Below are 46,016 nucleotides of genomic sequence, written 5' to 3' on the forward strand. Positions count from 1 at the left end.
ACCCTAAACAGAGAGCATTTTAATGCTCTCTGTTTTTTTATGCGGATTTTCATAAGCATTGATCTGACGAAGTAAGTTCCTTGTAACTTATTCCTTCTTTTTTCTCTATTTAATTTGTGATAAACTTACGTCATTGTTTCGGAGATTACTAATTAAAGGAGGATGCCCCATGCTGGAGAATGGATTGGTTATGGCCTTAATTATTTTAATTATTAATGTTTGTTACGTATCATTTTTTACAATTCGGATGATCTTAACGTTAAAGGGGTATCGTTATGTTGCTGCTTTTGTCAGCATGGTTGAAATTATCATCTATATTATCGGGCTGGGTATGGTACTCGATAATTTAAATGAAATTCAAAACGTTATTGCTTACGCTGTTGGTTACGGCTTAGGAGTAATTGCCGGAATGAAGCTCGAAGAGAAGCTGGCACTTGGCTACATTACAGTGAACGTCATTACGAAGGAATACGACAAGGATTTACCTAAACAGCTTCGTGCTCAAGGCTACGGTGTTACAAGCTGGGCAGCTAACGGGCTTGAGGGGGATCGGATGGCTTTGCAGATTCTGACACCGCGAAAATATGAATTAAAATTATACAGTCAAATTAAGGAACTAGATCCGAAAGCGTTTATTATTGCTTATGAACCTAAAACGATTCATGGCGGATTCTGGGTAAAAAGTGTAAAAAAAGGGAAGCTGGCAGAATGAGCAAAAAGAAAAAATTTTATTTACAGGAAAACGAAACGATTGATGCGTGCCTGCAACGCATGTCGGCAGAGGGGTATATCCCTGTGCGCAGGATGGAGCAGCCCATCTTTAAAGAAGAAGTGGTCAATGGAGAAAAGAAATACACTCCTGTTGGAAGAGAAATTATTTTTGAAGGAAAAATAAAGCCTTAAACACGAACATTAAAAAACAGATAAATATAATCGTTCGATTTTTTGTTGACAATAACCTTTTAAGCTTGTTAAGATGTAGATGACAAATATAGCGCCTCATATAATAGCGGGAATAAGGCCTGCAAGTTTCTACCCGATCACCGTAAATGATTGGACTATGGGGAAAGTATTTCTTATCTGGGATTTAGTATGATTTTAATGAGCTTGTTGCCCGGGTGAGCTGCTTTCTCTTTGGAGAAAAACAGCCATCCGGGCTTTTTATATTGTGATTACTTACTTTAAGGAGGCCAATCATGTCAGTAGAAGTTGGCGTAATTATGGGAAGCACCTCTGATTGGGAAACGATGAAGCATGCCTGCGATATGTTAGAAGAGCTCGGTGTTTCATTTGAGAAAAAAGTGGTTTCTGCACACCGGACGCCTGATCTTATGTTTCGATACGCTGAAGAGGCAAGAGAGAAAGGTTTAAAAGTTATTATTGCTGGTGCAGGTGGAGCGGCCCATCTGCCAGGAATGGTGGCAGCCAAAACAACTTTGCCGGTGATCGGCGTACCTGTTCAATCAAGAGCATTAAATGGCTTAGATTCCTTATTGTCTATCGTGCAAATGCCAGGGGGCGTGCCGGTAGCGACTGTAGCCATCGGGAAGGCCGGCGCAATTAACGCCGGACTATTGGCTGCTCAAATTTTATCTGTGACGGATAAGGAAGTGGCTGCAAGGTTGGAGGAGCGCCGCCAAAAGATTGAAGAAACTGTATTGGAAAGTAGTGATCAACTTGTCTAGAGAAATGATTATGCCCGGACAAACGATAGGAATTATCGGCGGCGGACAGCTTGGCCGGATGATGGCTCTAGCAGCCAAAGAAGCGGGTTTCAAAATAGCTGTTCTGGAGCCGGGAGAACATTCTCCGTGCGGACAAGTAGCGGACGTGGAGATTCATGCGGCTTATGACGATCCAGCAGCTTTGGATCAATTGGCGGCTATCAGTGATGTTATCACCTACGAATTTGAAAATATAGATTATGACGGCTTAAAAAAACTGCAAGAAAAAGCATTTGTTCCACAAGGAGCAGAATTGATCAAAGTGACGCAAAACCGCGTGGCTGAAAAAGAAGCCATTACCAAGGCCGGCGTGCCGGTAGCCCCATATGCGGTGATCACAGAAGCAGAAGAAATTTATGATAAGATAGATAAGCTCGGATATCCTGCTGTCTTGAAAACAGCGCGCGGCGGCTATGACGGCAAGGGGCAATTTGTCATTAAAGAAGCGGTCCAGATTGAAGAAGCGGCTCAGCTTTTAAAGCATGGTGTATGTGTACTGGAAAAATGGATTCCGTTTGAATGTGAAATTTCAGTGATTATCACACGAAATATCGAAGGGGAAACCACTTATTTTCCGGTCGGAGAAAATGTACATAAAGAAAACATTCTCCATGAAACGATCGTACCGGCAAGGGTGACGGATAGCGTCAAAGACAAGGCGGTCCAAGCTGCTGAGAAAATTGCTGAAGCGCTCTCGCTCGTGGGCACGCTGGCTGTAGAAATGTTCGTCGGAAAAAATGGGGAAATTTACATTAACGAGTTAGCACCAAGACCTCATAATTCGGGGCATTATACAATTGAGGCGTGTGACATGTCCCAATTCGGCCAGCATATTCGCGCGATTTGCAATTGGCCGCTGAAAACGCCTGAATTATTGAAGCCTGCTTTGATGGTCAACATTCTTGGTGAGCATGTGCCGGGAGTGCTGGATGGAATCGCGAAGCATCCGGAGTGGTCTGTTCACCTATACGGAAAGGCGGAGGCAAAGATCAAGCGGAAAATGGGCCACATCACAATTTTAACAAACGACATAGAGGCTGCACTTGAAGAAGTAGAGGCTAGCGGGATCTGGAGCAATAATGGAAAGCTGATCGGAGGACAAAAGAAATGATTGAACGTTATACGCGTCCTGAAATGGGAGCTATCTGGACAGAGGAAAACCGTTATCAAGCTTGGCTGGAGGTTGAGATTCTTGCTTGTGAAGCATGGGCGGAACTTGGTGAAATCCCAAAGGAAGACGTCCAAAAAATTCGTGAGCATGCGGGCTTTGATGTGAACCGCATTAAAGAGATTGAAGAAGAGACACGCCATGATGTGGTGGCCTTTACACGCGCGGTGTCTGAAACACTTGGAGAAGAGCGAAAGTGGGTCCATTACGGCTTAACTTCTACAGATGTAGTAGATACAGCCTTGTCTTATTTATTAAAACAAGCCAATAGCATCTTAAGAAAAGATCTTGAAAACTTCGTTGATATTCTTAAGGAAAAAGCAAAAGAGCATAAATACACTGTAATGATGGGACGGACGCACGGTGTTCACGCAGAACCGACTACATTCGGCTTAAAGCTTGCTCTTTGGTATGAAGAAATGAAAAGAAATCTTGAGCGTTTTAACCAAGCAGCAGAAGGAGTAGAGTACGGCAAGATCTCGGGAGCTGTCGGCACATATGCCAATATTGACCCGTTTGTTGAAGCGTACGTTTGCAAGCGGCTTGGTACAAAGCCGGCGCCTATCTCCACACAAACGCTGCAGCGTGACCGTCATGCCCATTACATGAGCACACTTGCTTTAATTGCGACATCAATCGAGAAGTTTGCGGTGGAAATCCGCGGCTTGCAAAAAAGTGAAACACGCGAAGTGGAAGAGTTCTTTGCCAAAGGACAAAAGGGTTCGTCCGCTATGCCGCATAAGCGCAATCCGATCGGATCCGAAAACATGACGGGGCTTGCCCGTGTCATTCGCGGCCATATGTTGACAGCGTATGAAAATGTTCCTTTATGGCATGAGCGTGATATTTCACATTCTTCGGCAGAGCGGATTATTTTGCCGGATGCAACGATTGCCTTGAATTACATGCTGAACCGTTTTGGAAACATCGTGAAAAACCTAACCGTTTTCCCTGAAAACATGAAGCGCAATATGGATCGGACATTAGGTCTGATTTATTCACAACGCGTTCTGCTTGCTTTAATCGATAAAGGCATGGCGCGCGAAGCTGCCTATGATACGGTTCAGCCGAAAGCGATGGAGGCGTGGGAAAATCAAGTTCCATTTCGGACATTGATTGAAGCAGATGAGAAAATCACATCAAAGTTAACCGCTGCAGAAATCGCTGACTGCTTTGACTACAACTATCATTTGCAGCATGTAGATACGATCTTCACCCGTCTTGGATTAGATCAATAATTAAATAGCAGTTCCCGTTCAGGCGGGAACTGCTTCTAACTACTAGTGACTGAAGATTTTTATTATTTTTACAAGGGGGAAGTTGCGTTGGAAAAGGGCCCAATGCTTTATGAAGGAAAAGCGAAAAGGATTTATGCAACGGATCAGGAGAATGTAGTTTTGATCTCCTACAAAGATTCAGCAACAGCTTTTAACGGAGAAAAAAAAGCAGAGCTGGCAGGCAAGGGAAGGCTGAATAATGAAATTAGCAGCCGTATCTTTTTAAAGCTTAAAGAGCTCAATATCCCCTCACACTTTATTGAACAGCTTTCAGAACATGAGCAGCTGGTTAAGCATGTAACGATTATTCCGCTTGAAGTCGTAACGAGAAATGTGGCGGCCGGAAGCCTGGCTAAACGTCTTGGACTGCAGGAAGGACAAGTATTTGATCAGCCAATCGTTGAATTCTACTTTAAAGATGATCAACTTGGTGATCCTCTTCTTACTGAAGACCACATTCAGTTATTAAATATTGCTGCCAAAGAAGAAGTAGCTGAGATAAAAAAACAAGCTTTGGCGATTAATGAAGCACTCCTTTCATTATTTGCAGAGATGGAAATCGATTTGATCGACTTTAAAGTCGAATTCGGCAAAGACCAGGATGGCGCCATCCTGCTGGCTGATGAAATTTCACCAGATACGTGCCGCCTGTGGGAAAAGAATACAAATCGCAAGCTGGATAAGGATGTGTTCCGCCGCGATTTAGGAAACTTAGTAGAAGCATATAAAGAAGTGTTTAATAGATTAGGAGGAAACCAGCATGTATAAAGTAAAGGTATTCGTTACTCTAAGAGAGAGTGTATTAGATCCGCAGGGGAAAGCAGTTCAGCAGTCATTAACTAATCTTGGCTATGAAGGTGTGCAGGATGTGCGCATCGGCAAATATATGGAGCTGACTATTGACGGAAGCAATCAGGAAGTAGAGAAGACGGTGCAGGAAATGTGTGAAAAACTGCTGTCTAACCCCGTTGTCGAAGATTACAGATATGAAATTGAGGAGAGTGTTCAGCAGTGAAATTCGCAGTGATCGTATTCCCGGGCTCTAATTGTGACGTTGATATGTTCCATGCCGTACAAGATGAATTAGGCGAGGAAGTAGAATATGTTTGGCATGATGCGGATGACTTAAGCGAATTTGACGGCATTTTGCTGCCAGGCGGCTTCTCCTATGGAGATTATCTTCGCTCCGGAGCGATTGCTCATTTATCTAAGGTGATGAGCGAAGTGAAAAAAGCAGCTCAAGCAGGAAAGCCCGTTCTAGGTGTGTGCAATGGATTTCAAATTTTGCTTGAGTCAGGCTTGCTGCCAGGTGCCATGCTCCGCAATAAAGACTTGAAGTTTGTTTGCAAGCCGGCCCAGCTCAAAGTCGAAAATAACGAAACGATGTTTTCTTCCTTATACAGCAAAGGAGAAAAGGTAACAATTCCTGTCGCTCATGGAGAGGGAAACTACTACTGTGATGAAGCGACATTACAGCAATTACAAGCAAATCAGCAAATTGTATTTACGTATACAGACAATTTTAACGGCAGTCTCGAGTCCATCGCCGGAATCGTGAACGAACAAGGCAATGTTCTTGGCATGATGCCTCATCCTGAGCGGGCGGTTGATGAGCTGCTTGGAAGTGCGGACGGATTAAAATTATTTCAATCAATTGTAAAACAATGGAGGGAATCTCATGTCGTTAATGCTTGAACCGAGTGCATCACAAATTAAAGAACAGAAAATTTACCGTGAAATGGGCATGACGGATGAGGAATTTGCCAAAGCGGAGGAGATTCTTGGGCGTACACCAAACTATACGGAAACGGGTCTTTTCTCTGTTATGTGGTCCGAGCACTGCAGCTATAAAAACTCTAAACCGGTGCTCCGTAAATTCCCGACAACAGGCGAGCGCGTTCTTCAAGGTCCGGGGGAAGGAGCCGGAATCGTTGATATCGGTGATGAACAGGCTGTTGTATTTAAAATTGAAAGCCACAACCACCCTTCAGCCATTGAGCCCTATCAAGGCGCTGCCACAGGTGTCGGCGGGATTATCCGTGATGTGTTCTCCATGGGAGCCCGTCCGGTAGCAATGTTAAATTCATTGCGTTTCGGAGAGCTGGATTCCAGCCGCGTAAAATATTTATTCGAGGAAGTCGTAGCAGGCATCGCCGGTTATGGCAACTGTATCGGCATTCCGACAGTCGGCGGAGAAGTGCAATTCGACCGCACCTACGAAGGCAATCCGCTCGTTAATGCGATGTGTGTTGGATTAATTGATCATAAAGATATTCAAAAAGGCCAGGCAAAAGGCGTCGGCAATACGGTCATGTATGTAGGAGCCAAAACAGGCCGCGACGGCATCCACGGAGCTACATTTGCTTCTGAAGAATTGAGCGAACAATCTGAAGAAAAGCGCCCGGCTGTTCAAGTAGGCGATCCATTTATGGAAAAGCTGCTCTTGGAGGCTTGCCTTGAGCTGGTGAAGAGTGATGCGCTCGTCGGTATTCAAGATATGGGAGCGGCTGGATTAACCAGCTCTTCGGCAGAAATGGCAAGCAAAGCTGGTTCCGGGATCGAAATGAACCTGGATGTTGTTCCTCAGCGCGAAACGGGAATGACACCGTATGAAATGATGTTATCGGAATCACAGGAACGGATGCTCATCGTTGTTAAAAGAGGGCGTGAACAAGAAATTGAGGAGCTTTTTGCCAAATACGGTTTAGAAGCAGCGACTGTGGGCCGTGTCACTGATGATGGCATGCTTCGTCTGCTTCACAAAGGCGAAATTGTTGCAGAAGTGCCTGCGGATGCCTTGGCTGAAGATGCTCCAGTATATTATAAGCCATCCGAGGAACCGGCTTACTATCGCGATTACCAGGCGATGGAGCAGGAAACTCCTCAAGTGGAGGATTTGAAAGAAACGCTTATGCAGCTGTTATCTCAACCGACGATTGCCAGCAAAGAATGGGTCTACGGACAATATGACTATCAAGTGCGGACAAATACAGTTGTCGCACCGGGCTCTGATGCTGCTGTTGTCCGTGTGCGCGGCACAAACAAAGCTTTGGCGATGACGACAGACTGCAACTCCCGTTATTTATATCTTGACCCTGAAGCGGGCGGAAAAATTGCTGTCGCGGAAGCAGCCCGCAACATTGTGTGTTCAGGCGGTGAGCCGTTAGCCATTACCGACTGTTTAAACTTCGGAAATCCAGAGAAGCCGGAGATTTTCTGGCAGCTTGAAAAAGCAACAGATGGAATGAGTGAAGCTTGCCGGGTATTGAGCACGCCGGTCATCGGCGGGAATGTCTCTTTGTATAACGAAACAAATGGTACAGCTGTTTATCCTACGCCAGTTGTCGGCATGGTCGGCTTAATCAAGGATCTTTCCCATATTACTACTCAGACGTTCAAACAAGCTGGCGATTTAATCTATATGATCGGCGAAACAGCAGTTGAATTTGGCGGCAGCGAACTGCAAAAGCTGCAAAATGGCGGGGAAATTTACGGCAAAGCTCCCGCAATCGATTTAGCTGTAGAGGAAAAAAGACAGGCCAGCTTATTAAAAGCGATCCAAGCAGGCGCAGTGCAGTCTGCACATGACATAGCAGAAGGCGGCTTCGCTGTAGCGCTTGCTGAGAAAGCTTTCGGAACGGAGCTTGGAGCGAACGTTAGGCTTGACGGTCACATTGAGGCGGCAGCTGCTTTATTCAGCGAAACACAATCCCGCTTTATCGTGACGGTCAGCAAGGAAAAGCAAGAAGTGTTTGAATCCATTGCAGCTGATGCCAAGCTCATTGGAGAAGTAACAGCAGAAGCGGCTTTAGTAATTAAACAGCAAGAGGAAACGGTCATCGAAGCAGCAGTAAATGAACTTGAAGGAGCTTGGAAAGGAGCGATCCCATGCTTGCTGAAGTCAGAGGCTTAAATGAAGAATGCGGCGTATTTGGCATATGGGGACACGAGGATGCGGCACAGATTACGTATTACGGCCTGCAGAGCCTGCAGCATCGCGGCCAAGAAGGAGCCGGAATCGTGGCGACAGACGGCAAACACCTGCACGGCGTCAAGGGTGAAGGGCTTGTAACAGAGGTCTTTACTCAGAAGAAGGTCCAAGAATTGCCTGGCTTCGGTGCCATTGGCCATGTAAGGTACACAACAGCAGGGGGCGGCGGATATGAAAATGTTCAGCCGCTGCTGTTTCACTCACAATCCGGGAGCCTTGCACTGGCGCATAACGGAAATTTAATTAATGCTACCTCGCTAAAACACCAGCTGGAGGGGCAAGGGAGCATTTTTCAAACGACCTCGGATACCGAAGTGCTGGCGCATTTAATTCGCCGCGGAGGCTTCGGCACGATGAAAGATCAGGTAAAGCATGCTTTATCCATGCTGAAGGGCGCTTATGCGTTTCTAATCATGACAGAACATGAATTAATGGTGGCGCTTGATCCAAATGGTTTGCGTCCATTATCGATTGGCCAGCTTGGGGAGGCCTTTTGTGTTGCTTCTGAAACATGCGCGTTTGATATCGTCGGCGCAAAATTTATCCGCGATGTGGAGCCGGGTGAGCTTCTGATTATTAATAAAGACGGTGTGCGCTCTGAACGCTTCTCCATGGCAACAAACCAGTCCATCTGTACGATGGAGTACGTTTATTTTTCCCGCCCTGACAGTGACATTCACGGAATTAATGTGCACAGCGCGCGGAAACGCTCAGGCATTCAGCTGGCGAAAGAAATGAACATTGAAGCCGACGTGGTTACTGGCGTGCCGGATTCCAGCATTTCAGCTGCCATTGGCTTTGCGGAAGCAACGGGCATTCCGTATGAAATGGGGTTAATTAAAAATCGGTACGTTGGCCGGACATTTATCCAGCCTTCCCAATCCTTGCGCGAACAGGGAGTGAAAATGAAGCTTTCGCCGGTTCGCGGTGTGGTGGAAGGAAAGCGTGTCGTGATGGTGGATGATTCTATCGTTCGTGGCACGACAAGCCGACGGATTGTCAAAATGCTGAAGGATGCCGGGGCATTGGAAGTGCATGTGTGCATTACCTCACCTCCGATTAAAAATCCTTGTTACTATGGCATTGACACTTCGACAAGAGAAGAATTGATTTCGGCAAGCCACTCGGTAGAAGAATTGAGACAAGCAATTGGTGCAGATTCTTTAACCTTTTTAAGTGTGGAAGGCTTGATTGAAGCGATTGGCCATGAAAAGCAAAATAGCCATTGCGGCCAATGTCTTGCCTGCTTTACAGGCGAGTATCCGACAGAGATTTTGCCGGATACTATGCATCCGCATGATAAAGAACTGATGTGTTAATGAAGGAAAACTGGCTGTTCATGCAGTTAAGAGGAGATAAGGGGGACCTACGAAATGGCAAAGTCGTATGAAGCGGCAGGAGTAAACATTGAAGCGGGCTATGAAGCGGTGGAACGGATGAAGAAGCATGTAAAGCGGACGAATCGCGCCGGTGTGATGGGGACATTGGGCAGTTTTGGCGGTATGTTCGACTTGTCTGCTGCGGGTGTAAAAGAACCGGTATTAGTATCCGGCACAGATGGGGTTGGCACGAAATTAAAGCTCGCTTTTATGATGGACCGGCATGATACGATCGGCATTGATTGCGTGGCAATGTGCGTGAACGATGTAATTGTCCAAGGAGCAGAACCGCTTTACTTCCTTGATTACATTGCCTGCGGCCAGGCTTTGCCGGAAAAGATCGAGCAAATCGTCAAGGGAGTGGCCGATGGCTGCGAACAGGCAGGCTGTGCTTTAGTCGGCGGAGAAACGGCCGAAATGCCCGGTATGTACAACGATGGTGAGTATGATATCGCTGGTTTTACCACAGGGGTTGCTGAAAAAAGCAAGATAATTACAGGAGAGACCATTGAAGCAGGCGATGTGCTTATTGGATTGCCTTCAAGCGGTGTACACAGCAACGGGTTTTCTCTTGTGCGCAAAATCTTTTTCGAACAGCACGGCCTTAAACCGGATGCGGAGCTTGAAGAACTGTCAGCGCCTCTTGGAGACGTGCTGTTGACACCGACAAAAATTTATGTGAAGCCAGTGCTTGAAGTATTAAAGCAAATGGAAGTGAAAGGCATGGCTCACATAACGGGCGGCGGATTTGTCGAAAACGTTCCGCGTGCGCTGCCTGAAGGCTTAGGAGCCGTTATTACAGAAGGCACCTGGGAAGTTCCGGAGATCTTTGAAGCATTGAAGGTATACGGCGAGCTTGATACGAAAGAAATGTACAATATTTTCAATATGGGCATCGGATTAGTGATGATCGTGTCCGCGGAAGAAGAGGAACAGGCGAAGCAGCTGATTGCTAAAGCAGGGGAGAAAGCTTATACAATCGGCCGGGTCATCTCAGGCGAAGGGGTTCAATTCGAGTCATGAAAAAAGGGGAAAAAGGCAGCATCGCTTTATTTGCATCCGGAAGCGGGAGCAATTTTCAAGCGATTGCAGAAGCCGTTCAACAAGGGGAAATTCCAGCTCATATTGCTTTGTTAGTTTGTGATCAGCCAGATGCTTATGTCATCAAACGTGCGGAACAATTGAATATTCCAGTGTTTTCATTTCGGGCAAAGGACTATAGCTCTAAGGCAGAATTTGAACAAGAGATAGTAGGCAGGCTTCGGGAAGCGGGGGTTGACTTTGTTTTTCTAGCAGGATATATGCGGTTGATTGGAGAAACGCTTTTAGATGCGTACCGCGGAAAAATCGTCAATATCCATCCTTCCCTGCTGCCTGCTTTTCCAGGGAAAGACGCCATTGGCCAGGCATTTAACGCCCGGGTAAAGATTGCCGGAGTAACGGTTCACTTTGTAGACGAAGGAATGGATACAGGTCCGATTATTGATCAAGAAAGTGTTCGGATGGCAGAAGACGAAACACGGGAATCATTGCAGAAAAAAATTCAGGAAGTAGAACACCAGCTGTATCCGCGGGTAATTAAAAAACTTCTAACTGGAGCAGCTATGGAGGGAATAACAGAATGAAAAAACGCGCTTTACTGAGTGTATCAGACAAAACAGGCATTGTAGATTTAGCGAAAGAGCTAATCGCTTTGGATTTTGAGATTATTTCTACAGGCGGTACAAAAAAGATGATCGAAGAGGCAGGATTGCCGGTGATGAGCGTGAGCGACGTGACCGGGTTTCCGGAAATTCTTGAAGGCCGTGTGAAAACGTTAAACCCATTTATCCATGGCGGCCTTTTAGCAAAAAGAGGCGAAGCGGATCATGCAAGACAGCTTGAGGAACAAAAGATTGCTCCAATCCATTTAGTTTGCGTTAACTTATATCCATTCCAGCAAACGATTGCCAAACCGGATGTAACTGTAGACGATGCGATTGAAAATATTGATATCGGCGGTCCGGCTATGCTGCGCGCTTCCGCTAAGAACCATGAGTATGTGACCGTTATTGTAGATTCAGCAGACTATGAGACCGTGCTGGCTGAACTGAAATCCACGGGGGACACAACAAAAGAGACGAGAAGAAAACTGGCAGCGAAGGTATTTCGCCATACGGCCGCCTATGACGCCATGATTGCCGGCTATATGACAGGGTTGACAGGCGAACAGCAGCCAGAAAAAATGACATTTACATATGAATTAAAGCAGCCGCTTCGTTACGGAGAAAACCCTCATCAACAAGCTGCTTTTTATGAGCAGCCGCTTGGTTCTGCCTTTTCGGTGGCCCGCGCTAAACAGCTGCATGGGAAGGAACTTTCCTACAATAATATTCGTGATGCAGATGCCGCTTTGCAAATTGTGAAGGAGTTCGCTGAACCAGCAGCGGTAGCGGTGAAGCATATGAACCCATGCGGTGTTGGAGCAGGAAAAACTATTCAAGAAGCGTATGAGCGAGCGTATGAGGCAGATCCGACTTCTATCTTTGGAGGAATCGTTGCTTTAAATCGCCCTGTAGACGAGGCATTGGCTGAAAAACTGCATGAGATCTTCTTGGAGATTATTATTGCACCGGAATTTACAGACGAAGCACTTGCTGTTTTAACGGCAAAGAAAAACCTTCGGCTGTTAACCTTGCCATTCGATAAAGGCAATGATAATGAGAAAGTATTAACCTCTGTAGAGGGCGGCCTGCTCGTTCAAGATTTGGATCTTCATTCGCTAAATGAGGCTGATCTTCGTGTTGTAACAAAACGAGAACCGACAGAAGAGGAATGGGCAGCTCTTAAGCTGGGCTGGAAAGTTGTCAAGCATGTTAAGTCGAATGCCATCGTTGTGACAGACGATAAAATGACGCTTGGTGTTGGAGCGGGACAAATGAACCGTGTTGGCGCTGCCAAAATCGCTCTTGAACAAGCAGGAGACAAGGCAAAGGGTGCGGCTCTTGCTTCGGATGCTTTCTTCCCGATGAGCGATACAGTGGAAACAGCGGCTAAAGCGGGCATTACAGCGATTATTCAGCCAGGCGGGTCTATTAAAGATGAAGATTCAATTAAAAAAGCAGATGAATACGGCATTGCGATGGTTATGACCGGCATTAGACATTTTAAACATTAATCGAGCAGGGAGGAACACAAATGAACGTTCTTGTTGTTGGCCGCGGAGGAAGAGAACATGCGATTTGCAAAAAGCTTTCGGAAAGTCCGCAAGTGCAGACAGTTTTTTGTGCCCCTGGAAATGCGGGCATCGCCCAGGATGCAGAAATCGTGGAGATTGATGAAATGGATTTTGCCGCACTGAGCGAATTTGCTGTGAACCAAAATGTTGCTCTTACCGTAGTCGGCCCTGAAAATCCGCTTTCTGCCGGAATCGTCGATTACTTTCAAGAAAAAGGATTAAAGGTGTACGGGCCGGATAAGGCAGCGGCAGAGCTTGAAGGCAGTAAATCGTTTGCTAAGATGATGATGGAAAAATACAGCATTCCTACTGCCCGTTATGCTGCATTTGACAATTACCAAGAAGCAAAAGCTTATATTGAGGAGCAGGGAGCGCCGATTGTGCTGAAAGCAGATGGGCTGGCCGCTGGGAAAGGCGTGACTGTTGCTTTGACGCTGGAAGAAGCACTGTCCGCTCTTGAAGAGATGATGGTAGCCAAAAAATTTGGAGAAGCTTCTTCGAAGTTGGTGATTGAGCAATATCTCGAAGGAGAAGAATTTTCCTTAATGGCGTTTGTTCACGGAGAGAACGTCTATCCAATGCAAGCAGCCCAAGACCATAAGCGGGCTTTTGATAATGATGAAGGGCCGAACACAGGCGGCATGGGGGCTTATTCACCGATTCCCCACATTTCTGCTGATGTGATTGAGCAGTCTGTTCAGGACATTCTGCTGCCGATTGCCAGAGGAATGGCAGCGGAGGGGCGTCCATTTACCGGTATTATTTTTGCTGGTCTTATGCTGACAAAAGAGGGACCGAAAACGATTGAATTTAATGCCCGTTTCGGCGACCCGGAAACGCAAGTGGTGCTGCCGCGCCTTCAGTCCGATCTTCTCCAAGTTTTCCTTGATGTGCTTGATGGCAAAGATCCGGAGCTTAAATGGAAGGATGACGCCGTGCTTGGCGTTGTGCTTGCGGCAGACGGCTATCCCGAAAGCTACGAAAAAGGCCATCCTATTAAAGGGCTTGAAAACATTGATCCTTCCGCTGTGTTGCATGCCGGAACATTCAAGGACGAAGCCGGTTTGGTTTGTGCGAATGGGGGACGGGTGCTGCTTGTGACCGGCATTGCCCCTTCCATTCATGAATCGAGACAAGAAGCCTATAAAAAAATAGCGAAGATTGAAACAGATCACTTCTTCTACAGAAAAGACATTGGAAGCCGCGCAATTGCGAGCGCCCAATCAGCAAATTAAAAATAAGGCCGCAGTGCGCGGCCTTATTTTTCGCTATATCACAATGGATGTTTGTGAAAGGCTCCGCTTGGGAAGGAATAATCATGACTGGGCCAAGAAAGCTCAGCCATGATTATTGAAGTGAAAGGCGGAATGACATGTTTCATTATACAAAGAAAGTTTCTCTTCCTTTAGAAGAAGCTATTGTCCAATTAGAAGAGGCTTTGACAGGCGAAACGTTCGGCGTGCTTTGGCAACTTGATATTCAGAAGAAACTGCAGGAAAAAGGCGTGGGTTTTGACAAAAAGTTTATCATATTAGAAGTATGCAATCCGCAGGAGGCAAAAAAGGTGCTGGAAGAGGAAAACTTGGCCGGTTACTTTTTGCCATGCAAAATTGTTGCGTATGAAGAAAACGGACAGACGAAAATTGGAATGCCAAAGCCGACGACACTTATTTCCATGCTCGAAAATGACAAGCTCAAAGAAGTGGCTCAAGGGATCGAAAATAGATTGATCGGCTGTATTGATGCTGTTGAATAAAAAGAAGAGCGACCCGTCTTCTCAGGAGCTATTTACAACTCTATGAATGAAAAGTGAATGCTGATGGAAAACAGACTCGACAAGCTTCCGGGTCTGTTTTCTTTTGCTCTATTCACGAGCAAAAACACAAACAAGCAAGAGTCATATTTAAAGGAGAAATATAATAGTAAATGGTATGCGCATTTTTTCACATATTGTTCAAAAAAAATATAATTCTTTAATGCTTTAACATATAGAATATGTTAAGATGACACTAATCTAAAATACGGGATGATTGCTTCCTTTCAGGAGGGGTGTTTAGATAGATGTTAGAACAGAGACATCAATGGAAAAACAAACAATTAAGAGAACATGTAGCAGTGATAAACGGTGACCTTTCTCCTACTCTTGTATTAAAGAATGCCCGCTTTTTGCATTCTGTGCTTAATCAGTGGATGACAGCTAATATATGGGTATATGAAGACCGGATTGTTTACGTGGGAGAAGAGATGCCGGAGAATCATAGAGGCGAAATATATGATTGCAGTGGAAAAACACTCGTTCCAGGTTATATTGAACCGCATGTGCATCCATTTTTGCTTTATAATCCGCAAAGTTTTGCCGAATATGCTGCGAAAACTGGTACAACGACATCTATCAATGATAACCTTATGTTGTTTTTGGCGTTAGAAGAAAAGAAAGCGTTTTCTTTGCTGGAGGAATTTCGCTCGCTGCCTGTCAGCATGTACTGGTGGTGCCGGTATGACGGACAGACTGAGCTGGAGAATGAAGAAGAAGTCGTTTCCAACGCAGCTGTGAAGTCATGGATTGAACATGATGCAGTCGTGCAGGGAGGCGAGTTGACCGGCTGGCCGAAGCTGTTGGGCGGCGATGAAATGATGCTTCACTGGATTCAGGAAACGAAGCGGCTCCGCAAGAGAATTGAAGGCCATTTTCCGGGGGCTTCCGAGAAGACATTAACAAAGATGGCTTTGCTTGGAGCAGACAGCGACCATGAATCTATGAGCGGACAGGATATTTATAAGCGGCTGATGGCTGGATATATGGTTTCCCTGCGTCACTCATCGATTCGCCCGGATCTGGAAGTGCTGCTTCAGGATATGAAGGATATGGGCTTGAATCAATATGACATGATGATGTTCACAACAGATGGCGCAAGCCCTTCGTTCTATAGAGAGGGCATACTAGACTGGATGATTGCTAAGGCTATAGAATATGGCATTCCGCCTATCAGTGCTTATCATATGGCCAGCTATAACGTTGCCAGATATTATCGCATGGATCATTTGCATGGCATGATTGCGCCGGGCCGGATCGCTAACATTAATATTTTGCAAGACGAGTTTCATCCTTCACCGGTTTCTGTGCTGTCGAGAGGACAATGGATGAAGAAAGAAAAAGAAACCTTATCCTTTCCAGAGATCCAGTGGGAAAAATTTGGATTTGGGCCGCTGAAATTGGATTATAGCCTGAAAGAAGAAGATTTGCAATTCTCCATGCCCTTTGGCATAGAGCTTGTCAATAATGTGATTACTAAGCCGTACTCTCTTGAAAGGGATATGTCAGCGGAGGAAATAGCGACTACAGACGATGAAAGTTTCCTGGTGCTGCTCGACCGCCAAGGAAAGTGGCGGGTGAACACAACTCTTAAAGGGTTTACTTCCAAGGTGGAAGGGCTTGCCTCTTCTTTCTCCAACACAGGGGACATTCTTCTGATTGGAAAATGCAAGCGGGAGATGGAACGTGCGTTTAACCGGATGAAGGAAATCGGCGGCGGCATTGTCTTAGCGGAAGGGGAAAAAGTCATTTATGAAATTCCGCTCGCGCTTTCAGGTATTATGTCGACGAAGCCTTTTGAGGAAATTATGGATAAAGAGGAAAAGCTGAAGGAACTGTTGACGGAACGGGGCTACTTATATAACGATCCGCTGTATACATTGTTATTTTTGTCATCGACGCATCTGCCGTATATTCGCATTACTCCGCGAGGAATGTATGACGTGATGAAGAAAACGGTACTCTTTCCGACAATAATGCGTTAAAATAGTAAAGTATAGAGAAAGATATATGGGAGTTTATGTATGAGAAAATTGACCATACTTGCCTTATTAACAGGCGCTTTGCTTATGGGCGGCTGCTGGGGAGAAAAAGAGACGAAAGTAGAAAAAGACAGCGGGCAAGAAGCAAAGGGACAACATTACACGTTTCCGTTAACGGGGAAACAGACAAACGAACGGCCTGAACAGCGCTCAATTGCTGTTGTCATGAATAATCATCCTCAAGCCCGGCCGCAAACCGGCCTGGCTGAGGCGGATATTGTCTATGAAGTACTCGTCGAAGGAAACATGACAAGGTTTCTCGCAATTTATCAAAGTGAACAGCCTAAGGAGGCGGGCCCGGTCCGCAGTGCACGAGATTACTTTATTGATCTGGCTGAAGGCTATGACAGCTTATTCATTGCTCATGGATACAGTCCGGAGGCAAAAGAGCGGCTATTTAGCGGAGAGGTCGATCAAATCAACGGCATTCAGCACGATGGAACGATTTTTGAAAGGGACGCTTCCCGCAAGGCACCGCATAATTCTTATGTTCAATTTGATAAGGTGCAGGAGAAGGCCGAAGAAAAAGGATACGGGATGGAAGAAATGCCGGACCGGCTAAACTTTCTCAAGTCCTCAGATGCCGTAGCGGATGCCGGACAGAACGCATCGTCTGTTCAGGTGAATTATTCGACCAAGCCTGCTTTTCAGGTGGAGTATAAATATGATCCGGACAAGAAGAGCTATGAACGGTTTGTTGGGGAAGAACAGCAATTTGATCGGAAAACAAAAGAAGCAATCAGGGCGAATAATGTATTTATCATTGAGGCCGAACACCGTGTAACAGATGGAGAGGGCCGCCTGGATATTAATCTTTCTTCAGGCGGAAATGCCTACCTTCTTCAAAACGGGGTCGTTCACACGGCTGAATGGTCGAATGTGGACGGTCGGATTTTACCTTTTAAAGATGGCGCACCGATGGGATTTGTGAAAGGGAAAACGTGGATTAACATTATTCCTGCTTCTAAAGGGTTAGATAAGATGGTAGCTTTGAGAAATAACTAAAAAAGGGGTTTGACGCTTAATATGCAAATTGAGAAGCTGCGTGGAAGAGAATTGGACCAATTGTTTGAAGCGGTTCTTTCACTTCGCGATTTAGAAGAATGTTATTTATTTTTCGATGATCTTTGCACGGTAAACGAAATTCAGTCTCTGGCTCAGCGTTTAGAAGTAGCCCGCATGCTTAAAGAAGGAAAAACCTATCATAAAATTGAGAGCGGGACAGGTGCCTCCACTGCTACCATTTCACGGGTCAAACGCTGTCTTAACTACGGAAATGATGCGTATCAGCTTGTTTTGGACCGCTTGAAGGAAAAGCAGGTCTTAAAAGAACAGCAGCCCTAAGAGGACTAGCTGTATAAAAGTATAACGTTAATTGTTGATTTCTTGCCTTCAGCGCTTGTTGAAAACAAAAACTGAAATTAATGCCGTTAATTAACAGAGCTAAAATAGAACAGGGTCTGCCCTCCATCGCCTTTATGTACGGATGCGGTGAGGGGCAGACCTTTGTTTTAGCATAGGGAAACAAATGTTATAATGATGGGGTGCCAATTTGCCGAAGGGCAGCCGGCACAGCCAAAAGAATGGAGGAAATTGCTAGATGTATGATGTGCGTGAATGGCGTCATGTGTTTAAGTTAGATCCAAATAAGGAGATAGATGATGTAGCCCTTGAGCAGATATGCGAGTCGGGAACAGATGCAATTATGATCGGCGGCAGCGATGGCGTGACCTTGGAAAATGTATTAAATTTAATGGCGCGTGTCCGTCGTTACACGGTTCCTTGTGCATTGGAAATATCAACGATTGAATCGATTACACCGGGATTTGACCTTTATTTTATCCCAATGGTATTAAACAGCAGCAGCGTTGAGTGGGTAACTGGCCTCCATCATCAAGCAGTGAAGGAATACGGAGAGCTGATGGATTGGGAAGAGATTTATATGGAAGGCTACTGTATTGCCAATCCGGATTGCAAAGCGGCAGCGCTAACGGCAGCAAATGCTCAGCTTGATATAGAGGACATCACAGCGTATGCGATGATGGCTGAAAAAATGTTTCAGCTGCCTTTGTTTTATTTAGAATACAGCGGAACCTATGGGGATATCACAGCCGTAAAAGCCGTGCGCGACACGCTGGATAAAACAGTATTTGTGTATGGCGGCGGCATTAGCGGGCCTGAACAGGCAAGAGAAATTGCCCAACATGCAGATATCGTTGTGGTAGGTAATGCTGTATATGAAAATTTAAAGCAAGCACTTCAAACCGTTGCAGCGGTGAAAAATGAGATATAATAAGAACGAATGTTCTAATAGGCGGTGAGAGTAGAATGCAATTTTTAACAGAAAAGCTATTAACAGGTTTGAATGAGCAGCAGCAGGAAGCGGTTAAAGCAACGGAAGGACCGCTGCTCATCATGGCAGGCGCGGGATCTGGGAAGACGAGAGTGCTGACGCACCGCATTGCCTACTTGATGGTAGAAAAACGGGTGAATCCGTATAACATTCTGGCCATTACATTTACTAATAAAGCGGCACGGGAAATGAAGGACCGGATTAGTGCTTTGCTTGGCGGAGCGGCGGAAGAAGTATGGATTTCCACCTTTCACTCTGCTTGTGTCCGCATATTGCGGCGGGATATTGACCGGATCGGCTATAATCGCAACTTTACGATTTTAGATACAACAGATCAGCAATCGGTGATTAAAGGGATATTGAAGGAGAAGAACCTCGATCCGAAAAAGTTTGATCCGCGCGGCATTTTGGCAACGATCAGCTCGGCGAAAAACGAACTGATTGATCCGGAAACCTTCAGCAAGCGCCAAGGCGGCTATATGGAACAAATAGTGGCTGAAGTCTATACGGAGTATCAAAAACGCCTGAAGAAGAACCAGGCGCTCGACTTCGACGATTTGATTATGATAACGATCCAGCTATTTCAGCGGGTTCCGGAAGTGCTGGAGTTCTATCAGCGCAAATTTCAATATATTCATATCGATGAGTACCAGGACAGTGCGACACGTTGCTAATTGAAAAGATTAGCCACTAGCATCAATGCTAGGAGAACTAAGAATCCGAAGAGTCGAATGAAGGGGTAACGCCCTGAAAGGCTCGCCTAATCCTCCGAATAGCGTTCAATGGTGCAAAACATTGAGGGTTATAAGCTCGGTGAAGTCGGTTGAAGGTCATCCTAACGTGTTATGACGAGGAAAGCTCTCTGGGGGCAGAGGGTATGGCTGATAGACCGGGGTTCTACAAGACAATCTATGGTGAGAAATTAGATGTCACAGCCATCTATTGACGAAATTCCGAATGTACGGCTCTAGAGGTATAGCTATTCGAAATGGATAGTCCTTCATGTAAGGGTTAGTGAGGTAGAGTAAAATTTGTCTTTATGAAATACCTTATGATGTTATAGGCATCATCCAGCTAACAGGGCTAGAGGAATCACCTACGGATTGTGTATGTATAGATAGGATTCTTGGAACGTGGTAAGCCGGCAACGTGGAGAGTTTGCACTCTATGAAACGGTGGCAGGGAAAGCGCATATTTCGAAAGAATATACGTATAACCTCCTTTATGTCGGTGAAGGTGATGGCATAGTACCAATGAAACTGTGATAACAAACAGCGGAGGGATGGCCATCAGTCAACTGTTAGAAGACGACATTATTAACACAGAATTTCAGGTTCGAGTATGACTAAGAGAAATGAAAGCTGAAATTACAGACCCAATTTGGGGATGTAAAGAGGTGAGTAATTGACTGAAAACCATGCAAAGCCGAAGAAGTTAAAACGTCAAAAGCTGAGAAACAATGAGTATTACAACACGCAGGACATGTTTGACAAGCTATATCAGCTAAGTTCGGAAGGAAAAACTTTTAGTAAGTTATATGAATTAGTCGTTCACCCAGCCAATGTCAAACTTGCTTTCCGAAACATAAAGAAAAACAAGGGAAGTAAGTCGGCGGGAGTGAACCACCACACTATATTCGCAATCGGACTCAGGAGCCCTGATACGCTTGTACAATACGTCAAAAATCGCTTAGAGGATTATAAACCTCATAGAGTAAAGCGCAAGGAAATCCCTAAACCAAGTGGTGATATTCGACCATTAGGAATTCCCACTATCGAAGACAGACTTATTCAGCAATGCTTATTACAAGTTCTTGAACCTATATGCGAAGCTCGCTTTCATAAACATAGCTATGGATTTCGACCTCATCGGAGTCAAATCCACGCATATTCAAGGGCTGTAACATTGGCTAACAAAAACAAATTACATTATGTAGTAGATGTTGATATTAAAGGTTTCTTCGATAACGTAGACCATGGCAAGCTGCTTAAACAACTATGGACGATAGGAATTAGGGATAAACGAATACTTTCGATTATTAGCAAATTGCTTAAAGCTGAAATTAAAGGCATTGGAAAGCCTGCAAAGGAAACGCCACAAGGAGGAATTATTTCTCCCTTACTTTCAAACGTTGTATTGAATGAATTCGACTGGTGGATCAGCAATCAGTGGGAAACATTTAAAACGAGGAAGGATCACACAAAAATGCGTGTAATCGGTGGAAAACAGCGATTTGACCAAACGGTAAAATACGCAACCCTTAAAAGGTATACCAAATTAAAGGAAATGTTTATCGTAAGATATGCAGATGACTTTAAAATCTTTTGTAGAAACCACAAAACAGCATTTATTGTATTTGAAGCTGTTAAGAAGTGGTTAAGCGAAAGGTTAGGCCTTGAAATCAGCCATGAAAAATCGAGAGTCGTCAACTTGCGCAAGAACTACTCAGAGTTTCTTGGGTTTAAATTCAAAGTAGTTCAAAAAGGGAAAAAGCGTGTTGTTAAATCGCATATGTCGGATAATTCAAGACGCAAGGTGATCGAGAAAATTAAAGCGAAAGCTGAATCTATTCGCAGGAATCAGAGTAAAGCTGAAGTGACTAAATTTAATTCGACCATCTTGGGAATCCGCAATTATTATCGTTATGCGACTCACACTGCCAAGGATTTCAGTGAAATTTCTTACTCAGTCAAGCGAATCCTGTATAACAAACTTAAAAAAGTAAAGAGCAACAAGGGGTGTATTACTCCGTTCTTTCAAAAAGCATATAAAGATTATCTGAATAAAAAGAAAATCTTTGCTTGTGGAATGATTTTATTCCCAATAGATGGAGTAAAGCATAAAAGCCCTTTGAACTTCACTCAGGAGAAAAATTCATATACCGCAGATGGAAGAGTCTTGGTTCACAACAGCCAAGAAGCTGTACCATCCTTTATGGTGCATTACTTGATGGAGAATCCAATCAGAAGTGAAAGTATGGAGTATAACGATAATCGACTGTCAAAATATATCGCTCAACTTGGAAAATGTGCTATAACCAGTAGAGCGTTAGTCATCGGAGAAATGGAACTCCATCACAAGAAGCCAAGAAAAATGGGCGGTAAGGATACTTATCAAAACCTTATATTTGTATGTAAGGAAGTCCATAAACTTATCCATGCGGTAAATGAAAGAACTATTAGCAAGTACCTCAACATCTTAAAGCTCAATGAGGAGCAGCTGAGTAAAGTTAACACTCTTCGCAAAAAAGTGGGGAACTGTGTAATTGATAATGTAGCGAGCTAGTAGTTGATGGGGCGCCGTATGAGGTGAAAGTCTCACGTACGGTGCTAAGCGGGGGAAAAGATGGAGATGATTTCAAAGTCTTACCTATCGCAACCGAATAGAGCACAATACATGTTAGTGAAGCTGTTGGCCAGCCGTTTTCAAAACTTGTGTGTTGTCGGGGATTCCGATCAAAGTGTATATGGCTGGCGCGGGGCGGATATTGCAAACATCCTCTCATTTGAGAAGGATTACCCGCAATCGCGGGCGATTTTTCTTGAGCAGAATTACCGGTCAACGAAGCGGATCTTGCATGCGGCGAACGAGGTTATTAAAAATAACTTCAACCGCAAGCCGAAGAACTTATGGACAGAAAATGCGGATGGGTGCAACATTTCCTATTTCCGCGGAGATACGCAGCAAACAGAAGCTCAGTTTGTAGCGGGGAAAATTAAAGAGATGACGGCCAGCGGAAAGCGAAAATGCTCGGACATTGCCGTGTTATACCGGACGAATGCCCAATCCCGTGTGATTGAAGAAATATTGATGAAATCGAATATTGATTACACGATTGTCGGCGGCATCAAGTTCTATGACCGCAAAGAGATTAAAGACTTGCTCGCCTATTTGCGGCTCATTGCTAATCCGGCTGACGATATCAGCTTGCAGCGGGTTATTAACGTGCCAAAACGTGGACTTGGCTCGACGTCTCTTGATAAAATATCACGGTATGCGCAAGAAAATGATTTGACGATGTATGAAGCCTTGGCAGAGGCTGACTTTATCGGTCTAAGCGGCAAGGCAGCAAAGACGGCCTTGGAATTCCGGCGCTTAATTGAAACATATACCCAGCAGCAGGAGTACTTATCGGTTTCTGAGTTAGTGGAAGAGGTGCTGGAGCGCACAGGTTACCGTGATATGCTGCTAGCGGAAAAGACGATTGAATCGCAAAGCCGGCTGGAAAACATCGAAGAGTTTCTTTCAGTGACAAAGAGCTTTGAAGATAATAGTGAAGACAAAAGCTTAGTAGCCTTTCTGACCGACCTGGCCCTTATTGCAGATATTGATGAAGTAGGCAAAGAGGAAAAGGTGCAGGATGCAGTGGTATTGATGACTCTCCATGCTGCCAAGGGTTTAGAGTTTCCGGTTGTCTTTTTAATGGGAATGGAAGAAGGCGTCTTTCCGCACAGCCGCTCTTTGATGGATGAAAATGAAATGGAAGAAGAACGGCGTTTAGCCTACGTTGGGATCACAAGGGCAGAAGAAGAGCTCTATTTAACGAACGCTCAAATGAGGACATTATACGGACGGACAAGCATGAACCCTGTTTCCCGGTTTATTGGCGAAATTCCGGCGGATTTAATTGATGATCTGGCAGCAGACAGAAAGGTCAATACGTCCTTCGGATTAAAAACACCGCCGTCCCGCCGCCCGGTGACACGGCCGCAAATCAAGACGGCCAATACAAACAGCGATTGGAAAGTCGGCGATAAAGCAACCCATAAGAAATGGGGGACAGGAACGGTGGTTAGTGTAAAAGGCAGCGGAGATAGCATCGAGTTAGATATCGCCTTCCCAAGCCCCATTGGGATTAAGCGCCTTTTAGCGGCTTTTGCCCCAATTGAAAAAGCGTAAATGAAGGAGTGGTCAATATGGACTTGCAAGCTGCTGAAAAGAGAGCACAGGAGCTTCATAATCTATTAAATCAGTATAATTATGAATATTACGTGCTGGACCAGCCGTCTGTTCCTGACTCGGAGTATGACCGCTTGACGCAGGAGCTGCTCAAGCTGGAGGAGCAGTTTCCGGAGCTGCAAACGCCTGACTCGCCGACTCAGCGTGTGGGCGGTGAAGTGCTGGACGCTTTTAAAAAAGTGCGGCATAATGTGCCGATGCTCAGTTTAGCCAATGCGTTCAATGAAGAGGATTTACGGGACTTTGACCGCCGTGTGAGCCAGGTCCTTGATGAAAACAGCTATTCCTATGTATGTGAATTGAAAATTGATGGACTGGCGGTTTCGTTAAAATATGAAGATGGTTTGTTTGTTCAGGGATCTACACGAGGAGATGGAGCGGTCGGTGAGGACATTTCCGCCAACTTGAGAACGATCCGTTCCATTCCTCTTCGAATCAAAGAGCCGCTGACAATGGAAGTGCGCGGTGAAGCCTTTATGCCGAAGCAATCTTTTATTGCCTTAAACGCTATTCGTGATGAAAAAGGAGAGGAACCGTTTGCTAATCCGCGCAATGCAGCGGCGGGATCTTTGCGTCAGCTCGATCCCCGCATTGCAGCTTCCCGCAACTTGGATATTTTTCTCTATGGAGTGGCTGAAGCAGAAGGAATAGGGGTGAAAACCCACAGTGAAAGCTTGGAGATGCTCGATCAATTAGGTTTTAAGACGAACCAAGAGAGAACAGTGTGCCGTACGATTGATGAGGTGATCCGCTATGTCAGCGGCTGGGGAGAGAAGCGGCCAAAGTTGCCTTATGAAATTGACGGCATTGTTATCAAGGTAAATGCGCTGGCACAGCAAAAAGAAATGGGGGCAACGGCGAAAAGTCCTCGTTGGGCAATTGCTTTTAAGTTTCCGGCCGAGGAAGTGGTAACGAAACTAACAGGCATCACATTAAGTGTAGGCCGGACCGGCGTCGTCACGCCAACCGCTTTGCTGCAGCCGGTAAAAGTGGCCGGGACAACTGTACAAAGAGCGACATTGCACAATGAAGATTTAATTAGGGAAAAGGATATTAAAATTGGTGATTTTGTCGTCATCAAAAAAGCGGGCGATATCATTCCTGAAGTGGTGAACGTGATTGCGGACAGGCGGACAGGCGAGGAAGAAGAGTTTCATATGCCGACACACTGCCCGGAATGCAACAGCGAACTCGTCCGTCTGGAAGGAGAAGTGGCGCTCCGCTGCATCGACCCGCAGTGTCCTGCGCAAATACGGGAAGGCATGATCCACTTCGTTTCCCGCAATGCGATGAATATTGACGGTTTAGGGGAAAAGGTGGTAGCCCAGCTGTATAGAAGCGGTCTCGTGCACGATGTGTCTGATTTATACAGTCTCAACAAGGAGCAGCTGATTCAGCTTGAGCGAATGGGGGAAAAGTCCGCAGATAATCTGCTGAAGGCCATTGAAGCCTCGAAAGAAAATTCGCTCGAGAAGTTATTGTTCGGCCTCGGCATTCGCCATGTCGGCGCCAAGGCGGCAAAAACACTGGCCCAGCACTTTGAAACGATGCAGGCACTGGCCGAGGCGGAGGCTGAACAGTTAACAGCTATTCATGAAATCGGCGGCAAGATGGCGGAAGCAATTGTCACCTATTTCAATCAGCCGAATGTCAGTGAATTGATTGCCAAGTTGCAGGCTGCAGGAGTAAATATGGCTTATAAGGGGCCAAAGCTTGCGGCTGTAGAGGCATCTGATTCATTTTTTGCCGGAAAAACAGTGGTTTTAACCGGGAAGCTTCATGAACTGACCCGCAATGAGGCGAAGGAGCAGATTGAAGCGCTCGGCGGAAAAGTAGCTGGCAGCGTCAGCAAAAACACCGATCTCGTCGTTGCCGGTGAAGAAGCAGGATCGAAGTTGGAGAAAGCGTTGCAGTTAGGGATCGACGTATGGGATGAACAAAAGCTGTTAGATGAACTTAATAAGTAAGAGGTGGCTCTTTTGAATAAAAAAATTTTTTCGGCGGCCCTTGCAGCGATACTTCTTGTGAGTGGGTGCGCGCCGAAATTAGAGAAGAAAGAAGAAGTGATCCGGGGAGACGGGAAGCAGGAGAAAGCGATTATTCCCAACTACCAAGTTTCTGAGAATTTTTACCGGACGATCATCCCCTTTAAGCCGGGAAAGGCAAGGGGAATGGTGGTCTCTAATCTGAATACACGCTATGACATTGTAGAGTTTGAAACGGGGTTAATGAGAATTGCCCAGGACAATTTTTCTCCGAAGAATTATTTGTTCCAAGAAGGGCAAATGTTAGATGGAGATGTCATCAAAGCGTGGCTGAAGCGGAAGTATACCGATGAACAGCTCAAGAAAAAAGAACTGAAGCCGGAAGAGAACCTGGGGCTGAATCCGATAGATGATGAAAAAGGCTCTGTGGAGCAGCGGAATAAAAAGAGTCCGATTTATTTGTCGCATATTATGGAGCACGATTATTTAACTAAAACAGAAAACAATTCCTTGCAGTTATCGGGAGCGGTTATCGGCCTGGCTTTGAACTCAGTGCATTATTACACGAAAGAGAAATACGGGGCGGTATATGAAAATAAACTGGCCGATGAAGTCGTTGAGCAGGAAGGGAAGAAAATAGCGGAAGAGGTAGCCAAACGAGTCCGGCAAACAAAAGGGTTAAAGGATGTGCCTGTCACGATTGCTTTATTTAAGCAGGCGCCGAAAAACTCAGTTGTGCCCGGCAATTTTATCGCTTATACCCATCTTGATGCCGATGAAAGCGACATTAGAGGATGGGAGAAGGTGAAGGAGAAATATTACCTGTTCCCATCGCCTGAAGCGGAAAAAGACCATAGGGATGATATGACCTACTTTTTGAACTTCAAGCAGGATTTGGAGAAGGAATTCAAAAACTATAATGGCGTTGTCGGTACCGCTCTCTATAATGGAGAAGAGCTTGTTGACTTGAAAATCAAAATCCCTATTCAATTTTACGGAAAAGCCGAGGCCATTGGCTTTACACAGTATGTGACAGGGCTAGTGATGGATCACTTCCCGGCCTATATCCCAATCGAGTTAACGATTTCCTCAGTCAATGGGCCAGAAGCGTTGATTGTGAAAAAAGCGAACGAGAAAGAACCGCAAGTGCATATATATGAGTAACTGAAAAGAGGGGACAGACCCTGCTTCAGACCGCAGGCAAACTTGAATGGAAATCGAGTTTGCCTGCGGTTTTTTTTGTTGCCTGCGAACGCGGGCGGAGGATCGTTAGTTCCATCTCCCTGTTTGCAAGCCGATGTCTGGGAGCAGTAGCCGGCTAGGTCTGGAAGAGATCTGAGAAGACTTGAATTATAGATTTAGAGCCGTTTGCCATTCTCTCTGAACTCTTGAAGTCTAACAAACACCTCTGTTATGAAAAGGCCGTTCATTTATTTTTGATTTCCTCCAGAAGGGAAATCATTTTTTCATTTTGTTCAATTATCATTTGATTTTGCTTTCTCAGTTTTGTGAAGTCAAATAAATAAACTAATAGGATCGCTATAACGAGGAATCCCATACACTCACTCCTATATCTTCTTTTTTTCAAATTATACCATTTTTTGTGACGGATGGATTGGCTCAGCTTTGCAGCCAAGACCATGGAAAGATAAAGAGAATTTTTGATGCAAAGGGACGAAAACGTTAAATTCGGCTGCTGTTTTTAAATTTATTTAAAAAAGGTTGATATTTCCTGAAAACTGTATTATAAATATTAATACAGTTAATACGGTTTGCCGAAAGGAAGCGAAGCGATGTTTACGATTGATACGAGGAGCCGTGTGCCGATTTATGAGCAGCTGATGAGTAAGTTAAAGGAACTGATCATTCGCGAAGTGTGGAAGGAAGACGAAAAGCTGCCGTCTGTACGGTCACTGGCTCAGGATTTGACAATAAATCCTAATACGATTCAAAAGGCGTACCGCGAATTGGAGCGGGAAGGATATATTTATTCTGTCCCGGGCAAGGGAAGCTTTGTCGCCCCTGTAAAAAAAGAAATCAGCGAGGAGCGGATGATGGTGCTGAAGAAGGAACTGGAGAGGGTTGTAGGCGAGATTTTATTTTTAGGCGTATCAAAAGAGGATGTTATTCGTTTGATCGAAACGATGGATGAGCCGGAAAGGGGGAGCGAGGATGATTACAGCTGAAAACATATCGAAGCGATTCGGCCGCTATGAAGCGGTAAAGGATGTATCCATTCATGTGAAAAAAGGATCTATCTACGGGCTGCTTGGCTCCAATGGGGCTGGAAAGACGACCTTTTTAAAAATTATTACCGGAATCATGCGGCCAGATAAGGGAGCAGCAAAAATTGGGGAAGCAGCCGTCTATGAGCAGCCGGAGGTGAAGGAACGAACAATATTTATCCCGGATCAGCCCTATTTCTTTCAGCAATCGACGCTGATGCAGATGGCAGCCTTTTATAAAGCGGTGTACACACGCTGGAATGACCGGCGCTTCGTTCAGCTGTATGAGCATTTCGCTCTGGACCCGCATGCCAAGCTTTCACGGATGTCTAAAGGGATGCAGCGGCAGGCGGCCTTTATCTTAACTTTATCAGCGATGCCGGACGTGCTTGTGCTTGATGAACCATTTGACGGTCTTGATCCGGTTGTGCGCCAGCAAGTAAAGAACCTCTTGATCCAAGATGTAAGCGAGCGGGAAATGACAGTGATTGTCTCCTCCCACAACCTTCGCGAGATGGAGGACTTTTGTGACAGTGTCGGTATTATGCATAAAGGCGGTCTGTTGTTTGAACGTGAATTAGAAGAATTAAAGACGGATATTTGCAAGGTGCAGGTGGCTTTCCGGCAAGTGCCTGACCAGTCGTTCTTGGACGGCTTGAATCTTCTTCATTATGAAAAACGGGGCCGCGTGTTTATTTGCATCGTCCGCGGACAGGAGGAGGACATCGAACGGCATGTTCAATCATTTGAACCGGCTATTTTCGATATCCTGCCGCTGACGCTTGAAGAGATATTTACGTATGAAATGGGGAGTGTCGGCTATGAAATCCGGAATCTTATCGTTTAATAAGGGGCTGTTTCAGCAGCATGTCCGCTCTGTTTTATGGATCAGCATCTTTTTTGTATTGGCACTCTTAATCATTCTGCCGCTCGGCATGTGGATGGTTTTCTTGAATACGGAGACGCCGGAGGAGCTTTTGCCTGCTAAAGGGAAAAATGGACTGCTTCATTTCTTTTATGGGTTTCAGTACGTGACTTTCCTTGTCTTTCCTGTTATTACCGGCTTGGTCTTAACAAGCTACATGACGAAAAAAGGCTCGTCCGATTTTATGAACAGCCTGCCATTTAAGCGGGAAACTTTATTGACTCATGTATACGCAGCGGGCGGTGCAGCTCTGACCCTTCCGGTTGTGTTAAATGGAATAGTGATGCTGCTGATCCGGCCGTTTATTAAGCTGCCGCTTTACACAATCAGTGATGTCTTTAGCTGGATGGGCCTTTCACTGGTCATTATTCTGCTGTTGTTTGCAGTAACGGTTTTCGTTGGTTTATTTATCGGCTCTACGCTGCTGCAAGGAGTGATGGCTTACGGTATTTTCATTTTGCCGGGGGCGCTCATTATGCTGGTTTTGTCGAATGCCCGTTTTTTTGTGAACGGTCTGGCTGCTGATGCTTATATAGAAAATGTATTTCAAGAAGGAATTTTCCTGATAAGGGGCTCTTTGATTGAGAACAAGCCCTTCAGCGGCTTAGAGCTGACTCTTTATATCGCACTGATTGTCGTGCTTGTCGCCGTTTCGTATTTTGTTTATAAAATCAGACCGGCGGAAGCCGTAGATGAGACGATTGCTTTTCCGTTTTTCCGCTCTTTATTTATCTTTAGCCTGACGCTGATGGCGATGCTCACTGGCGGGCTGTACTTTGCAGAATTTTTGGATGGAGCGTTTGGCTGGACGATGTTTGGCTGTCTCATTGGAGCTTTTGCCGGCTATACGATTATGCAAATGATCGTTCAGAAAACCTTGCGCCTCGCATGGCCATGGAAAGGGTTCGTTCTTTATATCGCTGCCCTCCTTGTTTTACTTGTGCCAACAGTTATCTTTGCCAATATATATGAGAAGAAAGTTCCTGAAGAAAACGAGGTTACATCCGTCTATATCGGAGATCATTTCTTTGACAATGCATCGTATATTCCTGATTCTGTTGCCATAGATAAAGCGATGACAGGGGAACTGAAGGAAAGAGAATCGATCCAGCAAGCGATCTCCCTTCATAAACAGCTGGTGAAGAAAGGAAAGCCGTCCAGGCAGCGAGGGTACCCAGTCGGAATTAAGTATAAGCTGAAGGACGGCAGCCAAGTGCAGCGCCATTATTATGTCGAATCGAAACAATTAGCTGGGATAACAGAAGAAATAAGAAATAATCCGGAGTTTAAAAGAAAGTCTAATCCGCTGTTTACGATTTCCCGGCCTGAAAAAATTAGTTATTTAACGGTCGTTGAAACTCAAGCCACAAGACAGCTCCGGGTGACAGAGCAGAAAGAAATGATGGATTTGCTCCAAATGATGAAGAACGATGCTTTAAATGAAACGTCGCCTCAGTTTAAAGAGTATGACTTTTCATATGTTGGCGAAGTGCAGGTCTGGTTTACCGACGGGGAAATGCTATCGGTACCCATTTACCTTGGGCAGGAACAGACAGTCAACTATATTCGTCAAAAGGTTAAGGGAGGCAGCAGCTTTGCCTCAGCTGAACAAGTGTTGGAAGCGTATATCCTTACAACGGATACGGAAGAACGCCGCCAGCAGTTCATTGATTATATGAATGAAAATTCTTTCGTCGATCAAGCATCTCCGCTCGGTGATTTCCCGGTGCCGGCTCAGCAGGTGAAAGATCCTGCTCAATTAAAGAAGCTGCTGGATCCCGCGAACTTAAGTGACGAAGACAGCAGCAAGAAGCTGCTCGTCAGATGGAGAGGAAATAAAGAAGTATCTGCTGTGGGAATAAGAGAATAACAGAGGCTGCCGAGCGTTTCTCGGCAGCCTTTTATTTTTTTGTCGAAAAGAAAATTTAAAATTGTTTGAAAAAAAGGTTTCCATTTTTTTATCTCTGTTATATAATACAAACATAGAAAGTTAACTGTTTTATAACAATCAGTGATCAACTAATCAGCCACGAACATAGAAGCAGCGGGCATGCAAAGAGGGAATGCCGAAAAAAACAAGGGCAGTGCTGTTACATAACTTTTTCAAACAGCCCTTGCATCACATTCACAAAAACGTATGGGAGGAATCAAAATGACAAACGAACGCGTACAGCAATTACAAGAGCAATGGGAGAATGATAAAAGATGGCAAGGGGTTACTCGTCCATATTCTGCGGAGGAAGTGATTAAGCTGCGCGGCTCTATTGATATTGAACATACACTGGCACGCCGCGGAGCTGAAAAACTATGGAACTATTTAAATACAGAAGATTTCATTAATGCGCTTGGTGCTTTAACTGGAAACCAGGCTGTCCAGCAAGTAAAAGCCGGACTGAAGGCCATTTACTTGAGCGGCTGGCAAGTGGCAGCGGATGCAAACCTTTCTGGTCATATGTATCCGGACCAAAGCTTGTATCCGGCAAACAGTGTGCCGAGCGTAGTCAAGCGCATCAATCAAGCGTTGCAGCGCGCCGACCAAATCGCCCACATGGAAGGCGATGACTCCATTGATTATTTTGCGCCGATCGTAGCAGATGCGGAAGCAGGCTTTGGCGGCCAGCTGAACGTATTTGAATTAATGAAGGGCATGATTGAAGCAGGGGCAGCAGGCGTTCACTTTGAAGACCAGCTTTCTTCAGAGAAGAAATGCGGCCATTTAGGAGGAAAAGTGCTGCTTCCAACGAAAACAGCAGTGAAAAATTTGATTGCTGCCCGCCTTGCAGCTGATGTCATGGGAACACCGACTCTTCTTGTTGCCCGTACAGATGCCAACGCCGCAGATTTGATTACAAGTGATTTTGATCCGGCCGATGCGCCATTCATCACTGGCGAGCGTACACCGGACGGCTTCTACCGTACAAAAGCAGGGATAGATCAAGCGATTGCCCGCGGATTGGCTTATGCTCCGTATGCTGATCTGATCTGGTGCGAAACATCCGAGCCGAACTTGGAAGAAGCCCGCCGTTTTGCAGAAGCCATTCACGAGAAGTTCCCTGGAAAAATGCTTGCGTATAACTGCTCACCTTCTTTCAACTGGAAAGCGAAACTTGATGACGAAACAATTGAAACCTTCCAAGTAGAGCTTAGCAAAATGGGCTATAAGTTCCAGTTTGTTACATTGGCTGGTTTCCACTCCTTGAACCATAGCATGTTCCAGCTCGCGCTTGGCTACAAAGATCGTGGAATGGGTGCCTACTCCGAGCTGCAGCAAGCGGAATTTGACTCCGAAAAAGACGGCTATACAGCTACCCGCCACCAGCGTGAAGTGGGCACGGGCTATTTCGACCAAGTGTCAATGGTCGTATCCGGCGGCGAATCCTCCACAACTGCGTTGAAAGGTTCAACCGAGGAAGAGCAATTTCAAACACAGGGCTGATTCAACGAGCTGCCTCCATTAATGGAGGCAGCTTTTTTTGAGTTTCTGTTTGAAAAGACCAGAAATGATTTTCTTCGGAATACAAGCTATTTGAATGGACAAAAGCGTGCTACAATAAAGGCTGGAGAAATCCGTTGGCATATTGCTAGTACGCCTTATTATTTGATAAGATGAATAGTATTGTGACCGTTTTATATTTTTCTTGGAGGTGAAGGGAATTGTCACGAATTTCCGAAGAGCAAGTCAGACACGTCGCTCATCTTGCGCGTCTGGCGGTAACAGATGAAGAAGTAGAAAAATTCACCGCTCAGCTTGACAGTATTATTCAATTTGCTGAGCAGTTAAATGAACTTGATACAACAGGCGTGAAACCGACGTCGCACGTATTAGACATGAAAAATGTACTGCGCGAAGATCAATCCAAGCCGGGGTTGCCGCGTGAAGAAGTATTGAAAAATGCTCCAGATCACGAAGATGGACAAATCCGAGTGCCGGCGATCATTGAGTAAGGAGAGAACGAAATGTCATTATTTAATCATACGTTGACTGAACTTCATGACCTTTTACATAAGAAAGAAATTTCGATCCCTGATTTAGTGGGTGAATCTTATAAAAGAATTGGCGAAGTAGAAGAGAAAGTCAAAGCATTTATTACATTGAATGAAGAAAATGCCCGCAAACAAGCAGAGGCCTTGCAGGCGAAGGTTGGTACAGATGAATCTAAAGGGCTGCTGTTTGGAATGCCAATCGGAATTAAAGATAATATTGTCACAAAAGGACTGCGCACAACGAGCGGCAGCCAGATTTTAAATAATTTTGATCCGATTTATGATGCGACTGTGATGAATAAGCTTCAGGACGCGCAGGCTATCACCATCGGAAAATTAAACATGGATGAATTCGCCATGGGGTCATCCACTGAAAATTCCAGCTACCAGAAGACAGCAAATCCATGGGACTTAAGCAGAGTGCCGGGAGGATCATCGGGCGGTTCAGCGGCAGCGGTTGCGGCAGGGGAAGTTCCGTTCTCGCTCGGATCTGATACAGGCGGCTCCATTCGCCAGCCGGCAGCTTTTTGCGGCGTGGTCGGCTTGAAACCGACATATGGCCGTGTTTCCCGTTTCGGCTTGATTGCTTTTGCGTCATCTTTAGACCAAATCGGCCCGCTGACACGCAACGTAGAGGATAACGCCCGTTTGCTGGAGGCTATTTCAGGAGTGGATCCAATGGATGCCACATCCGCTAACGTGCCAGTTGACACTTACTCCGACGCGTTAACAGGCGACATTAAAGGCCTGAAAATTGCGGTGCCGAAAGAGTATTTAGGTGAAGGTGTCGCAGCTGATGTCCGTCAGTCTGTCATGGACGCTTTGAAGGTATTGGAAGGCTTGGGTGCTACATGGGAAGAAGTGTCTCTTCCGCACTCACAATACGGCTTAGCCACTTACTATTTACTTTCTTCTTCAGAAGCATCTTCTAACCTTGCCCGCTTTGACGGCATCCGTTACGGCTATCGGACAGAAAATGCGGAAAGCTTAATCGACCTTTACAAAAACACGCGTGCAGAAGGCTTTGGCGATGAAGTGAAGCGCCGCATCATGCTCGGTACATTTGCTTTAAGCTCCGGCTACTACGATGCCTATTACAAAAAAGCGCAGCAAGTCCGCACGCTGATCAAGAAAGATTTTGAAGACGTATTTGAAAAGTACGATGTCATCATTGGGCCAACAACACCGACACCTGCTTTTAAAATTGGTGAAAATATTGCTGACCCGCTGACAATGTATGCAAACGATATCTTAACGATTCCAGTGAACCTTGCAGGGGTTCCGGGCATTTCCGTGCCATGCGGATTCTCAGGCGGCATGCCGCTGGGTCTGCAAATTATCGGCAAGCACTTTGATGAAAAAACAGTTTACCGCACAGCTTATGCATATGAGCAGGCAACAAATTTTCATCAACAGAAACCATCGCTGTAAGGGGTGACACACATGAACTTTGAAACGGTTATTGGGCTTGAAGTCCACGTAGAATTGAAAACAGAATCAAAAATCTTTTCTTCTGCTCCCGCTCATTTTGGAGCAGAGCCGAACACAAATACAACAGTTATCGATCTTGCCTATCCAGGTGTGCTCCCTGTTTTAAATAAGCAGGCAGTAGAGTTTGCGATGAAAGCGGCTATGGCATTAAACTGTGAAATTAACACAGAAACGAAATTTGACCGTAAAAATTATTTTTATCCTGACAATCCAAAAGCTTACCAAATTTCCCAATTTGATAAGCCGATTGGCGAAAATGGCTGGATTGAGATTGAAGTCAACGGCGAGAAAAAGAAGATTGGCATTACCCGTCTTCATCTGGAGGAGGATGCCGGAAAATTAACGCATTCCCGGAACGGTTATTCGCTTGTCGACTACAACCGTCAAGGCACGCCGCTTGTTGAAATCGTTTCTGAGCCGGATATTCGCACGCCGGAAGAAGCCTATGCCTATCTTGAAAAGCTGAAATCCATCGTTCAATATACTGAAGTGTCCGACTGTAAGATGGAAGAAGGGTCTCTTCGCTGTGATGCCAACATTTCCCTTCGTCCATACGGTCAGGAAGAGTTCGGTACGAAAACAGAGTTGAAAAACTTAAACTCTTTCAACTTTGTTAGAAAAGGGCTGGAGTATGAAGAAAAGCGCCAGGCAGATGTATTGTCTTCCGGCGGTGTCATCGAACAGGAAACACGCCGCTTTGATGAAGCGACAGGCAAAACCCTGCTTATGCGCGTGAAAGAAGGGTCTGATGACTACCGCTACTTCCCTGAGCCGGATCTAGTCGAATTGTATATTGACGATGAATGGAAAGAGCGTGTCCGCGCTTCTATTCCGGAATTGCCGGATCAGCGGAAAGAACGTTATATGAACGAACTGGGCCTGCCGGCGCATGATGCCAAAGTGCTGACGATCACAAAGGAAATGTCCGACTTTTTCGAAGCGACTGTTCAAGAAGGAGCCGATCCTAAACTGGCTTCTAACTGGCTCATGAGTGAAGTGTCAGCTTACTTGAACGCCGAAGGAAAAGAGTTAGGAGAGGTTGCCCTGACACCGCAGAACCTGGCGGCCATGATTGCTTTAATCGAGAAAGGCACGATTTCTTCTAAAATTGCGAAGAAAGTCTTTAAAGAGCTTGTTGAAAACGGCGGTGATCCGGAAACAATCGTCAAGGAAAAAGGACTTGTGCAGATTTCGGATGAAGGGGCTTTGATGCAATTTATTACAGAAGCACTAGATGCAAACCCTCAATCTATCGAAGACTTTAAAAATGGCAAAAGCAAAGCAGTCGGCTTCCTTGTCGGCCAAATCATGAAAGCATCTAAAGGACAAGCCAATCCGTCTGTATTGAATAAATTATTACTTGAAGAAATTAAAAAACGGTAAACCCAAAGCCTCTCAAGCTGTCTGCTTGAGAGGCTTTTTCTTATGAGCGAAGAGCTGGTGCAATGTAGAAGTAGATGAGCATCGTTTGTAAAGAGGTTCTGCATGAAAGGTCATCTTATTTTCCATACGATGACCCGGCTTTTATTATTTTGAAATCTCTCATCAAAAAAGAATCCCCTTCATTTGAATCTCTTTCTAAAGCTAAGGCGAGAGGATCTTTGTGCAGCAGGGAAAAGTAAATGATTTTCTGGTCTAAATAGGAAAGAGAAAGTTTTAATTCCAAGTTGACTTGTAGGGAATTAAACGCTAATATATACATAACCTATAAAAATAATCGGAATTGAAAGGGGAGCCAATAATGAAAGAGCAGTTTACAGTTATTCCAGGAGCAGAATCGTTTTACTTTGAAGGGAGCGAAATTGGTATCTTGCTGTCCCATGGGTTTATTGGTACGCCGCAAAGTGTGCGGTTTTTGGGGGAAGAGCTTGCAAAGCAGGGCTTTACCGTATTGGCTCCTCGTTTAAAAGGGCATGGCACCCATTACCTTGATATGGAGCCGTGCACGCATGAGGATTGGTATAAGAGCCTGAAGCAAGGATATTTACAGTTGAAAAAGCGCGGAAAAAGAGTGTTTGTGATGGGACAGTCAATGGGTGGGACGTTAGCTCTTAAGCTGGCTGCTGAGCACAAGGACATTGAAGGCATAGTTACCATTAATGCAGCTTTGACGTTGCCTGCCTTTGAATATTTGAAGGCATCACCAGCTCCCCGTTTTATAAAAGAAGGAGCCCCTGACATAAAAAAAGAAGGCGTTCAGGAAATTACGTATGAACAAGCGTCTGTCCGGGCCATTCGCGAATTGCAGAAATTAATGGCTGAACTTCCTCCGATTATCGGAAGAGTTTCCATTCCAGCTTTATGCATAAAATCAATGACAGATCATGTCGTTCCTCCTGAAAACACGGTTTTCATTTATCGGGCACTCGCCTCCGAAAACAAACAGCTTGTTACGCTGCCTAACTCCTATCATGTCGCTTCTATGGATTACGATAAGGAGCTCATTGCGGAGCAGGCGGCCCGCTTTATTCACGCTGTTTCTGCCACTTCTTCCTATGTTGCAGTGAAATAACCTTCCGCTCTTGCAGAACGGAAGGTTATTTTGGTTTCCATCTGCATAAAAAGAGGTAAATATAAAAAGATAAAACAAAGAGGTGAAGATGATGAGAAGAAGTTTGGGCCCACTCGCTATTATTGCCATTATCGTTATTGTATTGGCGGCTATGCTCATAACAAGCTATAACAGCATGGTTGCAAAAGAGGAGGATGTTGACCAAGCTTATGCCCAAGTGGAAAATCAGCTGCAGCGGCGAATGGATTTGATTCCTAATCTAGTGAATACGGTGAAAGGCTTTGCTAGTCATGAAAAAGAAGTGTTAAAAAATGTTTCGGATGCCCGGGCAAAATTAGCCGGAGCCGGATCGCCGCAAGAACAAGCTGAGGCGAATGATGAGCTGTCCGGGGCGTTGAGCCGATTGCTGGTCGTTGTTGAAAATTACCCGCAGCTAAAAGCGGACGCTAACTTCAGGCAATTGATGGATGAATTGGCTGGAACGGAAAACCGGTTAGTTGTTGCCCGTCAAGATTACAATGCCCAAGTGGCAGCATACAATAAAAAAGTAAAAAGATTCCCAGGTTCTTTGATGGCAGGAATATTTGGCTTTGATGAAAAAGAGTACTTTAAGGCCGAGGCAGGAGCAAAGGAAGCGCCGAAAGTAGATTTTGAGGGTGTACAGGAATGATGAGAAAAGCTGCTTTCTTTTTGGCAGCAGCGATTCTTTTCATTCAATTGCTTACTTTGCCGGTTTTAGCCGCTCCTGCTCCGCGGGGAGATATTTATGTTCAAGATTTTTCCAGTGTATTGTCCGCTGAACAAAAAGCTGAACTGATCCAGCTGGGCCGGCAGCTTGAAGATGCTACCACTGCTCAAGTGGCTGTTCTGATTGTGCCCACGACGGAAGGAAAGCCAATCACTCAATATGCCAATGAAGCCTTTCGGCAATATGGCCTGGGAAGAGAAACGGACAATAACGGAGTGCTGCTCGTTTTGACAACAGAAAAGGAAGAAGGGAAGCGGCACATTCAGGTGGAGGTTGGCTATGGACTGGAAGGAGCGCTGCCGGATGGCAAGGTTGGCCGGATTTTAGATGAATACGCGACGCCTTATCTGAAAAATGAAGAGCCGGCTAAGGCGGTGATGAATACTTATAAAGCCCTGTACAACGAAACAGCTGCTGAATATGGCTGGGATGGCCATGCAGCAGAGGCAATGCCTTATGCTGCAGATGAAGGCATAGGGATTTCTCCGCTTTTGCTTATTGTTATTGCTGCCATCGTGATTTTTTTGGATATGAAATTTTTTGGCGGCTTTTTAACTCAAATTTTCCTTGTCTTTTTGTCCCGCGGAGGCGGCGGAGGTGGAAGCCGCGGCGGGGGAGGCGGCTCATCCGGAGGCGGTGGAGCCGGCCGGAATTGGTGAGGTGAAATCTCAGGGAGAAGGGGTGACTCTGCAAAAGAGTCACCCGTTTTTTGTTGTGCTTTCGCAGGCATGCTCTTTAATTGTTTCAATCAACAGAGCTGCTGCCTGCTCAATTTCTTTTTCTGTCACATTCAGCGGCGGAAGAAGACGGATCGTATTCGTGCCGGCTGTTAGAATGAGCAGTCCTTTTTGGCGCGCTGCCGAGAGGAGCGGCGCAGCTTCTTCAGTTAGCTCTATGCCAATCATTAAGCCTTTGCCTTTTAGCCTTTTCACTTGCGGAACAGAAGAAAGGGCTTCTGCGAGCAAGGAAGAAAGCTTATCTCCTTTTTGTTCTACCTGTGTCAAAAAGCTTTCATCAAAGATGGTTTCAAGCGTTGCTTTCGCTGCGGCAAGAGAGATAGGATTGCCGCCGAATGTGGAACCGTGCGATCCTGGCGAAAAGGCTTCAGCTAATTCTTTTTTGCCGATGATGGCGCCGAGGGGCAGGCCGCTGGCAATGCCTTTCGCGCTGGAAACAATATCGGGATCAAGGCCGATATGCTGGAAGGCAAACGGTTTGCCTGTGCGTCCGATACCCGTTTGGACCTCATCCACAATAATAAGAGAGCCGTTTTTATGAGCCCATTCTTCTGTCTGACGCAAAAACTCCGGGTTGCCGGCGTTGAGTCCGCCTTCTCCTTGAATGACCTCAAACATAACAGCCGCCGTTTCTGTATCCAATGCCTCTTTCAATGCTTCTAGATCATTGAAAGGCACATATTCGAACTTTTCGAGCATGGGGCCGAATCCGGTTTTGATCTTTTCCTGGCCTGTTGCTGCCATCGTACCGAATGTGCGTCCATGGAAGGAATCAACAAATGTGATGATTTTAGATCGTCCGGTTGCTTTGCGTGCCAGTTTGATGGCTGCTTCATTCGCCTCTGCGCCGCTATTTGCAAAAAAGACTAAATCAAGCCCTGAGGCAGCTGTTAATTGTTTAGCTACTTCCTCCTGCAGTTCAATTTGAAAGAGGTTGGATGTATGCCAAAACTTTTCAAGCTGGTCATTCACCGCCTGTTTTACGTGATCAGGCACATGCCCGAGATTGCATACGCTGATCCCGGTTGTAAAGTCTAAATATGTTTTTCCATTTTTGTCTGTCAGCCATGCTCCTTTGGCCGACACAGGGGTTACATCCCAGCGGGCATAAGTCGGAAACAAATTGCTCATACTGTTATCTTCTCCTTCACAAATTTTGTTCCAAGCCATTGACCTTGTTCATAAAAGGCTTTTTTTCCTGAAACGATATGCACGCTTTGCACATGATCGGAAAAAGCCTTTAAGGCAGAATGGACTTTCGGAATCATTCCGCCGCTAATGACTCCATCATCAATAAGTACTTTCGTTTCTGTTTCAGTAAGCGTCGGCACAAGCTTTCCGTCTTTTAAGACGCCGTCCACATCGGTCACCATAAGAAAGTGATCCGCCTGCAGGGCATTGGCTACCGCACAGGCCGCGTGGTCTGCATTAATATTCAATACTGTGCCGTCCGGACCTGCCGCGAGCGGAGTCATCACAGGAAGCAGCTGCTCCCCGCATAATAGCTGAATCAACCGGCTATTCACGGCTGTTACATCTCCAACGTAACCGAGCTGCTCTTGATCAATAAAGTCGGCCTCAAGCAGCCGGTTGTCACTGGAATTTAAGCCGATTGCCGGGATTCCGTGTTTTTCAAGCAGTCTGACAAGCTGGCGGTTTAAGCTGCCGGCAAGAGCCAGTTCGGCTGTTTGAAGTACTTGTTCGGATGTCACACGCAGACCGTTTTTAAATTCTGTTTTCACTTGCAGTGCTTCAAGCATAGAGTTGATCTCAGGACCGCCGCCATGTACAAATACGATCGCATAGCCTTGCTCCTTTAGTTCCTTCATGCTATCAAAAAAGGCTTCCGATAATTCTCCCAATACACTGCCGCCGCATTTTACCACGATCGTTTTCATAAGCTCCTCCTTGTAAAAAGCCAGCAAGGAGCCAACGTCTGCAGGCTCCTGTATAAGACAAATTATGTTCTGTAGCTGGCGTTAATCTTGATATAGTCGTAAGAAAGGTCGCATCCCCAAGCGAAGCCATGGCCTGCACCTAAATGCAGGTTGACGGTAATTTTAATTTCTTCTCCTTTTAAGTAAGCAATGACTTCTTCTTCTGAATAGTCGGCTACTTCACTTTGAGAGAGGATAAGATGATCGCCGATAGAGATATCGATGGTGTCAGGATTGACTTCAATATCGCTGTAGCCGACAGCGCTAATAATTCTTCCCCAGTTTGCATCCGCCCCATAGACCGCTGTTTTGACCAAGTTGGAACCGACGACTTCCTTGGCGGCCTTCTTGGCTTCTTCATCCGATGCGGCACCTAGAACTTCCACTTCAACAAGCTTTGTAGCCCCTTCGCCGTCACGGGCAATTTTTTTGGCAAGCTGTTCACTGACTTGATGCAACATTGAAAGGAAGACCGTCCACTCCGGATGATCAGGGGAGAGCGGCGCATTGCCAGCCAGCCCGTTGGCCATCACCACGACTGTGTCATTAGTTGAAGTGTCGCCGTCAACGGTAATTTGGTTGAACGTTTGGTCTGTAATTGCGCTTAATGCCGTTTGCAAATGGACAGAAGAAATAGCTGCATCTGTTGTCACATACGCAAGCATGGTCGCCATGTTTGGATTGATCATCCCGGAACCTTTGGCAGCTCCGCCCATTGTGACAGTTTTGCCGTCAATGGTCGCCTGTACAGCCCACTTTTTTGTAGCCAGGTCCGTTGTTAAAATAGCGGATTCGAATTGTTCGGCCGCGGCTGCCTCAGGCACCGGATGCAAATTGGAAATTCCGGCTTTTATTTTATCCATTTTTAAATATTCACCAATGACCCCGGTTGAGGAAACAGCGATCAAGTGTTCAGGAATATTTAAATGCTCTGCCAGCCATGCACGTGTTTGATAAGCATCAGCTAGTCCTTGCTTGCCGGTGCAGGCATTGGCACAGGCGCTATTGACCAAGATGGCCTGCAGCTTATTTTCCACTGACAGGCTGTCTTGTGTTACTTTGATCGGGGCAGCTTGAAAGTGGCTTGTCGTATAGACAGCGGCACTTTCGGCAGGAACTTCACTGAAAATAACCCCTAAGTCATTTTTAGAATGGCGCAAGCCCGCATGTACGCCGGCAGCGGAAAACCCTTTTGGCGAGATAATGGAGCCTTGCGTCAATGTTTGAATATGGACCGTTTCTTTAATGGCATTCATAATAGGAACCTCCTAAAAGTGGATTATGGATAGATCGGGAATCCTTTCAAGCCGGCAGTCTCCTCAAAACCAAACATCAAATTGGCATTCTGAATGGCCTGGCCTGCTGCTCCCTTCATTAAATTATCTATAACTGACACAATAGTGACTCGATTCGTGCGTTCATCAACAGTTATTCCAATATCGCAGAAGTTCGAGCCCGCGACTTCTTTGACTCCCGGAAACTCGCCGAGTGGCCGGACTCTGACGAAAAAGTCATCTGCATAGGCTTCTTCGTATAACTGGTGCAGTTCAGTCGCTGTCATTGTTTTTTTCAGCTGAGCATACATTGTTGTCATAATTCCTCGGGTGATAGGCAAAAGGTGAGTAGAGAAAGTAACAGGGCTGACCTTGTGATCCCAAAGAAGCAGCTGCTGTTCAATCTCAGGAATGTGCTGGTGCTGATTTACCTTGTAGATTTTAAAGTTATCGTTCATTTCCGCAAAGTGAACAGCAAGGGAAAGGCCGCGGCCAGCACCGGATACACCTGATTTAGCGTCAATGATAATGCCTGATTCGTCAATGACTTCTCCCTGAATCGCCGGAGCCAGACCGAGCAAGGCAGCTGTCGGATAACAGCCTGGATTGGACAAGAGATTTGCGCTTTTGACAGCTTCCCTGTTCCATTCTGTTAAGCCATATACCGCTTGATTTAACGTGTGAAGATCAGCCGGAGTTTTTTTGTACCACTTTTCGTAATGTTCTGGATTTTTCAGGCGCAAGTCGCCAGATAAATCAATCACTTTCGTGTTATTTTTCAAAAGCTTAGGCGATAGAGCGGAAGAAGCTCCAGAAGGAACTGCCAGAAAAACGGCATCGCATTCGCTTGTGATTTCTTCAGGATCAATTTTCATTAAAGGCAAAGGACAAATATCTTTCAAATGGGGATAATCTTCTGTTGCTGGCACCTGGTCTTTGCTTGATGAATAGACAGAATGAAGGGAAAAGTCTGGATGATTGGATAAAAGGCGTATAAGCTCAATTCCTCCATATCCAGTAGCCCCAATAACTGCAGCTTTCATTGTAGCCTCCTGTTGTATTTTTATTTATAAAAACTTATAAATATTAATAATTTTTTATAATTATAAAGTGGTTGCTGAATTAAATCAACCACTTTTAGAAAAAAGCCGCACTTTATGAGATAATAAGGAGAGCCATTCAGTTCATGGATCATTGCCTGCTTTTTGCGCTGTTCATAACTGTGGCCCTGTTCCTGTCAGGCTGGATGCTTAGGCGGAGCGGTCAAGAAGACTCTGACAAATTGCTTTAGATAAACAAGAGTGACTGTCTATCCGGCTGAAAATCTTCATAGAGCTTGACAAATCAGGAGAGAATAAAGGATTTCTGGAAAGAATAGCGAATAACAAAGAAGAAGTAACGAGGCTTCTTAATCAATAAATGGAGGAAAAGACCATGGATTTGATGGATTGGTTTCAAAAGGGTATCCCGGCAGATGAATACATTAATAAGATGAAAGAAAATAAGGAAAGAGTTCAGCAAATTCAATCCTCTTTTCATATTCAAAAAGATGAAGCTTCTTTTTTAACAGGTTTGCAGGCAGAGCCGTTGAAAGTGATTGTGCTTACAGAGGATTGGTGCGGCGATGCTATGCTGAATGTACCGATTCTGCTTGAAATTGCCCGTCATGCCGGCATGGAAGTTCGCTTTTTATATAGAGACGAAAACTTAGAGCTGATGGATCAATATTTGACAAATGGAACGTCCCGGGCAATACCGATTTTCATCTTTATAAACGAGCAGGGAGAAGAAAAGGCTGTTTGGGGACCGCGTGCCCAAGCGCTGCAGGAACTGGTAAACAGCAAGCGCTCCAGTCTTCCGCCGCTTGATCATGAAGAGTTTGCGGAAAAGCAAAAGGAAATGTATAAGGAATTGCAGGATGCGTTTCTTACTAAAAGGGAACTGTGGCAGGAAGTATACCGGAGCATTAAAACAGCCTTAGCTGAGCGGCTGTTTTAACAGCCTCTTTCAAAAGGCTTTCGGAAGTTTTTCCGGAGGCCTTTTTGCTGTGTCCGATTTTACTACTAAGTCCGCTTTGTTCGGCTCTTTGCTGCCGGCCGCTCGTGCAATATGGCCCAACCTTTCTTTTTGCCAAACTTCCTGCGGGAAACAATCCGGTTTCCATGTTACGATAAACAAAAGAAAGAAGAAGGTGGACATATGGATGCTGTATCAGCATATTTGGAACAGCTGAAAATGAACAAAGAACAACCAAGCTTAAATTATTTGCAGCGGCTTATCCAGCATCATTTGTCGCTGATTCCCTATGAAACATTCAGCAAATTTCATTACTTTACGAAACATGGCTGCCGCGTGCCGGGGTTTGCGCAATTTGCCGTTAATCTTACGAACAGAGGATGGGGCGGCACCTGTTATTCATTGAATATGAACTTTGCCCGCCTGCTTAAGGAATTGGGCTTTTCCTGTTCATTTGTCCGTGTGCTTCCTGGGCATGCAGCCATTATGGTTCATATGGGCGACCGTCATTTTTATGTGGATGTTGGCTACGGTTCTCCCATTACCCGCCCGATTGAGTTAAACAGCCGCCCGAGGCATGTGCTTCACGGGTTTGGAGAAGAAATTATTTTCACAAGCCGCAATGAGCAGATATTCCAGCTTGAACGGCGATCGCATGGAAAAACATTTGTAACGAAGCAGATCGTTTGGGAGCCGTTGACAGAAGAAGATTTACAGCAGGATATTGCGGCCTCTTATAAGGACTGCAGCAGTAATATTACGATGCGAAGAATCTCGGCCGTCCGTTTTCAAGGAAACAATTGTTATTTTTTGCGAAATCAAACCCTGAAAGTAATCAATTACCGGGATATTCGGGAGTATCATTTTCGTGAACAGACTCCCTGGCTTCGCACTGTGGCGGAGGCTTTCCAGATTGATGAAAAGGGAATAGAGGAGTCGCTGGCGTTTTTGAATGAGCGAGGTGTTCATTTGTTTACAAAATAGCCAAAAATTGAGAAATAGCTTTTTTACGAAAAAAGTAGTAAGATATAAGGCGGAATGTAAGTGGTAAAATTAAACATGATCATAAATGAGACTGGGATGGATAGAGATGAAAAGAGCACGAATTATTTATAATCCTACTTCAGGGCGCGAACTGTTTAAGAAGCATTTGCCGGAGGTGCTGCAAAAGCTTGAGGAAGCCGGCTATGAAACGTCTGCCCATGCGACTACTAGTTCAGGTGATGCAACAAGAGCGGCTGAAATAGCTGTAGAGCGCCGGTTTGATGTAGTGATTGCAGCTGGCGGTGACGGAACGTTGAATGAAGTCATCAACGGTTTAGCGGGAAAGGATTATCGCCCGAAATTCGGCGTGATTCCGATGGGGACAACCAATGATTTTGCCCGGGCCCTGCAGATCCCCCGCGACATTGATGGAGCTGTAGATGTGATTACAGCCGGGAAAACCATCCCGGTCGATATCGGACGAATGAATGATAAATACTTTATTAATATCGCCGGCGGAGGCCGTTTGACTGAGCTGACATATGAAGTGCCGAGCAAGCTGAAAACGATGATCGGCCAGCTGGCTTACTATTTAAAAGGCATTGAAATGCTTCCTTCCATTAAAGCCTCTGAAGTGACGATTGAATATGATGGCAAGTTATTCGAGGGAGAGGTTATGCTGTTTTTAATCGGGCTGACCAATTCTGTCGGCGGCTTTGAGAAGCTGGCGCCTGATTCTTCTGTCAACGATGGCTTGTTTTCCTTATTGATTTTAAAGAAAACGAATTTGGCGGAGTTTATTCGGATTGCTACGCTTGCCCTGCGTGGAGAGCATTTAAATGACCCGCATGTGATTTACACAAAGGCGAACCGCATTAAAGTGCACGCGCCAGAAAAGGTGCTGCTGAATCTTGACGGCGAACCGGGCGGCACACTGCCGGCAGATTTTGAAAATTTATATCGCCACCTGGAAGTGTTTGTTCCGGTTGACCAGCTGCGTCCGCAAGACCGAATTTATTAAAAAGAATGAACAAAAGAGGTTCGGAATCAAATCATGCCGAACCTCTTTCTATTTTTTAAAGACCCTTTTCAAGCTATTCGATAGAAAGATAGACCTCTCCGAATTGCTGATTCAGACCATTTTCGGACCCCGCCAAGTCATCAATAAAAGAAAAATCAACCGCTGCCTCTGCTTTGCGAACCAGACAATTGTTTCCATTGGATTCCGTTGAATGGGAGTGTGCTTCGAAAGCATCTTCATCACCGCCGCCCCGT

General features: G+C 45.4%; 42 protein-coding genes, 1 pseudogene and 1 riboswitch. Of the genes and pseudogenes, 38 read left to right on the plus strand and 5 right to left on the minus strand.

The window, feature by feature from the left end; genetic code table 11:
• Positions 1 to 169: 169 nt before the first annotated feature.
• The 35 genes and pseudogenes from BBA02S_RS15425 (at position 170) to BBA02S_RS15590 (ending at position 38,452) form a co-directional block, all read left to right on the plus strand.
• Positions 170 to 712, plus strand: coding sequence for a DUF2179 domain-containing protein (locus BBA02S_RS15425; protein WP_041101088.1), 543 nt, complete (start codon positions 170 to 172; stop codon positions 710 to 712).
• Positions 709 to 903, plus strand: coding sequence for an NETI motif-containing protein (locus BBA02S_RS15430; RefSeq protein WP_041101090.1), 195 nt, complete (start codon positions 709 to 711; stop codon positions 901 to 903). The genes BBA02S_RS15425 and BBA02S_RS15430 overlap by 4 nt, the downstream gene beginning before the upstream one ends.
• Positions 904 to 979: 76 nt before the next feature.
• Positions 980 to 1,081: riboswitch (purine riboswitch) on the plus strand.
• A gap of 115 nt (positions 1,082 to 1,196) precedes the next feature.
• Positions 1,197 to 1,685: a 5-(carboxyamino)imidazole ribonucleotide mutase gene (gene purE, locus BBA02S_RS15435; RefSeq protein WP_041101092.1), complete on the plus strand. Its 489-nt coding sequence runs from the start codon at positions 1,197 to 1,199 to the stop codon at positions 1,683 to 1,685.
• 4 nt (positions 1,686 to 1,689) lie between these two features.
• Complete coding sequence (gene purK, locus BBA02S_RS15440; RefSeq protein ID WP_174521408.1) at positions 1,690 to 2,835, plus strand: 5-(carboxyamino)imidazole ribonucleotide synthase; 1,146 nt, start codon at positions 1,690 to 1,692, stop codon at positions 2,833 to 2,835.
• Positions 2,832 to 4,130, plus strand: coding sequence for an adenylosuccinate lyase (purB, locus tag BBA02S_RS15445; protein WP_041101094.1), 1,299 nt, complete (start codon positions 2,832 to 2,834; stop codon positions 4,128 to 4,130). The genes purK and purB overlap by 4 nt, the downstream gene beginning before the upstream one ends.
• 87 nt (positions 4,131 to 4,217) lie before the next feature.
• Positions 4,218 to 4,937 carry a phosphoribosylaminoimidazolesuccinocarboxamide synthase gene (gene purC / locus BBA02S_RS15450; protein WP_041101096.1) on the plus strand — a complete coding sequence of 240 codons (720 nt, stop codon included), beginning with the start codon at positions 4,218 to 4,220 and terminating at the stop codon, positions 4,935 to 4,937.
• Positions 4,930 to 5,184 carry a phosphoribosylformylglycinamidine synthase subunit PurS gene (gene purS, locus BBA02S_RS15455; RefSeq protein WP_041101098.1) on the plus strand — a complete coding sequence of 85 codons (255 nt, stop codon included), beginning with the start codon at positions 4,930 to 4,932 and terminating at the stop codon, positions 5,182 to 5,184. The genes purC and purS overlap by 8 nt, the downstream gene beginning before the upstream one ends.
• Entirely contained in the window at positions 5,181 to 5,864 is a 684-nt protein-coding gene (purQ, locus tag BBA02S_RS15460; RefSeq protein WP_041101100.1) for a phosphoribosylformylglycinamidine synthase subunit PurQ, read from the plus strand. The genes purS and purQ overlap by 4 nt, the downstream gene beginning before the upstream one ends.
• A complete protein-coding gene (gene purL / locus BBA02S_RS15465) occupies positions 5,848 to 8,082 on the plus strand; it encodes a phosphoribosylformylglycinamidine synthase subunit PurL (protein WP_041114182.1) in 2,235 nt (744 codons plus the stop codon). Before purQ ends, purL begins: the two co-directional genes overlap by 17 nt.
• Positions 8,058 to 9,479, plus strand: a complete 1,422-nt coding sequence (purF, locus tag BBA02S_RS15470) for an amidophosphoribosyltransferase (RefSeq protein WP_041101104.1) — start codon at positions 8,058 to 8,060, stop codon at positions 9,477 to 9,479. The genes purL and purF overlap by 25 nt, the downstream gene beginning before the upstream one ends.
• Before the next feature lie 54 nt (positions 9,480 to 9,533).
• Positions 9,534 to 10,562 (plus strand): phosphoribosylformylglycinamidine cyclo-ligase, encoded by a 1,029-nt coding sequence (gene purM, locus BBA02S_RS15475; RefSeq protein ID WP_041101106.1) that lies wholly within the window; start codon positions 9,534 to 9,536, stop codon positions 10,560 to 10,562.
• Positions 10,559 to 11,164 (plus strand): phosphoribosylglycinamide formyltransferase, encoded by a 606-nt coding sequence (gene purN, locus BBA02S_RS15480; protein WP_041114183.1) that lies wholly within the window; start codon positions 10,559 to 10,561, stop codon positions 11,162 to 11,164. The genes purM and purN overlap by 4 nt, the downstream gene beginning before the upstream one ends.
• On the plus strand, positions 11,161 to 12,696 hold the full coding sequence (gene purH / locus BBA02S_RS15485) for a bifunctional phosphoribosylaminoimidazolecarboxamide formyltransferase/IMP cyclohydrolase (protein ID WP_041114184.1): 1,536 nt from the start codon (positions 11,161 to 11,163) through the stop codon (positions 12,694 to 12,696). The genes purN and purH overlap by 4 nt, the downstream gene beginning before the upstream one ends.
• A gap of 20 nt (positions 12,697 to 12,716) precedes the next feature.
• Entirely contained in the window at positions 12,717 to 13,991 is a 1,275-nt protein-coding gene (gene purD, locus BBA02S_RS15490) for a phosphoribosylamine--glycine ligase (RefSeq protein WP_041114185.1), read from the plus strand.
• A 137-nt stretch (positions 13,992 to 14,128) separates the two neighbouring features.
• Positions 14,129 to 14,512: a DUF302 domain-containing protein gene (locus BBA02S_RS15495; RefSeq protein ID WP_041114186.1), complete on the plus strand. Its 384-nt coding sequence runs from the start codon at positions 14,129 to 14,131 to the stop codon at positions 14,510 to 14,512.
• A gap of 305 nt (positions 14,513 to 14,817) precedes the next feature.
• Positions 14,818 to 16,554 (plus strand): adenine deaminase C-terminal domain-containing protein, encoded by a 1,737-nt coding sequence (locus BBA02S_RS15500; RefSeq protein ID WP_041114187.1) that lies wholly within the window; start codon positions 14,818 to 14,820, stop codon positions 16,552 to 16,554.
• Between the two features lie 39 nt (positions 16,555 to 16,593).
• Positions 16,594 to 17,616 (plus strand): DUF3048 domain-containing protein, encoded by a 1,023-nt coding sequence (locus tag BBA02S_RS15505; protein WP_041101118.1) that lies wholly within the window; start codon positions 16,594 to 16,596, stop codon positions 17,614 to 17,616.
• 21 nt (positions 17,617 to 17,637) lie between these two features.
• Positions 17,638 to 17,955 carry a YerC/YecD family TrpR-related protein gene (locus tag BBA02S_RS15510; RefSeq protein ID WP_041101120.1) on the plus strand — a complete coding sequence of 106 codons (318 nt, stop codon included), beginning with the start codon at positions 17,638 to 17,640 and terminating at the stop codon, positions 17,953 to 17,955.
• Between the two features lie 256 nt (positions 17,956 to 18,211).
• Positions 18,212 to 18,904, plus strand: coding sequence for a heptaprenylglyceryl phosphate synthase (gene pcrB, locus BBA02S_RS15515; protein WP_041114188.1), 693 nt, complete (start codon positions 18,212 to 18,214; stop codon positions 18,902 to 18,904).
• 35 nt (positions 18,905 to 18,939) lie between these two features.
• Positions 18,940 to 19,623, plus strand: a pseudogene (locus tag BBA02S_RS15520) (UvrD-helicase domain-containing protein); the annotation flags it as partial.
• A 474-nt stretch (positions 19,624 to 20,097) separates the two neighbouring features.
• Positions 20,098 to 20,229: a hypothetical protein gene (locus tag BBA02S_RS21350; RefSeq protein WP_255211760.1), complete on the plus strand. Its 132-nt coding sequence runs from the start codon at positions 20,098 to 20,100 to the stop codon at positions 20,227 to 20,229.
• A 217-nt stretch (positions 20,230 to 20,446) separates the two neighbouring features.
• Positions 20,447 to 22,249, plus strand: coding sequence for a group II intron reverse transcriptase/maturase (gene ltrA / locus BBA02S_RS15525; RefSeq protein ID WP_082040264.1), 1,803 nt, complete (start codon positions 20,447 to 20,449; stop codon positions 22,247 to 22,249).
• Between the two features lie 60 nt (positions 22,250 to 22,309).
• Entirely contained in the window at positions 22,310 to 23,863 is a 1,554-nt protein-coding gene (locus BBA02S_RS15530; protein ID WP_082028259.1) for a 3'-5' exonuclease, read from the plus strand.
• Between the two features lie 17 nt (positions 23,864 to 23,880).
• Positions 23,881 to 25,890: an NAD-dependent DNA ligase LigA gene (ligA, locus tag BBA02S_RS15535; protein ID WP_041114190.1), complete on the plus strand. Its 2,010-nt coding sequence runs from the start codon at positions 23,881 to 23,883 to the stop codon at positions 25,888 to 25,890.
• 12 nt (positions 25,891 to 25,902) lie between these two features.
• Positions 25,903 to 27,072, plus strand: coding sequence for a CamS family sex pheromone protein (locus BBA02S_RS15540; RefSeq protein ID WP_041101130.1), 1,170 nt, complete (start codon positions 25,903 to 25,905; stop codon positions 27,070 to 27,072).
• Between the two features lie 629 nt (positions 27,073 to 27,701).
• On the plus strand, positions 27,702 to 28,094 hold the full coding sequence (locus tag BBA02S_RS15545) for a GntR family transcriptional regulator (protein WP_041114191.1): 393 nt from the start codon (positions 27,702 to 27,704) through the stop codon (positions 28,092 to 28,094).
• Positions 28,081 to 28,980, plus strand: a complete 900-nt coding sequence (locus tag BBA02S_RS15550) for an ABC transporter ATP-binding protein (protein ID WP_041101134.1) — start codon at positions 28,081 to 28,083, stop codon at positions 28,978 to 28,980. The genes BBA02S_RS15545 and BBA02S_RS15550 overlap by 14 nt, the downstream gene beginning before the upstream one ends.
• Positions 28,955 to 30,928: an ABC-2 transporter permease gene (locus BBA02S_RS15555; RefSeq protein ID WP_041114192.1), complete on the plus strand. Its 1,974-nt coding sequence runs from the start codon at positions 28,955 to 28,957 to the stop codon at positions 30,926 to 30,928. Before BBA02S_RS15550 ends, BBA02S_RS15555 begins: the two co-directional genes overlap by 26 nt.
• Before the next feature lie 282 nt (positions 30,929 to 31,210).
• Positions 31,211 to 32,494 (plus strand): isocitrate lyase, encoded by a 1,284-nt coding sequence (aceA, locus tag BBA02S_RS15560; RefSeq protein ID WP_041101139.1) that lies wholly within the window; start codon positions 31,211 to 31,213, stop codon positions 32,492 to 32,494.
• 218 nt (positions 32,495 to 32,712) lie between these two features.
• Positions 32,713 to 33,003 carry an Asp-tRNA(Asn)/Glu-tRNA(Gln) amidotransferase subunit GatC gene (gatC, locus tag BBA02S_RS15565; protein WP_041101140.1) on the plus strand — a complete coding sequence of 97 codons (291 nt, stop codon included), beginning with the start codon at positions 32,713 to 32,715 and terminating at the stop codon, positions 33,001 to 33,003.
• Positions 33,004 to 33,015: 12 nt separating this feature from the next.
• Positions 33,016 to 34,473 (plus strand): Asp-tRNA(Asn)/Glu-tRNA(Gln) amidotransferase subunit GatA, encoded by a 1,458-nt coding sequence (gene gatA / locus BBA02S_RS15570; protein WP_041101142.1) that lies wholly within the window; start codon positions 33,016 to 33,018, stop codon positions 34,471 to 34,473.
• A 12-nt stretch (positions 34,474 to 34,485) separates the two neighbouring features.
• Positions 34,486 to 35,916: an Asp-tRNA(Asn)/Glu-tRNA(Gln) amidotransferase subunit GatB gene (gatB, locus tag BBA02S_RS15575; protein WP_041101144.1), complete on the plus strand. Its 1,431-nt coding sequence runs from the start codon at positions 34,486 to 34,488 to the stop codon at positions 35,914 to 35,916.
• A gap of 358 nt (positions 35,917 to 36,274) precedes the next feature.
• Entirely contained in the window at positions 36,275 to 37,045 is a 771-nt protein-coding gene (locus BBA02S_RS15580) for an alpha/beta hydrolase (protein ID WP_041114193.1), read from the plus strand.
• 91 nt (positions 37,046 to 37,136) lie between these two features.
• Positions 37,137 to 37,715 (plus strand): LemA family protein, encoded by a 579-nt coding sequence (locus BBA02S_RS15585; protein WP_041114194.1) that lies wholly within the window; start codon positions 37,137 to 37,139, stop codon positions 37,713 to 37,715.
• Positions 37,715 to 38,452: a TPM domain-containing protein gene (locus BBA02S_RS15590; RefSeq protein ID WP_041101282.1), complete on the plus strand. Its 738-nt coding sequence runs from the start codon at positions 37,715 to 37,717 to the stop codon at positions 38,450 to 38,452. Before BBA02S_RS15585 ends, BBA02S_RS15590 begins: the two co-directional genes overlap by 1 nt.
• 39 nt (positions 38,453 to 38,491) lie before the next feature.
• Here the strand turns inward: BBA02S_RS15590 and BBA02S_RS15595 are convergent, their stop codons facing one another.
• The 4 genes from BBA02S_RS15595 to argC all read right to left on the minus strand — a co-directional run bounded on the left by BBA02S_RS15595 (position 38,492) and on the right by argC (position 42,784).
• The gene (locus BBA02S_RS15595; RefSeq protein ID WP_041101150.1) at positions 38,492 to 39,661 is read right to left on the minus strand and encodes an acetylornithine transaminase; all 1,170 of its coding nucleotides are present in this window, start codon (positions 39,659 to 39,661) and stop codon (positions 38,492 to 38,494) included.
• Positions 39,658 to 40,428 (minus strand): acetylglutamate kinase, encoded by a 771-nt coding sequence (gene argB / locus BBA02S_RS15600; protein ID WP_041114195.1) that lies wholly within the window; start codon positions 40,426 to 40,428, stop codon positions 39,658 to 39,660. The genes BBA02S_RS15595 and argB overlap by 4 nt, the downstream gene beginning before the upstream one ends.
• 62 nt (positions 40,429 to 40,490) lie before the next feature.
• On the minus strand, positions 40,491 to 41,723 hold the full coding sequence (argJ, locus tag BBA02S_RS15605) for a bifunctional ornithine acetyltransferase/N-acetylglutamate synthase (protein WP_041114196.1): 1,233 nt from the start codon (positions 41,721 to 41,723) through the stop codon (positions 40,491 to 40,493).
• A gap of 23 nt (positions 41,724 to 41,746) precedes the next feature.
• The gene (gene argC / locus BBA02S_RS15610; protein ID WP_041101156.1) at positions 41,747 to 42,784 is read right to left on the minus strand and encodes an N-acetyl-gamma-glutamyl-phosphate reductase; all 1,038 of its coding nucleotides are present in this window, start codon (positions 42,782 to 42,784) and stop codon (positions 41,747 to 41,749) included.
• A gap of 391 nt (positions 42,785 to 43,175) precedes the next feature.
• On the opposite strand from argC, the gene BBA02S_RS15615 reads away from it, so the two are divergent.
• From BBA02S_RS15615 to BBA02S_RS15630, 3 genes are all read left to right on the plus strand, one after another.
• Positions 43,176 to 43,739, plus strand: coding sequence for a thioredoxin family protein (locus tag BBA02S_RS15615; RefSeq protein ID WP_041101158.1), 564 nt, complete (start codon positions 43,176 to 43,178; stop codon positions 43,737 to 43,739).
• 201 nt (positions 43,740 to 43,940) lie between these two features.
• The gene (locus BBA02S_RS15625) at positions 43,941 to 44,741 is read left to right on the plus strand and encodes an arylamine N-acetyltransferase (protein WP_041101162.1); all 801 of its coding nucleotides are present in this window, start codon (positions 43,941 to 43,943) and stop codon (positions 44,739 to 44,741) included.
• A gap of 106 nt (positions 44,742 to 44,847) precedes the next feature.
• Positions 44,848 to 45,762, plus strand: a complete 915-nt coding sequence (locus BBA02S_RS15630; RefSeq protein WP_041101164.1) for a diacylglycerol kinase — start codon at positions 44,848 to 44,850, stop codon at positions 45,760 to 45,762.
• Positions 45,763 to 45,835: 73 nt separating this feature from the next.
• Here the strand turns inward: BBA02S_RS15630 and BBA02S_RS21055 are convergent.
• The coding region (locus BBA02S_RS21055) for a hypothetical protein (RefSeq protein WP_169799373.1) at positions 45,836 to 46,016 on the minus strand (181 nt) is incomplete at its 5' end.

The sequence above is a fragment of the Bacillus badius NBRC 15713 genome, from assembly GCF_001591605.1.
Taxonomy (GTDB): Bacteria; Bacillota; Bacilli; order Bacillales; family Domibacillaceae; genus Pseudobacillus; species Pseudobacillus badius.

Coding starts and splice junctions, on each gene's coding strand:
- purB (WP_041101094.1), top strand. CDS start 2,832: ATGATTGAACGTTATACGCGTCCTGAAATGGGAGCTATCTGGACAGAG.
- gatB (WP_041101144.1), top strand. CDS start 34,486: ATGAACTTTGAAACGGTTATTGGGCTTGAAGTCCACGTAGAATTGAAA.
- argJ (WP_041114196.1), bottom strand. CDS start 41,723: ATGAATGCCATTAAAGAAACGGTCCATATTCAAACATTGACGCAAGGC.
- purM (WP_041101106.1), top strand. CDS start 9,534: ATGGCAAAGTCGTATGAAGCGGCAGGAGTAAACATTGAAGCGGGCTAT.
- purE (WP_041101092.1), top strand. CDS start 1,197: ATGTCAGTAGAAGTTGGCGTAATTATGGGAAGCACCTCTGATTGGGAA.
- pcrB (WP_041114188.1), top strand. CDS start 18,212: ATGTATGATGTGCGTGAATGGCGTCATGTGTTTAAGTTAGATCCAAAT.
- ltrA (WP_082040264.1), top strand. CDS start 20,447: ATGTTTGACAAGCTATATCAGCTAAGTTCGGAAGGAAAAACTTTTAGT.
- argB (WP_041114195.1), bottom strand. CDS start 40,428: ATGAAAACGATCGTGGTAAAATGCGGCGGCAGTGTATTGGGAGAATTA.
- BBA02S_RS15505 (WP_041101118.1), top strand. CDS start 16,594: ATGAGAAAATTGACCATACTTGCCTTATTAACAGGCGCTTTGCTTATG.
- BBA02S_RS15625 (WP_041101162.1), top strand. CDS start 43,941: ATGGATGCTGTATCAGCATATTTGGAACAGCTGAAAATGAACAAAGAA.
- BBA02S_RS15510 (WP_041101120.1), top strand. CDS start 17,638: ATGCAAATTGAGAAGCTGCGTGGAAGAGAATTGGACCAATTGTTTGAA.
- BBA02S_RS15580 (WP_041114193.1), top strand. CDS start 36,275: ATGAAAGAGCAGTTTACAGTTATTCCAGGAGCAGAATCGTTTTACTTT.
- BBA02S_RS15585 (WP_041114194.1), top strand. CDS start 37,137: ATGAGAAGAAGTTTGGGCCCACTCGCTATTATTGCCATTATCGTTATT.
- BBA02S_RS15550 (WP_041101134.1), top strand. CDS start 28,081: ATGATTACAGCTGAAAACATATCGAAGCGATTCGGCCGCTATGAAGCG.
- BBA02S_RS15615 (WP_041101158.1), top strand. CDS start 43,176: ATGGATTTGATGGATTGGTTTCAAAAGGGTATCCCGGCAGATGAATAC.
- BBA02S_RS15590 (WP_041101282.1), top strand. CDS start 37,715: ATGAGAAAAGCTGCTTTCTTTTTGGCAGCAGCGATTCTTTTCATTCAA.
- purF (WP_041101104.1), top strand. CDS start 8,058: ATGCTTGCTGAAGTCAGAGGCTTAAATGAAGAATGCGGCGTATTTGGC.
- BBA02S_RS15545 (WP_041114191.1), top strand. CDS start 27,702: ATGTTTACGATTGATACGAGGAGCCGTGTGCCGATTTATGAGCAGCTG.
- BBA02S_RS15425 (WP_041101088.1), top strand. CDS start 170: ATGCTGGAGAATGGATTGGTTATGGCCTTAATTATTTTAATTATTAAT.
- BBA02S_RS15495 (WP_041114186.1), top strand. CDS start 14,129: ATGTTTCATTATACAAAGAAAGTTTCTCTTCCTTTAGAAGAAGCTATT.
- purS (WP_041101098.1), top strand. CDS start 4,930: ATGTATAAAGTAAAGGTATTCGTTACTCTAAGAGAGAGTGTATTAGAT.
- purH (WP_041114184.1), top strand. CDS start 11,161: ATGAAAAAACGCGCTTTACTGAGTGTATCAGACAAAACAGGCATTGTA.
- gatA (WP_041101142.1), top strand. CDS start 33,016: ATGTCATTATTTAATCATACGTTGACTGAACTTCATGACCTTTTACAT.
- purL (WP_041114182.1), top strand. CDS start 5,848: ATGTCGTTAATGCTTGAACCGAGTGCATCACAAATTAAAGAACAGAAA.
- BBA02S_RS15530 (WP_082028259.1), top strand. CDS start 22,310: ATGGAGATGATTTCAAAGTCTTACCTATCGCAACCGAATAGAGCACAA.
- BBA02S_RS15630 (WP_041101164.1), top strand. CDS start 44,848: ATGAAAAGAGCACGAATTATTTATAATCCTACTTCAGGGCGCGAACTG.
- aceA (WP_041101139.1), top strand. CDS start 31,211: ATGACAAACGAACGCGTACAGCAATTACAAGAGCAATGGGAGAATGAT.
- purN (WP_041114183.1), top strand. CDS start 10,559: ATGAAAAAAGGGGAAAAAGGCAGCATCGCTTTATTTGCATCCGGAAGC.
- ligA (WP_041114190.1), top strand. CDS start 23,881: ATGGACTTGCAAGCTGCTGAAAAGAGAGCACAGGAGCTTCATAATCTA.
- BBA02S_RS15500 (WP_041114187.1), top strand. CDS start 14,818: ATGTTAGAACAGAGACATCAATGGAAAAACAAACAATTAAGAGAACAT.
- argC (WP_041101156.1), bottom strand. CDS start 42,784: ATGAAAGCTGCAGTTATTGGGGCTACTGGATATGGAGGAATTGAGCTT.
- BBA02S_RS15430 (WP_041101090.1), top strand. CDS start 709: ATGAGCAAAAAGAAAAAATTTTATTTACAGGAAAACGAAACGATTGAT.
- purK (WP_174521408.1), top strand. CDS start 1,690: ATGATTATGCCCGGACAAACGATAGGAATTATCGGCGGCGGACAGCTT.
- BBA02S_RS15555 (WP_041114192.1), top strand. CDS start 28,955: ATGAAATCCGGAATCTTATCGTTTAATAAGGGGCTGTTTCAGCAGCAT.
- purD (WP_041114185.1), top strand. CDS start 12,717: ATGAACGTTCTTGTTGTTGGCCGCGGAGGAAGAGAACATGCGATTTGC.
- BBA02S_RS15595 (WP_041101150.1), bottom strand. CDS start 39,661: ATGAGCAATTTGTTTCCGACTTATGCCCGCTGGGATGTAACCCCTGTG.